A 52977-nucleotide genomic window follows, 5' to 3' on the forward strand; every position below is an offset into this window, starting at 1 on the left:
CGTCACCACCGTCATCGAGGATCATGTTCGGACCGGCATGCCCCGGCCAGGTCAGCGCCTGCTACGGCAGGACGCGTACGGGTGAGCCGTCGAGGAAGGCGAGGACGTCCTCGACGGCTTCGCCGTAGTAGGTGGCGTAGTTGGCCCGCGTGACGTAGCCCAGGTGCGGCGTCGCGAGGAGGTTCGGGGCGGTGCGCAGCGGGTGCCCGGCGGGCAGCGGTTCGGTGTCGAAGACGTCCAGGGCCGCGCCCGCGATGCGCTGCGCGCGCAGGGCGTCGAGGAGGGCGTCCTGGTCGACGATGGCGCTGCGGGAGGTGTTGACGAGGTAGGCGTGCCGACGCATCAGGGCCAGCTCGGGGGCCCCGACCAGGCCCCGGGTCCGGTCGCCGAGCGCGAGGTGGACGGAGACGAAGTCGGCCTCGGCGAGGAGTTCCGCCAGGGATCCGGCGAGGTCCACGCCCACCTCGTCGGCGCGTTCCTTGGTGAGGTGGGCGCTCCAGGCCGACACTTCCATGCCGAAGGCGAGGCCGATCCGCGCGACCCGGCTGCCGATCTTGCCGAGGCCGAGCAGACCGAGGCGCCGCCCGTGCAGGTCGGCGCCGATGGTGCGCTGCCAGGGGCCCTCGCCGGAACGCAGGGCCGCGCTCTCGGCCGCGATGCCCCGGGCCAGGCCCAGGAGCAGGGCCCAGGTCAGCTCGACGGGCGGGGTGGAGGAGCTGGCGGTGCCGCACACGGTCACGCCGGCGCGCGCGGCGGCCCCGTAGTCGATGACCGAGTTGCGCATGCCGCTGGCGACCAGCAGCTTGAGGCGGGGCAGCCGGTCCAGGAGGCCGGCCGGGAAGGCCACGCGTTCGCGGAGGGTGACGACGATGTCGAAGCCGGCCAGGCGGGCGGCGAGTTCGTCCTCGTCGTCGAGGTGGTCGGCGAAGGTGAGCACCTCGACGCCCCGGGCGGTGACTGGAGACCAGTCCGCGAGGGTGGTGGCCGCGCCCTGGTAGTCGTCGAGGACGGCGCAGCGCAGCGGCCCGGTGGCGGCCCCGGCGACCGTCATGCGGGTGTTCCGGCCACGGCGTCGATCTCCGCGAGCAGTTCCTCCTCCAGTGGCCGGTCGGCGACGGCCGCGTTGGCGCGCACCTGCTCGGCGGAGGTCGCGCCCGCGATCACGGAGGCGCAGCCGGGCTGCGCGGACAGCCAGCCGATGGCGAGTTCCAGGACGGTGCGGTCGTACTTCTCGGCGATCGCGGCGAGCGCCTCGACGGTGTCGAGGCGTGCGTCGGTGAGGTAGGCGTCGCGACCTTCGAGGCGGGAGCCGGCCGGGACGGGGGCGCCGCGACGGATCTTGCCGGTGAGCAGGCCGTTGGCGAGGGGGAAGTACGGGAGGACCCCGACTCCGTAGTGCAGGGCCGCCGGCACGAGGTCCCGTTCGGCGGACCGCTGGAGCAGCGACCATTCGTTCTGCGCCGATACGAAGGGGGCCGCGCCGGTCTCGCGTGCGACGTGGGCGGCTTCGGCGAGCTGCCAGCCGCTGAGGTTGGAGTGCCCGATGTAGCGGATCTTGCCCTCGGTGACGAGTTCGGTGAGCGCGGCGAGGGTCTCGGCGATGGGGGTGGCCGGGTCGGGGCTGTGCAGCTGGTAGAGGTCGATGTGGTCGGTCTCCAGGCGGCGCAGGGAGGCCTCGACGGCGCGCCGGACGTAGGCGCGGCCGCCCCGGGATCCGGCGGCGGGTCCGTACCCCATGTCGACGCCGTCGTAGCCGAACTTGGTGGCGAGGACGACCTGGTCGCGGCGGCCCTTGAGGGCCTGGCCGAGGTGGCTCTCGGAGCCGCCGGCGCCGCCGTAGATGTCGGCGGTGTCGAGGAGGGTGATCCCGGCGTCGAGGGCGGCGTCGACGACCGTGCGGGTGGCACGGGCGTCGAGACGGCCGCCGAAGTTGTTGCAGCCGAGGCCGACGGCGGAGACCTGGAGTCCCGACCGGCCCAGGGGGTTGTAGCGCATGTGGTTCGTTCCTCCGCGATCGTCCGGTGCCTGAACAGCGAAGTGATCAGTCTAGGCTGGCGCGTTGGCCGGCGGTACGGCGTCGCGTGAACAATCCGAGACGCCTCCGGCCGCGCCCCCGGCGGGTGCCGGCGGAGGTGACGGCGGGGAGGCGTTGGGGGGCTGGGCGGGGGGTGGTCGGTCGCTTCGGCCGGTTGTCGGGCCGGCCTGTCAGAAGAGGTCGGCGAGGCGTTTGCCGACGGACCAGGCCTCGGCCACCGAGCAGACGGCGAGGTCGGGGTCCCGGTCTGCCGCCGCCCGGGCGAGGTCGGCGGTGGCGTAGAAGTTGACGCGGTCGCAGAACACCTCGCGGATGTCGGCTCCGGTGGCCGGGGCCAGGGTGACGGCGGCGTCGGCCGGAACCAGGTCGCGCACCCCGTCCGGGGTGACGGTGAGGGAGACGGGAACGCCGGTGGCGGCGCAGCGTCCGGTGACCTTGCTGGAGGCCTCTTTGAACACCACGGGGAACATCAGCACGTCCATCACGCACCAGCCGTAGACCCGCTGCCCCCGGAGCTCCATGGAGTACGGGCGCGCGGAGTTCAGGGACACTCCTGCGCCGACGATGTCACCGGATCCCGGTCCGGAGTCCTGGATGCCGTGCCAGGTCTCCACCCCCGTTTCCGCCTCCGTCTCCAGGTCGAACTTCATGGCGTGGAAGCGGGAGAGCACCTCGTCGGCCGGCCAGCCGAGCAGTTCGCCCGCCTTCTCCGGGGAGAGCGGACCGTGCCGCAGGAGGCCGTCGACGACGACGGCTCCCGCGGCCATGAGCTCGACGCCGGTCGGCGAGGTCCATTTGGCGACGAGCCGGTCCGAAAGGTCCTGCACCCGAGCCTTCACCGATTTCCTCCTGATTGCCGCTTTCACCCCGCTTCCAACCTACTGGACGGCAGGCCGACGCGGCCGGTGCCGCCTCGGCCACGCCTGGCCCGCGGTACGGCTACAGGATCCGGCCCGCGCCCGCGGAGGGTACGGCCCGGCTCACCCGCGGGGCGGTGAAGCCCGCCGCCGCGAAGGCGGCGACGACGGCCCGGGTGATCTCCGCCTCGGCGTCCGCGTCGATCAGGGCCAGGGCGGAGCCGCCGAATCCGCCGCCGGTCATCCGGGCCCCGTACGCGCCCGCCGCGTTGGCGGTGGCCACCGCGAGGTCGAGCTCGGGGCAGGACACCTCGTAGTCGTCGCGCAGCGAGGCGTGGCCCTCGGTCAGCAGCGGCCCGGCCGCCCGTAGCCGTCCGGCGCGCAGCACCTCCTCGACCCGCAGGACCCGTTCGTTCTCGGTGACGACGGGCCGTACCCGGCGGCGCGAGACCGGGTCGCCGAGCCGGGACAGGGCCTCCGGCAGGTCCGCGTACGGCAGGTCGCGCAGCGCGGGCAGTCCCAGGGCTGCGGCGGCCCGGTGGCAGGAGGCGAGGCGTTCCGCGTAGGCCCCGTCGACGAGGTCGTGCTTGACCCGGGTGTCGACGACGAGCAGCCGCAGCCCGGAGGCGGCGCAGTCGAAGGGGATGTGCCGCTGTTCGAGGCTGCGGGTGTCGAGGCGCAGGGCATGCCCCTCGGTGGCGCAGGCCGAGGCCGTCTGGTCCATGATCCCGCAGGGCACCCCGACGTACGCGTTCTCCGCGCGGCGGGCGAGGGCCGCCAGCGCCGCGCCCGCGAGCGGGATCCCGTACAGCCCGGTCAGGGCGAGGGCGGTGGCCACCTCCAGGGCGGCGGAGGAGGACAGGCCCGCCCCGGCCGGTACGTCGGACCGTACGTGCAGGTCGGCGCCGCCGATCGGGAGGCCCGCGTCGAGGAGCGCCCACGCCACCCCGGCGGGGTAGGCGGTCCAGCCGGCGGGGCCGTGCGGGGGGCGGGCCGGGTCGAGCGCGGCGAGGTCGAGGGTGACCACGCCGGAGGGGACGTCGGCGGAGTGGAGTCTGAGGCTCCGGTCGGTGCGGCGGGCAGCTGCCACCTCCGTGCGCTGCGGGAGCGCGAAGGGCAGCGCGAAGCCGTCGTTGTAGTCGGTGTGTTCACCGATGAGGTTGACCCGGCCGGGCGCGGCCCACACCCCTTCGGGCGGGATCCCGTACAGGTCCCGGAACTGCTGCGCGGTGCGGCTCACGGGCCGGCCACCTCCCGCAGCCGGGCGGCGGCGTCCTCGGGGCGGACGTCGTTCATGTAGGCCTCCATGCCGGATTCGGTGCCCGCCAGGTACTTCAGCTTGTCGGCGGTGCGCCGGACGGTGAACAGCTCCAGGTGGAGCGCGAAGTCCTCGCGCCCCTCCCCCGTCGGCGCCTGGTGCCAGGCGGAGATGTACGGGGTCGGGCCGGGCGTCCCGAAGAGCCGGTCGAAGCGGCGGAGCAGTTCCAGGTAGAGCCCGGGCAGTTCCGCGCGGGCCGCGTCGCCGAGCGCGGGCAGGTCGGGGACGCGGTGGTGCGGGTAGAGGTGGACCTCGTACGGCCAGCGGGCGGCGTAGGGCACGAAGGCGCTCCAGTGCTCCCCCGCGAGGACGAGGCGGCTGCCGTCGGCCCGCTCGGCGGCGAGGACCTCCTCGAAGAGGTTGCCGCCGGTGCGGTCCCGGTGCGCGGCGACGGTGGCGAGCATGCGTGTGGTGCGCGGGGTGACGAAGGGGAAGGCGTAGATCTGGCCGTGGGGGTGGGCGAGGGTGACGCCGATCTCGGTGCCCCGGTTCTCGAAGCAGTAGACCTGGCGGACGCCGTCGCGTGCGGAGAGTTCGGCGGTGCGGTCGGTCCAGGCGGCCAAGACCAGCGCAGCGCGTTCCTCGTCGAGTTCGGCGAAGGAGGTCCGGTGGTCGGGGGTGAAGCAGATGACCTCGCAGCGGCCGGTGTCCCCGGCGAGGGAGGGGAAGCGGTTCTCGAAGACGGCCACCTCGTAGTCGGGTGCCGGGATCTCGCTCGCGCGGCCGGGGGCGGAGGGGCAGAGGGGGCAGTCGGTGGCGGGCGGGAGGTGGGTGCGGCCCTGGCGGTGGGAGGCGATGACGACGGCGTCGCCGAGCAGCGGGTCCCGGCGCACCTCGGAGGAGGTGCGGGCGACTTCGAGGGGGCGGGTGTCGGGGACGGCGCGGGCGGCGCCGTCGCCGGTGTCGTAGTAGAGGATCTCGCGACCGTCGGCGAGGCGGGTGCTCGTGCGCTTCACGTGCGGATCTTCTCTCACTGGGGGATGACGGCGGTGGGCCGGCCGAGGTCGGGACGGTCGCGCAGCGGGAGTTCGGTGCCGGGGCGTTCCAGTTCGAGGAGCACGATCTCGTTGGCCCCGGAGCGCCACAGGGGGGCGGGTGCGTAGAGGGTGCGCTGGGGGCCGCGCGGGGTGTCGTAGTGGCCGAGGAGGAATCCGTTCAGCCACATCAGGCCGGTTCCCCAGCCGGAGACGTCGATGAACCCGTCCGCCGGGGGCTCGTCGAGGGTGTGGGAGAAGCGGTGGAAAGCGGGCTCCCCCGCCTTGGCGGGGGCCGTCGGGTTCGCACGGTCGGCGGTCGGCCAGTCGAGGGCGGTCAGGTCGGTGAGGGGCAGTGGGGTGATCTCCCACTCGAACAGGTTCTGGTGGCCGTGGCGGACTCCGCGCCAGATGCCCTTGCGGTCGTCGAGCAGCGGCCCGTAGTTCACCCGGCCCTGCGCCCGTACGAGGATGTCGAGGACCACTCCGGACTCCCCGACGGGCAGGTCGATGCCCTCGTCCGGGGTATTGCGGTCGAGGACGCCCACGGGTTGGCCGTCGGCGAAGAGGTACGCGCGGTCCCCGAGCCCGTCGATCCTGACGGGCATGGCGGGGCGCGGGCCGGTGACGGTGGTGCGGTAGTGGATCAGTCCGTGGTCCTGGCCGAGCTTCTCCATGGACTCGGGGGCGGGGCGCGGGACGGGCTCGCCGCCGAGGGGGCGGAGCGCGGCGAGGAGCGGCGCGCTCCCGGCCGGGACCGCACTGGCCGGGGTCATCCGGGGTGGCGGGGCGGGCAGCGGGCCGTCGGGGAGGGGCAGGTACCGGCCGATGACCTCGCGGAAAGCGTGGAACTTCGCGGTGAGTTCGCCCGCCTCACCGATCGGGGCGTCGTAGTCGTAACTGGTGACGGTGGGCTGGTAGCCGGGGTCCGTGGGGCGTGATCCGGTGTGGTTGGCGCCCGCCCCGTAGCCGAAGTTGGTGCCGCCGTGGGCCATGTAGAGGTTGACGGAGGCTCCGGTGGCGAGGAGTTCGTCCAGGGAGTCGGCGGCGTCCCGGACGTCGCGGACGTGGTGGCCCTCGCCCCAGTGGTCGAACCAGCCGATCCAGAACTCCATCGCCGCGAGGGGGCCGGTGGGCTGGTAGCGGCGCAGGGCGTCGAGGCGTTCGGCGGGCCGTGCTCCGAAGGTGGCGGTCGCCAGCCGGCCGGGGAGCGTGCCGCCCTGGAGCATGGCGTCCTCGGGGCCGTCGGCGGTGAACAGCAGGCAGTCGAGGCCGCGTTCCACCAGGGCGCGGTCGACGTGGGCCCGGTAGCGCGCGTCGTTGCCGTACGAGCCGTACTCGTTCTCTATCTGCGCGGCGACCACCGGGCCCCCGCGGCTCGCGAGGTGGGGCAGCAGCTCGGGGACGACGAGGTCGAACCAGCCGTCCACCTCGGCCTGGAAGCGGGGGTCGGAGCAGCGCAGGTGCAGTCCGTCGACGGCGAGGAGGCGGGCGGGCAGGCCTCCGAAGTCCCATTCGGCGCAGATGTAGGGGCCGGGCCGGACGATCGCGTCGAGTCCGAGGTCCTGGGCCGTTCGCAGGAAGCGTCCGATGTCGCGCCAGCCGGTGAAGTCGGCCTTGCCCGGGGCGGTCTCGTGGAAGTTCCACGGTACGTACGTGTCCACGGTGTTGGCCCCCATGGCCCGCAGCCGACGCAGCCGGTCCTCCCACAGCTCGGGATGGACCCGGAAGTAGTGCAGGGCCCCCGAGACGATGCGGTGGGGGCGCCCCGCCCGGCGGAATCCGTCCTGGTCGTGCGTGAGCATGCGGTGTCTCCCGGAAGAGGTCGAGCTGCCGTGAGGTGCGGGATGCCGCCGAATATATGAACGTCTCCTCCACCCCGTCAATGACCGGTTGAACGAAATCAATCGAATCGATCGATTCGGTTGTTCACGACGCCGGGGACGGCCCCGTAGGGTGCGCCCACAGGAAGGCCTCACCGGCGCCGACAGGCAAGCCCGTTCCTGTACGTGAGACTCCTTCCGCGCCTGACCATCCGCACGCAGGGGCAGCGGCCGGGTCGCCCCGAACGGCCATCTGATTCGATCGAAACGCTCATTCCAGGCCGCCCCGTGCGACCGGATCACTGGGCGGCGAGGTGGAGCGGCCGGCGGCCACCGCAGTCGAGGAGCTGGGGCGGTACCCGCGCCGCCCGGGCTTCCGTCACCCCGTGGACCGGGGCCGCCTCCCCTACTTCGCCGGGCGGCCTCGCGCCACCAGCCGCTCCAGGTGCTCCCGGCCCGCCCGCAGCCGTCCGGCCAGTTCGGCGGCCTCGGGGTACCAACGCCGCTCGTACTCCCAGCAGAGCCAGCCGTCGGTCGGTGCGGCGGCCACCGCCTCGGCGAGCGGCAGCACACCCGCGCCGAGAGCGAGCGGGGTGAGCTCCCGCGCCGACGCCACGTCCTTGACCTGTACGTAGCCCAGGTGCCGGCCCAGCCGTCTTCGCGACTCCCGCGCCTCCTCCCCCGCCAGCCAGGTGTGCAGTACGTCCCACAGGGCTCCCGCCGCGGGATGCGCCACCTCGTCCAGTACCCGGGCGGCAGCCGCCGCGCTGCGGTGCGAATCGTGGGTCTCCAGCAGGATCCGCACCCCGTGCCGGTCGGCGAACGGTGCCGCCTCCCGCAGCCGGCGCACGGCGTTGGCATCGGCCTGGGCCGGCGGCAGCTCCCCGCCTCCTGGGAAGATCCGCACATGGGGGGCCTCCAGATCGGAGGCGAGCCGGACGAGGGCCCTCAGCTCGGCGAGGACGGGCTCGTCCTCCCCGGGCGCCGCCACCCGGGCGTAGCCGGCCACGCCGAGCACGGTCACTCCGGCTCCGGTGACGGCCCCGAGCCCTGCGGCCCGGTCCGCGGGCGGGCTCCCCGGGTGGAGCGGTTCCTCGGGGTGGGCGCGCACTTCGAGGCCGTCGAAACCGTGTTCGGCAGCCAGCGCGGCGCTCCGCGCGAGCGGGGTTCCGGGCATCCCCAGCGTCGAGAAGGCGTACTTCACGGCCCGCTCCCCTCGGGCGGCGGGGCCGTGGAGCCGCGCACCATGAGCTCGGTGGGCAACGTGGTGATGCCTCCCGGGGGTGGGGACCGGCGGCCGGTCACCAGATGGGCGGCCAGCACTCCGGCTTCACGCAGCGGCACGCGGACGGTGGTGAGGGCGGGTGCGGTGTCCACGCAGAACGGCAGGTCGTCGAAGCCGGCGACGGAGACGTCCTCGGGGATGCGTAGGCCCGCTTCACGCAGGGCGGCGGTGACGCCCGTGGCGACGGTGTCGTTGGCGGCCGCGACGGCCGTGAAGGGCTTCCCGCGCCGGAGCAGTTCACGCGCCGCGTCGTAACCGGCGGACCGCTCGAAGCCGGCGTGCACGGTGAGCGGAGCACAGGCCTCGGGCAAGGCGGGGTCGTGACGCGTCAGGGCGTCCTGGTGTCCGGCGAGCCTCTCCCTGCTGGTGCTCAGTCCGGGCGGGCCGGCCACGTAGGCGATGCGCCGGTGGCCGAGCGCCAGAAGGTGTTCGGCGAGCCGGAAGGCGCCTCCTCGGTCGTCGAACATGACGGTGGCGACCGGCAGTCCGCCGTCGACGGGCAGCGGCGGGCGGCCGCACAGGACCACGGGCGATCCGGTGGACGCTATCCGGGAGACCCGTGCGGCCAGCGCGGCGGTGTGGTCCGGATCCTCGACTGCGCCGCCGGTGAGGACGACGCCGCCGGCCCGCTGCCCTTCCAGCAGGGTGAGGTAGGCGATTTCGGCGGCGGGGGCGCCTTCGGTGTTGCAGACGACGGCCAGTCGGCGCGGCTCCGCCCGGTCGGTGGTGTCCAGGGCCCTTTGGAGGGAGCCGGCCAGGACCCCGAAGAAACTGTCGGCGACGTCGTGGACGAGCACCCCGATCAGATCGGAGGTGGCGGCCGCGAGCGCCCGGGCGGGACCGTTGACGACGTATCCCAGTTCTTCGACGGCCCGTTCCACCCGGGTCCGCGTGCCGCCCGCCACCGGGTAGCCGCCGTTCAGTACGCGCGAGACCGTCGCGGCCGATACGCCCGCGTGCGCCGCGACCTCGGCAAGCGTGATCGCCATGCCGCACCTCTCCTTCTGCCCTCTCGGGCTGCCCCCGGTCATCGTCTCATCCGGTGTGTGGATCTCCATCGTCACCGATTCAGCAAGCGCTTTCTATCCCTCGAACGAGTGTTGCCCTGCACTGAATTCAGGTCCTAGGCTGATGAGACAGAAAGCGCTTTCTATCGAATGGGCACGACCGACGAGAAGACGGAGGGGACCCCGTGGAACGCAGGACGATCACGATCGCCATGAACGGCGTGACCGGACGGATGGGATACCGGCAGCACTTGGTCCGGTCCTTGCTGGCACTGCGCGAGCAGGGCGGGCTGGACCTCGGCGACGGATCGGTGATCTGGCCGGAGCCCGTTCTGGTCGGCCGCCGGGAGGACGCGCTGCGGGCCATCGCCGAGCGGCACGGCCTGGAACGGGTCAGCACCGACCTGGAGGCAGTACTGGCCGATCCCACGGTGGACGTCTACTTCGACGCCCAGGTGACCGGTGCCCGCGAGCCGGCGGTCCGGCAGGCCATCGCGGCCGGGAAGCACGTGTACTGCGAGAAACCGACCGCGCTCACCTTCGAGTCCTCCCTCGAACTGGCCCGGCTCGCTGCGGCGTCCGGGGTCAAGCACGGCGTGGTCCAGGACAAGCTCTTCCTGCCGGGCCTGCTCAAGCTGAAGCGGCTGATGGACAGCGGCTTCTTCGGAGAGGTCCTCTCCGTACGCGGAGAGTTCGGCTATTGGGTGTTCGAGGGGGACTGGCAGGCGGCGCAGCGCCCGTCCTGGAACTACCGGACGAGGGACGGCGGCGGAATCGTCGCCGACATGTTCCCGCACTGGGAGTACCTGCTGCACGAACTGTTCGGCCGGGTCCGCACGGTGCAGGCCCTCACCCGGACGCACATCGGCCGCCGTTGGGACGAGGACGGAAAGCCCTACGAGGCCACTGCGGACGACGCCGCCTACGGCATGTTCGAGCTCGAGGGCGGAGTCGTCGCGCAGATCAACTCCTCCTGGGCGGTGCGGGTGCACCGTGACGAACTGGTGGAGTTCCAGGTGGACGGTACGCACGGCTCGGCCGTCGCCGGGCTGCGCGGCTGCCGGATCCAGCACCGGGCCACGACACCCAGACCGGTGTGGAATCCGGACCTGCCGCAGGCCGAGCCCTTCCGCTCCCAGTGGCAGGAGGTACCGGACAACACCCCCTCGGACAACGGCTTCAAGGCCCAGTGGGAGCTCTTCCTGCGCCACGTCGTACGGGACGAACCCTGGCGGTGGGACCTGCTGGCCGGAGCCCGTGGGGTGCAGCTGGCCCAGCTCGGGCTCCGCTCCTCCGCCGAGGGACGGCGTCTCGTGGTCCCCGAGGTGACCCTGTGAACGGCATCCGGCTCCCTTCGGTGGACGGCGGGTTCCGGCTGCACCGGCCGAACACCGCCCCGCTGCCGGCCCTCGTCGCCGGCCCGGCCCGCAGCCGTGCCTTCTACGCCGCCGCCCACGTGGTCGCCGACCCGCTCGCCTCCTCGGCCGACAGCGGCCCTGCGGTCGACTGGGAGACCACGCTCGCCTTCCGGCACCGGTTGTGGGAGCGGGGGCTCGGGGTCGCCGAAGCCATGGACACCGCCCAGCGCGGGATGGGCCTCGACTGGCCGGCAGCGGCAGAACTGATCCGCCGCTCGGCGGCCGAGGCCCGCGCGGCGGGAGGCGCGATCGTCTGCGGAACGGGCACGGATCAGCTGGCTCCGGGCCGGCCGCATTCCCTGGCCTCGATCACCGGTGCCTACGAGGAGCAGCTCGCGCATACGGAGGCGTGCGGAGCCCGTGCCGTTCTGATGGCATCGCGGGCCTTGGCCGCGGCCGCCCGCGGCCCGGAGGACTACCTGGAGGTGTACGCGGGGCTGCTCCGCCAGAGCGCCCGCCCGGTCGTGCTGCACTGGCTCGGACCGATGTTCGATCCCGAACTGGCGGGTTACTGGGGCCACGAGGATCCGGCGGCGGCCACGGACGTCTTCCTGAAGGTCATCGCCGAGCGTCCGGAGAAGGTGGACGGCATCAAGGTGTCGCTGCTGGACGCGGAACGGGAGGTCGAGATCAGACGGCGGCTGCCGGCGGGGGTCCGGTGCTACACCGGCGACGACCACCACTATCCGGAGCTCATCGCCGGGGACGGGAATCTGGCCAGCGACGCCCTCCTGGGGATATTCGATCCCATCGCCGCCATTGCCTCCCGCGCCGCGTCCGCCCTCGACCGGGGTGACGCGGACCGCTTCCGGGAGCTGCTGGATCCGACGGTCGCGCTGGCCCGGCACCTGTTCTCCCCGCCCACCCGCCACTACAAGACGGGAGTGGTTCTCCTGGCCTGGTTGGCGGGCCACCAGGAGCACTTCACGATGGTGGGCGGGTTCCAGTCCGCCCGTTCCCTCCCCCACCTGGCGACGGCGTACGAACTGGCCGACCGGCTCGGTCTGTTCCCCGATCCCGGGCTCGCCGAAGCCCGGATGCGCCGGCTCCTGGACGTGTACGGGGTGTCCTCGTGAAGGCCGCGACGGCCCCGGCCCGGCTCAGCCTGAACCAGGAGACGATCCGCCAGTGGTCGGTCCCCGAGCTGGTCGCGGGGTGCGCGGCGGCGGGCGTGGGCGCGGTGGGGCTGTGGCGGGACCCGGTGCGGGAGTTCGGGGTGCGGAAGACGGCGAAGCTGGTCTCCGGGGCGGGGCTGCGGGTGAGTTCGCTGTGCCGGGGCGGATTCTTCACCGCCGCCGATCCGGCCGGGCGGGCCGCGGCGCTCCGTGACAACCGGCGGGCCGTCGAGGAGGCGGCCGAGCTGGGCGCGGAGGTGCTGGTCCTGGTCTCGGGCGGCCTGCCGGCCGGTGACCGCGATCTGGTGGGGGCCCGGCACCGGATCGTCGACGTGCTCGGCGACCTGACGCCCTGGGCCGCCCGTTTCGGCGTGCGGCTGGGGATCGAGCCGCTGCATCCGATGTTCGCGGCGGACCGCTGCGTGGTCTCCACCCTGGGCCAGGCCCTCGACATCGCCGAGCGGTTCCCGGCGGACCGGGTCGGCGTCGTCGCCGACTCGTACCACCTGTGGTGGGACGAGCGGCTGCCCGCCGACCTGCGTCGGGCCGGGAGGGGCGGGCGGCTCGTGTCGGTGCAGGTGGCCGACTGGGTGACTCCGCTCCCGGAGGGGGTGCTGCTCGGCCGGGGGCAGCTGGGCGACGGCTGCGTCGACCTGCGGGGATTCCGGGAACTGGCCGACGCCTGCGGCTATCGGGGGCCGGTGGAAGTGGAGATCTTCCATCCGGGCCTGTGGGCGCGGGACGGCTCCGAGGTGCTCCGGGAGGTGGTCGACCGGTACCGGCGGCACGTCGAGTAGGCGATGAACCGCGCGGGCGGCGGGCTTCGCCCGGTCGTACTCCCAGGAGCAGACCGGACGGAGGGCTTGCAGCACGGGGGCTTGGAACACGGAGCGCTTGGAACACGGAAGGCTTGGAATACGCAGCGCTTGGAACACAGTGCGGTCCGGCGGGGCGGCGGGCTCAGGCCGTGTAGTCGTATTTCATGCCGATGCCGAGAGTGCCCTGGGCCGGCAGCAGGCCGGTGCCGACGACGTCGAGCACGGGAGGGAGGAGCAGTTCCGCGAGCCGCGCCGTCTCGTCCAGGGTGAGTCCGGCCCACGGGGCGGTGGCGAGTTCGTCGGTGAGCCGCTCGACGGTGGTGCGCAGGGTGAGGCCCGCTTCGGTGGCCGAGGCGTCCGGGGCGAGCAGCCCCCGGGCGGTGAGCCGGCCCTCGGCGGCGCTCCACTCGTCCGCCGACCAGCCGCGGTTCTCGAAGGCCTCCACCGGGGCGGCCCCGACCCCGGCCTGGAGCACCAGCGACTCGACGGGGTCGAGGTGATGGGCCTGCAGGGCGGCGAGGTGGCCGTCGCCGCGGTGCTCGCGGAGGATGGTCGCCGCATGCCAGAGCACCGTGTGCGGGGCCTGCGGCCAGGGCAGTGCGGCGTTGGCCGCGGCCAGCGGACGGCCGGCGGTCGGGGCGGCCTCGGCGGCCCGGCGGGCGATCCGTGCGGCTTCCGCCAGGTCGCGGGAGTCGGTACGCGGGCCGAGCAGGGCGCGCAGGGCCCGGTCGGTGGCGGTGGCCCGGGCCGCGAGGACCCGCTCCGGCGGGGCGGTCCGCCACGCCCGGGATACGTGGCGTTCCACCATGGGCGGGGCGAAGCCGTAGAAGAGGGAGGTGACCAGCCGGGGTGTGACCGGGCCGAGGGGTGCGGCGCGGAACGCGAAGTAGAGGGGCCAGCGTTCGCCGGTGTCGTAGCCGAGGGAGCCCGCCTCCTCGTAGGACTCGGGAGCGAAGTAGGCGAGGGCGTGGAGCGGTTCGAGCAGCTGCCACAGCTTCCGGATCGCGGTCGGCTCGTGGGGTCCGCCGTGCGGCGTGCCGGTTGTCATGTTGCTCTCCCCCGAGGGCAGTTGGCGATCACCTGTACGGAGGGCAGCCTAGGCGGTCCATGGGCCAAGGGGCGGCTGGTGGCGCCGCGGAAACCCCTGAGGAACGGGTACGGAACCTCCCCGGGCCGGGGACCGGCAGGTCGGATTTCGCTGGACTTCACCCGGATGGCCTGTTTAGGATCATGAGACGGCATCGCGTGTCGGTCACCGACCGGGTGAGGCATGGAGGTGTCCGTGACGTGCCTTGCGGAGGCATTCACACATGTCGGTCCAGCTGAACCACACGATCATCCACTCCCGGGACAACCGGGAGTCCGCCGAATTCCTGGCGCACATCCTCGGTCTCGAAGTCGGCCCCGAATGGGGCCCGTTCATCCCGGTGAGCACCGACAACGGGGTCACCCTCGACTTCGCGACCATCCCGGCGGAGTCCATCGTCGCGCAGCACTACGCGTTCCTGATCTCGGAAGCGGAGTTCGACTCGGCGTTCGAGAAGATCCGGGCGGGGGGCGTACCGTATTTCGCCGACCCTCACGGCAAGCACCCGGGCGAGATCAACCACAACGACGGCGGCCGCGGCTGCTACTTCACGGACCCCTCCGGGCATGGGATGGAGATCATCACCCGTCCGTACGGCGGCTGACGGAAACGGCCCGGCTCGTTCCGCGGCTGCTCACGGGGCGGGCAGGTGGCCCCGCCGGGTGTCCGGGAACGAGCCGCAGCCGGTACCGGGGCCTCCCAGCAGCGATGATGGGTCCATGAGCAAGCCCCCTGCCTCCCGCCACCGCCTCCGCCTCGAGAACCACCAGGGCGACAGTTACACCGACAGCCACGGCCAGGTCCACCAGACCCTGACCGGACTCACCACCGTGACGTGCGCCTGCGGCATGCGAAGCGACCCGATTCCCAGCGACGACGCCCGCCTCGTGTACGAGCAGCACCGTCACCTGATCCGTGACGAGGTGACGCAGCACACCCCGTCCCCGCAGTAGCCCGGCAGCCCGCGCGGGTGCCGCGGCCCGGTTCCGCCCGTCACCGCACCCAGCGTTGACGGGCCGGCCGCGCGGAGGCGGCCGTCCGCGCCGCCGCCCTACGGGGCTGCCGACGTCAGGACCGGCATCGCGGGGATCATCCGGGCCAGCCACCCCGTGGGCTCGGTCGTGAAGTGCGGCGCCCCGTCGACCTCCCACCAGGAGCGGACCGCCGTCGTACGCGTGGTCTCCCTGGTCCGCTTGTCGACGTACTCGACGGCGCGCTCGCCGGTCAGCCTCGTCGCGACCTGGCCGCGTTTGCAGGCTTCGGGGTAGTCGTTCCAGTTCACGCCCTTCTCCGACCACAGGAGTTCCTGCATCTCGCCGGTGGACACGCGGTGGAGGCGCTTGTGGGAGAAGTGGGCCTGGGCCGCCATGGAGATGCTGTTGCGGACGGCGTCTCGCTGGCGCCACAGGAAGTAGTTGGCCACCTCCACCGGATCCGACATCGTGAACACGCGCGCGTCGAAGAGCGCCCGCCGGCCGGGGCGGCGCTCGTTGAGGACCGCGGTCGCCAGCGACGCGGAGACGGACAGCTGCTTGGCCACCACCCCGCCGAACCACGGCTCGGTGCCGGGGGTGGCGAAATCGGTGAGGAGCAGGCTGATCTCGTCGGACTGGGTGTAGGCGATCGCGGCACCGGCCGCCTCCGCGCAGAGGGCCTCGGTGACGGCGGCCATGTCCCCGACGAACGTCATGTCGAACGGCTTCTCCGCGTCCCGCAGGTAGGTGTGGAAGGCGCGGCCGTCGAGCCGGAGGATGGTGTAGGTGCGGCGGGGCAGGACCGTCTTGTGCGCGGCCTCGTACCGCTTCATGCGGTCGCCCAGCGCGGTGGTGTCGCTCATGCTGATCCCCCGGTTCGGTGTCCGGACCAGGCTATCCGCGCACCGGACCCCTGCCACCCACATTTCCCCGTGACCGGCGGGCAGCGGCGGCATCGGCGACTGGGGCAACGGAGAACGCCCACGCGGGAACGGCTTCCGCGTGGGCGTTCGGCGTGAACCCGCTGTTCACGTGTGGCAGGGGCGGCAGGAGTCGAACCTGCGACCTACGGTTTTGGAGACCGTTGCTCTGGCCATCTGAGCTACACCCCTTCGGCGAGACCAACCATGACACGGCCCGGGCCGAAGATCCACACGTTTCTTGTGTCAACTCGGCGGGATTTCGGCCCGGGTGAGCGCGCCGCGATCGCGCAGCCAGCCGGTCAGGCGGGTGTTCGTGCTGGTCAGGGCGATGTCGAGGGGGGTCAGGTCGTCGTAGCCGATCCAGTTGACGTCCGCCCCTTGAGACAGAAGGTATTGGGCCGTGGACAGCTGGCCGCCGTGGCAGGCTCCCCAGAAGGCGCTCGTGATCTCGCCCTCCGGCTGCGGGGAAGCGGCGAGCAGGGCGGTGACACGGTCGAGCAGGCCCAGGGTGGCGGCGTCGTGGAGGTCGGTGCGGGCACCGTGGGCGAGGAGGCGGCGGGCGGCCCGCCACTGGCCGAATCCGCGGGCGTCGGCGAGCGGGGTGCCGCCGCCGATGACGCCTCCCGGGGCCTCGATGTCGGCGCCGGCGGCGAGGAGGGCGTCGAGGGCGGTCACGTCGTCGTTGCTGGCGGCCCAGTGCAGCGGGGTCTCTTCGTGCGCGCCGACGAACCGCGCGGCCGGGTCGGCGCCGGCGGCCACGAGGGTACGGATGACCTCGGCGGTGTCCGGGTGGTGGCCGGGCCAGTCGGTCGCCACGTGGAGCAGGCTGCGCTCTCCTGCCGCCGGGCCGCGCCGGACGATGCGGGTGGCCGCGAGCCCGGGGTGGGCGTCCAGCAGGCGTCGCAGTTCGGGGAGGTCGCCGGCGCGGATGGCGGTGGTGACGGCGACGGCCAGCGGGTCGTCCGCTTCGAGTACCGGCATGCGCCCAGGGTACGGGGTACGGACTCCCGGGCGGCCGCCGCCCGTTGCGCCCCGGCGGGTGTCGCCGCCGCCCCGCCCGCCCGGCGTGCGGGACGAACCATCAGGCCCAGCAGGCCACAGCAGCCGGAATCAGTCACAAGTTACCTCGACGTATGTAGTGACTTACCAGGCAGGCGCGGTTAGAACTTGTTCTCACTCCGTCGAGAGTGAGGAACGTCACATGAGTGACAAAAGCCTGAACAGCAAGGTTTCCCAGGGTGTTTCCCGTCGCGGATTTCTCGCTGGAACTGGTTCTATTCTTGGAGCCATGGCCCTGGCGGTCAACACCACACCGGCCCAGGCGAGGGCCTCCGCCGGAACCGCCGTCGCCAACGCCCCCATCGAGTCCGGGGCCCATGTCCCGGTCCTCGTCATCGGCACCGGGTACGGCGGTTCCGTCGCCGCGCTGCGCCTCGCCCAGGCGGGTGTCGACGTACAGATGATCGAGATGGGCATGGCCTGGGACACCCCGGGCACCGACGGGAAGATCTTCGCCAACACCACCAAGCCGGACTACCGTTCCTACTGGCTGCGCACCAGGACGAAGGCGCCCCTGAGCAACTTCCTCGGCTTCCCGATCGACAAGGACGTCCCGAAGTACACGGGCATCCTGGACGCCGAGGAGATGGGCGGGATCATCGTCTACCAGGGGCGCGGGGTGGGCGGCGGCTCGCTCGTCAACGGTGGCATGGCGGTTACTCCCAAGCGGCAGAACTTCGCCTCGATCCTGCCGTCGGTGAACGCCGACGAGATGTACGACACCTACTACCCGCGGGCCAACGCCGGTCTCGGCGTCGGGCTCATCGACCCCAACTGGTTCGAGACGGTGGACTGTTACCAGTTCGCCCGCGTCGGCCGCAAGCACGCGCAGCGCTCCGGCTTCCCCTTCGTGTTCGTGCCGGACGTCTACGACTGGGACTACATGAAGAAGGAGGTCGCCGGGACCGTCCCCAAGTCCGCGGTGGCCGGCGAGATCCTCTACGGGAACAACGCCGGAAAGAAGTCCCTCCAGCAGACCTACATCGCCGCCGCCCGCGCGACCGGCAAGGTCAGCATCTCGCCCCTGCACCGGGTCACCACCGTCTCCCCCTCGGCCGGTGGCGGCTACACGGTCGTCATCGAGCAGCTGAACACCACCGGCGACACCGTCGCCACCAAGACCGTCGTCGCCGACAAGGTGTTCTTCGCGGCCGGCAGCGTCGGCACGAGCAAGCTCCTCGTGAAGCTGAAGGCCACCGGGGCGCTGCCGAACCTCAACAACGAGATCGGCAAGGGCTGGGGCGACAACGGGAACGTGATGTGCGGCCGCGCCAACCACATGTGGGACGCGACCGGAAAGGTGCAGGCCTCCATTCCCTGCGGGGGCATCGACAACTGGGACGCGGGCGGCGCCTTCGCCGAGGTCGCCCCGCTGCCGACGGGGATCGAGACGTACGCCTCCTTCTACCTGTCGATCACGAAGAACCCGAACCGTGCCGAGTTCAGCTACGACGCGGCGGCGGGGAAGGCCGTCCTGAACTGGCAGACCTCCTGGAAGCAGCCGTCCATCGACATGGCGAAGACCATCTTCGACAAGATCAACTCCAAGGAGGGGACGATCTACCGGACCGACCTCTTCGGCACCAACAAGATCTGGGGCGACCACCTCACCTACCACCCGCTCGGCGGTGCGGTACTGAACAAGGCCACCGACAACTACGGCCGCCTGCACGGCCACCCCGGTCTGTACGTGATCGACGGAGCGCTGATCCCCGGCAACACCAGCGTCAACCCGTTCGTGACGATCACGGCGCTCGCGGAGCGCAACATCGAGAAGATCATCGCCACTGACCTCTGACGGCGACCGGACTGCGGGGCCGGCCGGAACCTCCGGCCGGCCCCGCAGCACGTCGGCTCCCCCGGAGCCCGTCGGCTCCCCGGAGCCCGCCGGCGGCTCGGGACCGGGGGTCAGCGCCCCGGCAGCATGCAGACGCTGTCGAGGCCCAGCACGTGATTGAGGCGGCCGAACGCGAGCCAGGAGCCGATGCTCATGCTCAGCTCCACGATCTCCAACTGGCTGTAGTGGGCGGTCATCCGCTCCCAGAACTCCTCGTCGAGGTTGTGGTGGTCCAGGGCGTAGCGCTCCGCGTACTCGGCGGCCAGGCGGGTGCGGTCGTCGAAGGCCTTGGTGGTGCGCCACTCGGTGACCGCGTCGGCGAACTCCTCCTCGACCTTCTCGCCGTCCCGGTCGGTGCGCCAGTCGAGGCAGAACACGCACCCGTTGATCTGCGCGATGCGCAGCCGGGCCGCCTCGAACTCCCGCAGTCCCAGGGTGGTGTGGGCGTACACGGAGAGCGAGAAGTTGGCGGCGGCCATGCCGATGCCGGGGACCATGTCCCCCCAGACGTACTCGATGGGGTGCTGGCCTTCGGGGATGTCGATGTTCACGGCTGCTTCCTTCCGAGTTTGCCGACTGCGGGACGCAGCGGGATGTCGAGCGCGTCGTAGAGTCCTGGTCCGGCGGCCACGAGCCAGTCGATGGCTCCGACCAGCCGGCCCACGGCGGTGGCGTTGCCGCCCGCGGAGCGGTTCTCGCCCTCGTCGGTGGCTTCGATGGTGACCTCGATGCGGGGGCGGCCTTCGATGACCACCCGGTGGGCCCCGGCTCCGTCGGGCGGAACGGGCCAGTCGGGGGCGCAGGAGGGGTGGATGCGGGTGACGTGTTCGATGACGATGCGGGGCTCGCCCTCAACGATGCCCTGGACCTCGAAGCGGATGGCTCCCTGGGTGCCGGCCTCGAACTCACCCATGGTGCGGGTGGTGACGGTGGTGTCGAGTGCGCGGCGGTCCGAGGTCTCGCGGATCTCGTCGAGTTCGACGCCGAGGGCGCGGGCCATCATGCGGATCTGGCCGCCCCAGACCATGGTGGGGACCGAGGGCATGAGCATCATCGGCTCGAAGTCCATGGGCTGGCCCATGCCGACGAGGTAGCGGACCGAGTCCGGCTGGTCGTACGTGGAGTAGTCGAAGATCTCCTGGCAGCGGATGGCGTCGACGGTGGTGCCGAGGCCGCTCAGGAGCAGGGGCAGGACGTCGTTGCCCCAGCCGGGGTCGACGCCGGAGGCGAAGAGCGAGCCCCCGCCGGCCTCGACGGCGGCGAGCACCGGTTCGCGGAACTCGGGCGGGGCGTTGCGGTGGTCGTAGAGCGGGTACAGGGCGGGGCTGACGACGGCCGCCCCGGCGGAGATCGCGCGCGCGATGTCGGCGAGGGCGTCGTCGGGGCGTACGTCGCCGGAGGCCGCGTAGACGACGGCGGCGGGACGGGCGGCGAGCACCGCTTCTATGTCGTCGGTCGCCGCCACCCCCAACGGACGGTCGAGTCCGGCGAGTTCGCCCGCGTCGCGGCCGACCTTGCCGGGGTTGTGGACGATCACTGCCGTGAGTTCGAGCGCCGGGTGGGCCTCGACGGCGCGGATCGCGGCGCGGCCGACGTTGCCTGTTCCCCAGACCACCGTGGAAATCATGCGCGGAGGGTAGCGAGGCGGTCCTGAGGAGCCCAGGGCCGTGAAGGATGTTTTTCGGACGGACCGGTGTCGCGGGGGAACCCGAGGTGAACGCCCCCTTGACCCAGATGGTCCAGACCAATAGTTTCCGGTTTGCATCGCTCACGCGTTACGCACGGCTCAGGAGCACCACTCCCCGTATCCGCTCCCCGTATCCACAGAGGAAGCCCATGCGCCGCAGCACGATCGGCAGGCTCGCCGTCGCCGCCTGTTCCCTCTCCCTCCTGACGGCCTTCGCCCCCGCCGCCACCGGCGCGCAGGGCGAGGCGGCCGGTCACGGCCGCTCGTACAAGAAGGTCGGGTACTTCACCCAATGGGGCGTCTACGGACGTGACTTCCAGGTCCAGGCCCTCGACGCGAACGGCACCGCCGGCAAGCTCACGCACATCAACTACGCCTTCGGCAACGTCAGCGCCGAGGGCAAGTGCTTCACCGGCAACGTGCCCGGCGAGGCCGACGCCTGGGCGGACTACGCGCGGCCCCTGGACGCGGCGAACTCCGTCGACGGGGTGGCCGACACCGCCGAGCAGCCCCTCGCGGGCAACTTCAACCAGCTCAGGGAACTGAAGGCCAAGCACCCGAACCTCAAGGTGCTGATCTCACTGGGCGGCTGGAGCTGGTCCACTCACTTCTCGGACGCCTCCCTCACCTCGGCCTCCCGCAAGGCCTTCGTGACGTCCTGTATCGACCTGTACATCAAGGGGAACCTGCCGCAGGACGGCGCCCGCGGCGGGGCCGGGGCCGCGGCGGGCGTGTTCGACGGCATCGACCTCGACTGGGAGTGGCCGGGCTCGGAAGGCGACGCCGACACCAGGTACCGCCCGGAGGACAAGCAGAACTTCACGGAGCTGGTCAAGGAGTTCCGTACCCAGCTCGACGCCTACGGGCGCACGCAGAAGCGGAAGTACGAGCTGACCGCCTTCGTCCCGACCGCCCCCGCCAAGATCGACGCGGGCTTCGACGTCCGCCGGATCATGCGCGACCTGGACTTCGTCAACCTCCAGGGCTACGACTTCCACGTGTCGGGCGAGAAGACCACCGCCCAGCAGTCGGCGCTGTACGCCCGGGGCGACTTCAGCGTGGACGGCACCGTCCGGGCCTGGCGGGACCGGGGAGCCCCCGCGCACAAGCTGGTGGTCGGCATGCCGTTCTACGGGCAGGGCTGGACCGGGGTCAGCGGCGGCGGGGACGGTCTGGGGCAGCCCGCGACGGGACCGGCCCCGGCGACCTGGGCGGCGGGGTACGAGGATTACAAGGCGCTGAAGGAGCTGGCGGCCTCGGGGACGTACCAGGTCCACCGCGACCGGCGCGGCGGGCACGCCTGGCTGTTCGACGGCACCACCCTGTGGACGTACGACGACCCGCAGGTGCTGCGCACGAAGGCCCGGTACGTCCGCGAAGAGGGCCTGGGCGGCGCGATGTTCTGGTCCCTGGACGCCGACACCGCCGACGGCGAGCTGACGGCGGCCGTCGACCGGGGCCTGCGCGGCCGCTGACGGGACGCCAGAGCCGGGCCGGCATCCGGCCCGGCCCCCTGACCGGCGCCGCCGGGCCGCGAAAACCGCACCGGCCCGGCGGCGCCCACCACGTACCCTCCCCGGAATGAGGAACTCGACGGTTCGGGCGGTCAACCGCCTCACGGCACGCTGGGCGGCGGCCTCCCCGCTCGGGGACGGCACGCACACGGTCTTCACCGCGGCCGGGGTCTGGCCGCTGCTCGCCCTCCTCGCGGACGGCGCGGCCGGCCCGGCCCGCGAGGAACTGGCCGAAGCCCTCGGCATACCCGCCCGGGACGCGGCCGGGGCGGCACGGGAGCTGCTGGCCGCGCTGGGCGGAGTACGGGGCCTGCGCGCGGCGACGGGCGTGTGGGCGCGGGCGGACCTGCCACTGGAGGAGACCTGGTCGGCGCGGCTGCCTCCAGGGACCCGGGGGACGCTGACGGGCGACGCGGAGACCGACCGCAAGGCCCTGGACGGGTGGGCGGCGGAGCACACGGACGGCCTCGTCGAGCGGATGCCGGTCGCCCTGCCGCCGGGACCCGGAGCGGTGCTGCTGGTGCTCGCCTGCGCCCTGGCGCTGCGGCTGAAGTGGATCCAGCCGTTCCAGGACTTCTGCGGCAGTGCGGCCGAGGGGCCGTGGCAGGGCCGGGACCTGCTGATGCTGGGCCGTACCACCTCACTGCTGGACCGGGTCCGAGTGGCGCACGGCCCGGCGGGCGCGGTCACCGTACTGGACATGATCGGCGACACCGGGGTGGACGTCCACCTCGTGCTCGGGGAACCCGGCGCCCGGCCGGCCGCGGTGATCGGCACCGGGATCGGGGTCGTGGACAGGACCGTCCCGGCCACGGACGCGCGCAGCCTCCCGGAGGGAAGTCCCGGCCCCGGGCTGCTGGTCGGACGGGTGCTGTCCGACCGGCCCGAGACGCAGCTGCGCGTCGTGACCCCGGCCTTCGAGGTGCGGGCGGAGCACGACCTCCTCGCACGGCCCGGGGTGTTCGGCCTGACGAGCGCCCTGGACACCGGGCACGGCCACTTCCCCGGGATCAGCCCGCGCCCCCTCGCGGTGGGCTCGGCCCGGCAGGCGGCGCTGGCCCGGTTCCACGCGCGGGGCTTCGAAGCCGCCGCGGTGACGGCGATCGGCGCCGTCGGGGGCTGCGCCATGCCCCGTCCGCGCTACCGCGTCCGGCGGGCCGAGGTCAGCTTCCACCGGCCCTTCGCCTTCCTCGCCGTCCACCGCGTCTCCCGGCTGGTCCTGGCCTCGGGCTGGGTCGCGGAACCCCTCCCGTACCCCGAACACCAGGAGTACGAGGGCTACGAGGACCACGAGGACTACGACGAGGCGTACTAGTGCCGTGGCCGGGAAGGTTTGCCGGGTCGCGGCGTCCGGTGCGGTGCATCACTAGACGCCCTCCCGCGTCGCCCGGCGGTGCGCCGCGGCCAGGGCGGCCGTCTCGGTGAGGGTGGGGACGTAACCGGTTCCGCCGCGGCCGGACACCGACAGGGAGGCGGCCGCCGCGCCGTGGGCCACCGCGTCCGCGAGGGTGTCGCCCAGGGCGAGGCGGGCGGTGGTGGTGCCGGTGAAGCAGTCCCCGGCGCCGGTGGCGTCCACGGCACGCGGGTTGACGGGGACGGGGTGATGGGCCGTCCGGGTGCCGTCGTCGAGGAACAGCCGGCCGGCTCCGGCGGTGACGGCGACGGCGCGGGCGCCCAGGGCCCGGCCGCGGGCGGCGGCGGTGGCCGGGTCGTCGGTGTCCAGCAGGGCGAGCGCGTCCGCCGGGCAGGAGGTCTTGAGCAGCCCGGTCAGCGGGGCGATCCGGGCCAGCAGGTCGCGGGCCTCGTCCCGGCCGGTGAGCCGGGCGCGGTAGTTCGGGTCGTAGGTGAGGTGTCCGCCGGCCGCGTGGACGGCCCGGGCGGCGTCCAGCACGGCGGCGCGGGCCGTGGCGGAGAGGGCACCGGTGATGCCGCTGGTGACGAGCGAGCGGGCGCGGGTCAGCAGGGGCCGCCAGGAGTCGACGTGGGACGGCGCCAGGGTGGAGCCGGCGCCCGCGGTGCGCCAGTAGACGAACTCCCGCTCGCCCCCGGTGTCGGAGCACAGCAGGTAGGCCCCGTTGGGGCGCGGGGCGCGGCGGACGTGGGCGACGTCCACACCGAGGTCGGTGGCCCGGCGCAGCAGCGGGACGCTGAGTTCGTCGTCGCCGACCACGGCGAGCAGGGCGGTACGGGCGCCGGCGGCAGCGGCGGCCGCCGCGGCGTTGAGGGCGTCGCCCGAGTAGGAGATGCGGGCGGGGGTGCCGTCGACGGCTTCGCGCGGGGCGGTGTCGGTGTGGATCTCCACGAGGACCTCGCCGAGGACGAGGACGTCGTACTCCGGAGCGGAGGGCGGGGCCATGTCAGCGCTCCGCGGCGCAGCCGGCGCAGCACGGTCCGGCCAGGCCGGCGAAGACGGCGGCGAGTTCGGCCGGGTCGTCGGGGAGGCCGCTGCCGATTCCGACGGCGCTCGCCCCGGCGTCGAGCCAGTCGCGGACCTCGCAGGGCCGGATCCCGCCGGTGGGGACGAGGAGGGCGCCGGGCAGGACGGCCTTGAGGGAGCGGATGAACCCGGGGCCGCCCACGTGGGCCGGGAACACCTTCGCGGCTCCCGCGTGGCGGGCGGCGGCGGCGATCTCGCCGGGGGTGAAGCCGCCTTCGACGAACACGGCGCCGTGCCGCCCGGCGAACGCGCGGACCTCGGGGGCCGGGTAGGGGGAGACGAGGAATCCGGCGCCGGCGTCGAGGGCCTGCGCGGCCTGGGCGGCGGTGGTGACGGTGCCCACGCCGATGAGCGCGGGGCGGCCCCGTGCGTCGGTGAGCGGGGCGGTGCGGGCGACGGCCGTCGCCCAGCCGGGGGTGGAGGTGGTCAGCTCGACGGCGCGGCATCCCGCGGCGAGGAGGGCCTCGGTGCGGCGGACGGCCTCGTCCGGGCCGGTGTCGCGCAGCACGGGGAGCAGGCGCTGTGCGGCCATCACCGCGTACGGATGACAGGACATCGAACGGACCCCCGATTTGTTCCACGTAGTGGAACTGCGTATCGTGTGCCGGAACTCAGTGGTCCAGACCTTACACACTCAGGGAGCCGGCGTGTCAACGGAGCGAGGGCGGGCGGCGGACCCCGGGAACGACGGAGAGGGGGCGAAGGGCCGCCCCGGCGGGCGGACTTCGGCGGCCGGGTCGGCGCTGGAGAAGTCGCTGCGGATCCTGGAGGCGGTCGCGGCACCCGGCGGGCCGCACCGGCTGACCGACGTCATGACGGCGGCGGCCGTGCCGAAGTCGAGCACCTTCCGCATCCTGGCGGCGCTGGTCGAGCAGGGCTTCGTACGCTCCGACGGCGAGGGCCGCTACGGGGCGGGTCCCCGGCTGCGCGCCCTGTCGGCCCTGGTCAGCGGCGGGGAGCCGGCGAGCGTCCAGCAGATCCTGGACGAACTGCGGCTCGCGACCGGCCAGACGGTGCACCTGGCCCTGCACAGCGGGGAGACGATCACCTACATCCGCAAGCTGGAGAGCGGACAGCCCTTCCGCACCGCCTCCCGGATCGGCATGCGGATGCCGCTGCACACCACGGCCATCGGCAAGGCCGTCCTCGCCCACCTCCCCCGGGAGGAGGTGCGGGAGCTGCTCGCCGCCACCGGGCTGCCCGCACGGACACCGAACACGCTGACCACCGAGCGGGCACTGGCCGCCGAGCTGGAGGCGGTCCGGGAGCGCGGGTTCGCCGTGGACGACGAGGAGAACGAGCCCACCATCCGCTGCATCGGCGCGGCCGTGCTCGGCGCCGACGGCCGTCCGGTCGGCGGGGTGTCGGTGACCACCGTCACCTTCCTGGTCTCCCGCGAGGAGATCGAGGCGTACGCGCCGGCCCTGCGCACCGCCACGGAGGCGCTGGGCCCGCTGCTGTGACCCCGTCCCCCGAAGTGGCGGCGGCATCTTCTTCCGGATAAGTGTTATCGGGGCCCCACTCGACGGTCTCCCAGTTATTGGGCATCATCGACCGCCGGTACGGACAGGGACTTTCACATGAGCACACAGCACACGGCAGCACTGGTGGCAGCGGCCCGTGCGGGCGATCCCCGCGCGCAGGACGAGCTCGTCAGCGCCCACCTGCCGCTCGTCTACAACATCGTCGGCCGGGCCCTGAACGGGTCCTGCGACGTGGACGACGTCGTGCAGGACACCATGCTGCGGGCACTCGACGGGCTCGGCGGCCTGCGCACGGACGAGAGCTTCCGCTCCTGGCTGGTCGCGATCACCATGAACCGGATCCGGGCCCACTGGCAGGCCCGCAGCAGCGGCCCGGGCGAGAGCGGGCTGGAGGAGGCCGGTGACGTGGCCGACCCGGGCGCCGACTTCGCCGACCTCACCGTCGTACGGCTCCACCTGTCGGGGCAGCGCCGTGAGACGGCCCGGGCCACGCGCTGGCTGGAGCCCGACGACCGGGCGCTGCTGTCCCTGTGGTGGCTGGAGTGCGCCGGCGAGGTGACCCGGGCCGACGTCGCCTCCGCGCTGGAGCTGACGCCGCAGCACACCGCCGTCCGGGTGCAGCGGATGAAGGCCCAGCTGGAGGCCGCCCGAGTGGTGGAGCGGGCCCTCGGGGCGCAGCCGCCGTGCGACGGGCTGCGCGCGCTGACGGGCGGCTGGGACGGGCGGCCCTCGGCCCTGTGGCGCAAGCGAATAGCCCGGCACGCCCGCGAGTGCCTGCGCTGCTCGGGGCTGTGGAACGGCCTGGTGCCGGCGGAGGGGCTGCTGGCCGGGCTGGCCCTCGTGCCGGTCACGGCGGCGCTGCTGGCGGGCGTACGGTCGGCCGTCACCGCGGGTTACGCGCCGGTCGGCGCGGCCTCCTTCGCCGACGCGGCGACCCAGCTGACCCCGGTGGTGTCGGGTCCGGGCCGGGCCGCGCGCCGCAAGGGCGGGGACACGGGCAACGACGGCGATGCGGCCGGCGGCCGCGGAGTGCTGCGCAAGCGGCGCCAGAACCGGCGCCGGGCGATCGGCGGCGCGGTGGTCGCCGCCTGCGTGGCCGGCGGCGGTCTGGTCTACCTGGGCTCGCTCCCCGGTTCGGGCCAGAGCGAGGCGGCCGGCGGTGCGCCCGCGTCCCCGCTGGCGGCCCTCTCGGCGCCCGACACCGGCGCGCCGCTGCCCTCCGCCTCGCCCTCCGCTTCCGTGTCCGCGTCAGCCTCGCCCTCCCCGTCGGTCTCCGCTTCGCGGTCCGCCTCTCCGTCGCCGTCCGGCAGCCCCTCCTCGTCGGCGGCGCCCACGCCGGCCCGGAGCGTCCCGCCGTCCCCGAAGGCCGCGGCGCCGGCTCCCGCACCCGCCCCGGCCGGCGTGAGCGGCCAGGTCCTGGCCCTGGTCAACACCGAGCGGGCGGCGGCCGGCTGCGGCCCGCTCAAGGAGGACGCGCAGCTGCGCTCGGCCGCGCAGGCGCATTCGGCCGACATGGCGCAGCGGAACTTCTTCTCGCACACCAACCCGGACGGGGCCGACCCGGGGGCGCGGACCACCGCGTCCGGGTACCGCTGGTCGACGTACGGCGAGAACATAGCCAAGGGGCAGCAGACCGCGCAGTCGGTGATGGACGCCTGGATGAAGAGCCCGGGCCACCGCGCGAACATCCTCAACTGCTCCTTCAAGGACCTCGGCGTGGGCATGCAGCCGGGTGCGGGCGGCCCGTGGTGGACGCAGAACTTCGGCGCGCGCTGACCGCTCCGCGCCGGCCTCCCGGCCACACCTGACACGTGGCGGCTCTCGTCCCCCCTTTGATTCAGAATCCGGGCAAGATAGGACCTGGAGCCGAAGGGGCAGATGAGAGTGGGGGTGGCACCGGTGGCGAGGAAGGAACTGCGCCCGCATCAGCGCGAGGCCGTCGACGCCGTCCTGCGCGCGCTCCAGCTGCCCGCCGACGGCCGGGTCCCCGAGCGGGGCCTGCGGACCCAGGTGATCATGGCCACGGGTTCCGGCAAGTCCCTCGTCGCGGTGCGCTCCGCCGAGGAGTTGCGGGCGGGGCGGGTGCTCGTGCTGGTGCCCTCCCTGGACCTGCTGGTGCAGACGGTGGCCGCCTGGCGCGAGGGCGGCCGCACGGGGCGGGCCCTCGCCGTGTGCTCACTGCGCGGCGAGGACGTGGGCCTGCCCACGACCACGGATCCGGACGAGCTGGCCCGCTGGGCCGCCGGGCCGGTGCGGCGGGTGACCGTGTTCGCGACGTACGCCTCGCTGGGCCTCGGCACCATCGAGCGGGCGCACCGGGCCGGGCTGCCGTCCTGGGACCTGATCGTCGTCGACGAGGCGCACCGCACGTCCGGGCGGATCGGCAAACCGTGGGCGGTGGTGCACGACAACACCCGGATCGCGTCCGTCCGGCGGCTGTACATGACGGCGACGCCCCGGGTGTGGCGCGACGGCGAGGGCCCTGAGGAAGGGGACGAGCCGGAGGAGGGGGGCGAGGACCTCCGGGGCGGCGGCACGCTCGTCGCGTCGATGGAGGACGATCCGCAGGGGCCGTTCGGCGCCCGCTGCCACACCCTGTCGCTGTCGGAGGCGATCGACCGGGGCATCTGCGCCCCGTACCGGGTCGTGTGCGTGGACGTCACGGATCCGGGATTCCGGTCGGCGCTGCTGCTGGGCGCCGACGGCCGCTCGGACGCGGTGCGCGGGATGCGGCTCGCCGCGTTGCAGGCCGCGCTGGTCACGGCGGCGGCGGACCAGGGCTTCCGCCGGACGCTGGTCTTCCACCACCTGACGAAGGAGGCCGAGGCCTTCGCGGCGGGACTTCCCGCCGTCGCGGCGCGGCTGCGGGCCACGAGCCGCAGCCCGCAGCCCGCGTACCCCCGGACGGTGTGGGCGGACTGGCTGAGCGGTCAGCACCCGGCGGCGCACCGGCGGCGGGTCCTGGAGGCGTTCGCCGCGGACCGGATCGCCGACAAGGCCTTCCTCGGGAGCGTCCGGGTACTGGGCGAGGGGGTCGACACCAAGGAGTGCGACTCCGTCTTCTGGGCCGACGTGCGCGGGTCCATGCCGGACCTCGTGCAGGCGGTCGGCCGGGCCCTGCGGATCCGGCCCGGGGAAGGGAAGGTCGCCTCGCTGGTGGTGCCCGTGCTGCTGGGTCCGGGTGAGAGCCCCGACTCGATGCTGACCTCCCGGGCGTACGGTGACCTCGCGCGGCTGCTGGAGGCGCTGCGGGCGCACGACTCCCGGCTCGTGGAGTCCCTGGCCCAGCCGCAGGCTCCGAGCCGTACGACGCCGCCGTCCCCGGCCCCGGAACGGGTCGGTACGGCGGCCGGTCCCGGCCCGGGCGCGCGGGCGCTGCTGAGTTTCTCCACGCCCCGCGATCCCGCGCTGCTGGCGGCGTTCATCCGGCTGCGCGTGCTGAACCCGGAGCACACCCGGTGGCGGCGGGGCGCGGAGGCGGCCCGGATCTACACCGTCACGGCCGGGGACCTGAGGGTGCCGTTCGCCTACCGGGTGCCGGAGGGCGGGGAGGAGTGGCCCGCGGCCCTGGCCGGGTTCCCGCTGGGCCAGTGGATCGCCGACGCGCGGCGCACGTACCGCAGGGGGGCCCTGGGCCGGGAGCGGACCCGGGAGCTGGACGAACTCGGCATGGTGTGGAGCCACTTCGACGTGGCCTTCGACGAGGGGCTCGCGGCGGCCCGGGCCTGGGCTGCCGAGCACGGGCACCTGCTGCCTCCGGTGGAGGCGACCTGGCACGGGTTGCCCGTCGGGGTGTGGGTGAAGAACAACCGGGCCGCAGCGCGGCGGGAGGGTCCGGGGGCGCTGTCGCAGGAGCGGCGGGAGGCCCTGGAGGAGATCGACCCGTCATGGTGTCCGGCGTGGGACATCGGCTGGCAGCGGGCCTACCGGCTGACCCGGGCGCACCTGGACGCGGGCGGCCCGCTGCCGGCCGGTTCGGGCCGGGTGGTGGTCCAGGGCGAGGACCTGGGCCGGTGGGTACGGGCCCAGCGGCTGGGCTGGGACAAGCTGGCCTGGGCCCAGCGGTGGCTGCTGGAGCACACGCTGGGCCTGGCCCCGGCGGCCGAGGCGGAGCGTCCGGCGCCGCGCCGCAGCCACGCCGCGGCGTGGGCCGAGCACCTGGAGGCCGCCCGGCGGTTCCACGCGCGCGAGCGGCACCTGCGGGTGCCCCGTACGCACGTGGAGCGGGTCGGCGGCCGCGAGGTCCGGCTCGGCGCGTGGATCGCCAACCAGCGCTCCCGGGCGGGCTCCCTCACCCCCGACCGGGTGGCGGCCCTGACGGACCTCGGCATGCGCTGGCCGGCGTCCCGCTGACGGGGAGGGCGCGTCAGTGGTGGAAGCCGGACCGGGGCTCGGTCTCGGGCACCGGCTGCGGGTGGGCGCCGAGGTGTTCCACGGCCCGGCGCAGGTCGGCGACGAGCAGGGCGATCTGGTCCCGGGTCACACCGTGGCGGACCAGGACGCGTTGGATGACCGTGTCCTGCCGGTCCGCGGGCAGCGGGTACGAGGGGACCTGCCAGCCGCGCATCCGCAGCCGGTCGGAGAGGTCGTAGAGGGTGAAGCCGGTCCCGGCCGGGTCGGTGAGGGTGTACGAGACGGCGGGCAGGGCTCCGTCTCCGTCGTAGAGCAGGGTGAAGGGCCCGATGTCGGCGATCTGCCCGGCCAGGTAGCGGGCGGTGTCGGCGCAGGCCTGCTGGACGCGCCGGTACCCTTCGCGGCCCAGGCGCAGGAAGAGGTAGTACTGGGCGATGACCTCTCCGCCGGGGCGGGAGAAGTTGAGGGCGAAGGTCGGCATGTCGCCGCCGAGGTAGTCGACGTCGAAGACGAGGTCGGCGGGCAGCAGGTCGGCGGTGCGCCACACGATCCAGCCGACGCCGAGCGGTGCGAGCCCGTACTTGTGCCCCGAGGTGTTGATGGAGGCCACGCGCGGGAGCCGGAAGTCCCACACGACGTCCTGGTGGAGGAAGGGGGCGACGAAGCCGCCGCTGGCGGCGTCGACGTGGAGGGGGATGTCCCAGCCCTGTTCGGCCTGGATCCGGTCGAGTGCGGCGGCGAGTTCGGCCACGGGCTCGTAGTCGCAGGTGTAGGTGACGCCGAGGATGGCGACGACGCCGATGGTGTTCTCGTCGACGTGGGCGGCGAGCTGGTGGGGCTGCAGTCCGGTGGCGCCCGGCTCCAGGGGGACCTGCCTGAGCTCGACGTCGAAGTACCGGCCGAACTTCTCCCAGCAGATCTGCACGGGTCCGCACACCAGGTTCGGGCGGTCCGCGGGCTTGCCCTCGGCCCGGCGCCGGGCCCGCCAGCGCCACTTGAGGGCGAGGCCGCCCAGCATGGCCGCCTCGCTGGAGCCGGTGGTGGAGCAGCCGGTGCCCGCGCTGCCGGCCGGGGCGTTCCAGAGGTCGGCCAGGATGTTGACGCAGCGGGCCTCGATCTCGGCGGTCTGGGGGTACTCGTCCTTGTCGATCATGTTCTTGTCGAGGCACTCGTTCATCAGCCGGTGCACGCCGTCGTCCGACCAGGTGGTGCAGAAGGTGGCCAGGTTCTGGGCGGCGTTGCCGTCGAGGAGCAGCTCGTCGTGGAGGAGCGAGTAGACCACTTCGGAGGGCGAGGGGTCGTCGGGCATCTTGAACTTCGGAAGGATCTGGCCGCTCAGTACCGACGCGAACACGTCCGCGTCGGCGTCCCGGTCGTGCGCGTCCTTCGTCTCATGCAGAGCCATATCGGGACTATACGATGCAGATCATCCCAAACCCGGTTGCCGGTGCGGGGTCGTGGCGGCGCCGCCCACGCACCGCTTCCGGCCGACTCCAGGGTGTGATCCTCTCCATAGGGCCGGGGGCTCGCCGTAAAAATTACTGACAGGTAGCATTCATCCCGGAGATCTTCCCGTCCTGACCGCTGGAGCCGGTCCGGACGGGAAGATCATCTCATTTGTTGTATGTGCAACTTATCGGATGATGTCCGGATAGCGGTCAACTACCCGTGGCGCCCTGGTAGTTCTTCGGCCATGAACAAGATCACCCGTCGGCAGGCCTTGGGCACCACTGCCGGCGCACTCACCGTCCTCGGCCTCGCGGGCGCCACCGCGCACGCCGCCGCCACCGACTCCCGGGCCGCCGCCACCCCCGCCGGCACGGTCGACGAGGTGTACAAGGGCCGCCGCATCCAGATAACCCCCGGCCAGGGCGGCCACCACGGCGGCCACCACGGCCCCGGCATGCCGACCGTCCGCATAGACGGCCGCGAGCTGCACGTCATGCAGAACGCCGACGGCACCTGGATCAGCGTGGTCAACCACTACGAGACCTTCGCCGACCCGGCCTCGCTGGCCCGCGCCGCCGTGCGCGAGCTCCAGGGCGCCGTCCTCGCCCCGTTCGCCCCGATGGGAGGCGCGGCATGACCGTCCGCAAGAACCAGGCCGCGCTGACCCCCGAGGAGAAGCGCGCCTTCACCAACGCGCTGCTCGAACTCAAGCGCACCGGCCGCTACGACCGCTTCGTCACCACCCACAACGGCTTCATCATGAGCGACACCGACTCGGGCGACCGGGTGGGCCACCGCTCCCCCTCGTTCCTGCCCTGGCACCGCCGCTTTCTGCTCGAGTTCGAAGCGGCTCTTCAGGCGGTGGACGCGAGCGTGGCGATCCCGTACTGGGACTGGAGCGTCGACCGCACCACCCGTTCCTCCCTCTGGGCCGCCGACTTCCTCGGCGGAACCGGCCGGGCCCGCGACGGGCAGGTCATGGACGGACCCTTCGCCTACGCCACCGGCAAGTGGGACGTGAACGTCCGCGTGGACGGCCGCGCCTACCTGCGCCGGGCCCTGGGCAGCGGCGTCGCCGAACTGCCGACCAAGGCCGAGGTGGACGCCGTCCTGGCCATGCCGGTCTACGACATGGCCCCCTGGAACAGCGCCTCGAACGGCTTCCGCAACAACCTGGAGGGCTGGCGCGGCGCCAACCTCCACAACCGGGTGCACGTGTGGGTCGGCGGCCAGATGGCCACCGGCGTCTCCCCCAACGACCCGGTCTTCTGGATGCACCACGCCTTCATCGACAAGCTGTGGGCCGACTGGCAGGCCCGCCACCCGCAGTCCACGTACCTGCCCGCGGCGGGCACGCCGAACGTCGTGGACCTGCGCGACACGATGCGGCCGTGGAACGACGTGACCCCGGCGGACATGCTGGACCACCGGAAGTTCTACACGTTCGACACCGAGCCGGTGGCCGCCGCCCGCCAGCGGTAGTGCAGTTCGGGGCGGCCGACCTGGCCGTACCGGGGGGCCCGGTCGGCGACGCCGGTGTCCACCAGGTGTTCCAGGTAACGCCGGGCGGTGATCCGGGAGGTCCCGGCCGCCTCGGCCGCCCCCGCGGCGGTGAGCCCCTCGGGCGCCGACCGCAGCAGCGCCGCGACCCGGTCCAGGGTCGGGGCGCTGAGCCCTTTGGGCAGTTCCGCCGGAGCGGGCGCGCGCAGTGCGGCGAGCGCCCGGTCCACGTCGTCCTGGCCGGCCGCCTCGCCCGCCGACGCCCGGAACTCCGCGTAGCGCAATAGGCGTTCGCGCAGGGTCGGGAACGCGAAGGGCTTCAGTACGTACTGCACGACGCCCAGCGACACGCTCTCGCGCACCACGGCCAGGTCCCGCGCCGAGGTCACCGCGATCACGTCGGCGGGGTGGCCGGAGGCGCGCAGTCCGCGCGCGAAGCGCAGCCCGTGCCCGTCCGGCAGGGTGAGGTCGAGGAGCAGCAGGTCGACCCGGGTCCGCTCCAGCACCCGGGTGGCCTCGGCCAGGGTGTGGACGGCGGCGACGGCGGTGAAGCCGGGCACCCGGCCTACGTAGAGGGCGTGGGCGTCGGCGGCCACCGGGTCGTCCTCCACCACCAGGACCCGCACCTGCGGCGCGCTCACTGCGGCCCTCCCTCGCCGCGCCGCTGACCCGGGATCCACACGGCCGGACCCGTGGGCGGCGGCTCCGCCTCCGCGCCCGGCTCCGTCTCCGCCCCCGGTGCCCGTTCCGGTCCGGGCGGGCTGTCCAGTGGCAGCCGTACGGTGAACTCCGCGCCGCCGCCCGAGGGCCGCTCGGCGGCGTCCACGTCCCCTCCGTGCCGGTGCGCGACCTGCCGGACCAGCGCAAGGCCCAGGCCGCGCCCCTCCCCCTTGCCCGACCAGCCGCGGCGGAACACGTCCACCCCCTCGGGCAGGCCCGGACCGTTGTCGGCGACCCGCAGCAGCAGTCCGGCGCCGTCCCGGCGCACGGTGACGGCGATCCGCCCTCCCGGCACTCCCGTGAGGGCGTCGACGGCGTTGTCGATGAGGTTGCCGAGCACCGTGACGAGGTCCCGGGCGGGCGGGATCCCCGGCGCCGCGTCGACGGCCCCGCTGTCCGGAGTGACGACCAGCTCGATGCCGCGTTCGTGGGCCTGCGCGGCCTTGCCCAGCAGCAGCGCCACCAGGACCGGTTCGCCCACGGCGGTGACCACCTCGTCGGTCAGGGCCTGGGCCAGCTCCAGTTCGGCGGTGGCGAACTCCACCGCCTCGTCGCTGCGGCCCAGTTCGATGAGGGAGACCACGGTGTGCAGCCGGTTGGCCGCCTCGTGCGCCTGCGAGCGCAGGGCCTGGGTGAACCCGCGTTCGTGGTCCAGCTCGCCCGTCAGCGCCTGGAGTTCGGTGTGGTCGCGCAGCGTCACCACGGTGCCGCGGCGGCCGCCGCCCGCCACGGGCGAGCTGTTGACGACCAGCACCCGCTGGTCGGTGAGGTGCACCTCGTCCACCCGCGGCCGGTCGGCGAGCAGGGCGCCGGTGAGCGGGGCGGGCAGGCCGAGGTCGGCGACGCCGGTTCCGGTGATCTCGCCGCGCAGGCCCAGCAGTTCGCGGCCCGCGTCGTTGATGAGGGTGATCCTGCGGTGGCCGTCGAGCATGAGCAGCCCCTCCCGGACCCCGTGCAGGGCCGCCTGGTGGTAGTCGTACATCCGGCTCAGCCCGGCGGCGTTCATCCCGTGGGTGTGCCGTCGCAGCCGGGCGTTCACGACGTACGTACCCACCCCGCCCAGGGCCAGCGCCCCGGCCGCCACCCAGGCCAGCGCGGTGAGCTGCGCCGCCAGCCGGTCGCTGACCGCGCGGACGGTGATCCCGGCGCTGACCAGTCCGGTGATCCGCCCGTCCGCGGCCCGCAGGGGGGTGACCACGCGGATGGAGGGGCCGAGGGTGCCGGTGTAGGTCTCGCTGAAGGTCTCGCCGTGCAGCGCGGGGGCGGTGTTGCCGAGGAAGCGTTCGCCGATGCGGCGCGGGTCGGGGTGGGTCCAGCGCCTCCCGTCCGGGGCCATGATCGTCACGAAGTCCACGTCCGCGTCGGTGCGCACCCGCTCCGCGTAGGGCTGGAGCGCGACGGAGGGGTCGGTTCCGGGCGCGGCGGCCCCGACGGCCTGCTGCACGGACGGCGAGTCGGCGACGGCGCGCGCGACGGCCCCGGCCTGCCGCCGGGCGGCGTCCTCGGCCTGCCCGCGGGCGGCCACGTAGGCGAAGACCGCGCAGCCGGCGACGACGACGGCGACCAGCAGGACCTGCATCGCGAACAGCTGGCCGGCGAGGCTCCGGGGCGCCCGGGGGAAGCGGAACATGGCGCTCAGTGTGCACCCGGCCGTGAACTCAATGAACGGAAGGGTGACCGGGGTCACAGGCTGGGCGATGGTCTCCCGGAACACATTCACCACCAGGAGGCGACGTGGCCGCCAGACGCGACAAGACGCACTACCTCTACATCGCGGTGATCGCCGCGGTGCTCCTCGGCATCGCCGTCGGCTTCGCCGCGCCCGGCGTGGCCGTGGAGCTCAAGCCGCTGGGCACCGGCTTCGTGAACCTGATCAAGATGATGATCTCGCCCGTGATCTTCTGCACGATCGTGCTGGGCATCGGTTCGGTGCGCAAGGCCGCCAAGGTGGGGGCGGTGGGCGGGCTCGCCCTCGGCTACTTCATGGTGATGTCGACGGTGGCGCTGGCCATCGGACTGCTGGTGGGGAACCTGCTGGAGCCCGGCAGCGGGCTGCACCTGACCGAGGCGGCGCGCAGCGCCGGCGAGGCGCAGGCCAAGGCGGGCGGGGCGGAGAGCACCCCGGAGTTCCTGCTGGGGATCATCCCGACGACGCTGGTGTCGGCCTTCACCGGCGGCGAGGTGCTCCAGACGCTGCTGGTGGCCCTCCTGTGCGGGTTCGCGCTCCAGGCCATGGGCCCGGCCGGCGAACCGCTGCTGCGCGGCATCGGCCACGTACAGAAGCTGGTGTTCCGCGTCCTGGCGATGATCATGTGGGCGGCGCCGGTGGGTGCGTTCGGGGCGATCGCCGCGGTGGTCGGGGCGACGGGCATCGACGCCCTGAAGTCGCTCGCCGTCATCATGATCGGCTTCTACCTCACCTGCCTGCTCTTCGTCTTCGTGGTGCTGGGCACGCTGCTGCGGGTCTGCACCGGCATCAGCGTCTTCTCGCTGCTGCGCTACCTGGGCCGGGAGTTCCTGCTGATCCTGTCGACCTCCTCCTCGGAGTCGGCGCTGCCGCGGCTCATCGCCAAGATGGAACACCTCGGCGTGTCCCGGCCGGTCACCGGCATCACCGTGCCGACCGGGTACTCCTTCAACCTGGACGGCACCGCGATCTACCTGACGATGTCCTCGCTGTTCATCGCCGAGGCCATGGGCAAGCCGCTCGCGCTGGGCGAGCAGATCTCCCTGCTGCTCTTCATGATCATCGCCTCGAAGGGTGCGGCCGGGGTCACCGGCGCGGGCCTGGCCACCCTGGCCGGCGGCCTCCAGTCGCACCGGCCGGAACTGGTCGACGGAGTCGGACTCATCGTCGGCATCGACCGCTTCATGAGCGAGGCGCGGGCCCTGACGAACTTCGCGGGCAACGCGATCGCCACCGTCCTGATCGGGACGTGGACGAAGGAGTTCGACCGCGAGCGCGCCGGTGAGGTCCTCGCCGGCCGGGTCCCCTTCGACGAGGCCACCCTGGTGGACGACGTCCACGCCGCGCCGCCCACCGAACCGCAGGCCCCGCTGCCGGCCCCGTCGCCCGTCGGCGAGGACGAGTCGGTCAACACCACCAAGAACGGCGTCCCGGCCTGACCGGAGCGCCCCGGCACGTGGATCCGCGCCCTGACGGACGGTGCGTCCGGCGCGAATCCACCGAAGTCGGCCGGGCCGGGCTCGCCCCCACGGTGCCCAGCCCGGCCGACGGCGATTTTCAGCCATCGGCCCGCCAAATCTGCTGCGGTAAAAGGTACTTCCCTACGGGGCCGCGCGTCTGACATCTTGCGTCCACCACTCGTTTCGTACGGCCCGGTAACTGCCACCCGCAGCACCGGGTCATCGGAGGACGCATTGATACCCCACATATCCAGCCGACCTCGACGTGCCCTGGTGCTGGCGGCGACGCTCGGCGCCGCCCTCACCTTCGGAGCCCCCGCCGCACTCGCCGGCACGGACCCCGTCTCGCCCGCCCCGTCCGCCCCCGCTGCCATGGCCAAGTCCGCGGCGCCCGCTTCCCAGAGTGCGACCTGGGCCGCCGGCACCCGTGCCTACCTGGTGATCACCGCTCCCGGTGACAGCACGGCCGTGCGCAACGCCGTGACCGCCAACGGCGGCACGGTCTTCGCGAACTACGACGCCATCGGCGTCATCGTCGCCCACTCCTCCTCGGCCGCCTTCGCCGCCACCATGCGCGGTGTCAGCGGCGTCCAGCAGGTCGGCGCCACCCGCACGTCCGACGTGCCGGCGGACGCCTACAACCCGGCGCTGCCCGCGAACCCGGCGCAGTCCACCACCCCGGCGGGCGAGCCGGTCCGCGCCGACATGACGCAGATCAAGGCCGACCAGGCCTGGGCCGTGACCACCGGCTCCGCCACCGTCAAGGTCGGCATCCTGGACACCGGCGTGGACGACCAGCACCAGGACCTGGCGCCGAACTTCAACGCCGCGGACTCCGCGTCCTGCGCGTACGGCAAGGCCGACACCCGCTCCGGCTCCTGGCGTGACGTGGGCACCCACGGCACCCACGTGGCCGGTACGGTCGCGGCAGCCAAGAACGGCAAGGGCGTCATCGGCGTCGCACCGGGCGTGAAGATCTCCTCGGTGCGCATCGCGGAGCCCGGCTCCTCGCTGTTCTTCGCCGAGAACACCATCTGCGGCTTCATGTGGGCCGGTGACCACGGCTTCAAGGTCACCAACAACAGCTACTACACCGACCCGTGGCAGTTCAACTGCCCGGACAACGCCGACCAGGCCGCCATCATCGAGGGCGTCAAGCGCGCCCAGGAGTACGCGGAGGGCAAGGGTTCGCTCCAGGTCGCCGCGGCCGGCAACTCCAACCTGGACCTGGCCAACAAGACGACCGACACCGAGAGCCCGAACGACTCGACCCCGGTCACCCGCACCATCACCAACGCCTGCCTGGACATCCCGACCGAGCTCCCGGGCGTGGTCACGGTCTCGGCGATGGGCACCACCGCGAAGGCCTCGTACTCCAACTACGGCCTGAACGTGGTCGACGTGACGGCCCCCGGCGGCGACGCCACCGGCATCTACAGCACCCTGCCGGGCGGCAAGTACGGCAGCATGAGCGGTACGTCGATGGCGTCCCCGCACGTGGCCGGTGTGGCCGCGCTGCTGGCGAGCACCAACCCGGGCATCACCCCGGCGCAGCTGCGCGACAAGCTGGCCACCCAGGCCAACGACGTCGCTTGCCCGTCGGACAGCCGCTGCAAGGGCACCACCGCCAAGAACGGCTTCTTCGGCGAGGGCCAGGTCGACGCGCTGAAGGCGGTCGGGTCCACCCCGCCGCCCGGCAAGTTCTTCGAGAACACCGGCGACTTCGCCATCGGTGACAACACCACGGTCGAGAGCCCGATCACCGTCAGCGGCGTCACGGGCAACGCCCCGGCCGCCCTGAAGGTCGGCGTGAACATCGCCCACACCTACATCGGTGACCTGAAGGTCGACCTCGTCGCCCCCGACGGCTCCGTCTACACGGTCCACAACCGCGCCGGCGGCAGCACCGACAACATCAACCAGACCTACACCGTCAACGCCTCCTCCGAGGCCGCGAACGGCACCTGGAAGCTGCGCGTCAACGACAACGCCGGCGGCGACACCGGCAAGATCGACTCCTGGAACCTGACCTTCTAGCGAAGACACCGGGTCGCGGTACCACCGCGGGGCCGTCGGGGAGCAGCGCGACCGCTCCCCGGCGGCCCCGCGCCGTTCCCGCCTACGCGCGCCGGGTGCGCAGGACGCAGTCCCCGCAGAACCCGCCGCCGGGGACCTGGTAGTACAGGCAGCAGCTGCGCCGTACGAAGGCCACTCCGAGGCCCTCTTCGTGGACGAAGGTCCCGGTGCCGGCCAGGGGTCCGCCGTCGGCGAGCAGTGCCCCGGCCAGGGCGACGGCGGTGCCGCCCTCGACCCGGTCCAGCAGGACGCGCAGGGCCCCGACGAGCCCCGAGGCGGCGTTGCCGCGCAGGACCTTCGCCGAGACTCCGAAGCTCCGGCGCAGCGGGGCCTCCAGGAGGGCCAGGTTGCCGAGCACCGTCTCCCCCAGTGATCCGGCGGGCAGTTCGCCGGGATCGGGGAGCCACAGCTCCAGCGAGCCCGCCCCGGGCAGCCGCCACCAGACCCGGTCGGCGGCCAGGTCCGGCACCCGGCCGGCCAGCGCGGCGCAGCCGAGGCCCAGGGACCACAGCCGCGAGGCGATGCCGAACTGGGCGGTGGAGGCCGCCACCCGGTCGGGGCCGGTGCCGATCCGGCGGCCCACTTCCCCGACGTAGGGGCCGAGCCGCTCCCCGTACAGCGCGGTGAGCGGCCGGAAGCCGGGCCCGGGCGGCTCCGCGCCGTACGGCACGGCGAAGAACGGCCCGACGGCGGCCAGTCTGCCCAGTACGTCGTCCATGTCCATGCCCGGATGATCTCAGGACGGCGTACCGCTCCCCGCGCCGGGCGGCCCCGTTCAGCACCGCGAGCCGGGGCTCGCCCGCCGCGTCGACCCATTCAGGCCCCGGAAGGCCCCGGGCGGCCTGGGGCGCGGCCTGGGGCGGCGGCCGTACGAGGGCCCGCGGCCGGTCGCTCAGAGCGCGGCGAGGAACTCCAGCAACTCGCGGTTGACGGCTTCGGGGCGCTCCACGCCCGGCAGGTGGCCGGCCCGGTCGATCACGGCGAGCCGGGCGTGCGGGGCGAGCTCGCGCATGCCCTCGGCCTCCGAGACCGGCGTGTAGACGTCGTCCGCGCCGACGAGCAGCAGACAGGGCACGGTCGGGGGCAGGGCCCGCAGGACGGGCCGGTAGTCGGGCCGCTCGGCCCGGCCCCGCAGGGCGGCCGCCGCCCCCTCCGGATCGGTGGCGCACATCATGGCCCTCACCCGCGCGGCCGCCTCGGGCAGGCCGATCACGTTGTAAGGCGCCAGCATCTTGTCCATGACCTCGTTCGCATACGGCTCCATGCCCTCCGCGAGGAGCCGCTCGGCGAGCTCCAGGCGGAGCTTCCTGCCGTCCCCGGTCTCCGGGGCCGGCGAGGTGTCGCAGAGCACCAGGGCCCGTACCAGACCCGGGTGGCGCAACCTGACCTCCAGCGCGATCTGCCCGCCCATGGACACTCCGCCGACGACCGCCTGTTCGACGTCCAGGCGGTCGAGCAGGGCGGCCAGGTCGTCGGCGAGGTCGGCGAGCATGACCTTGCCCGGACGGACCGGGCTGTCCCCGTATCCTCGCAGGTCAGGGGCGATCACCCGGTATCCGGCGGCGACCAGCGCCGACGCCTGGGGAGCCCACATGGACCGGTTGAACGGATGTCCGTGGATCAGGATCACGGGCTCCGCGTCGCGGGGACCGAAGTCGTCGAAAATCAGTGCCGCGTCGTTGCCGAATTGGGGGTTCATGAGAGGACTTTAAGGGGCTACATTGAGCCACTCGCGTTCACCTGACAGCCCGTTGCCTTTCACCCGCGTTTTGCGCGGGGGGTGACGTCAGGAGCGCAGACTGTGCAACCACCCCACCGCCCAGAAGGACCGAAGGCTCCGTGCCCGTACCCGTACTCCTCGCCGGCCGCTCCGTGCGGCTCGAGCCCCTCGCCCCCCACCACACCGAGGCCCTGGCCGTGGCCGGGGCCGAGGATCGTACGACTTACGCCTTCACTCCCGTGCCGCACGGGTTGCAGGCGTCCCACGAGTACATCGACCGCGCGCTCGCCGATCAGGCGGCGGGTCGATCGCTGGCGTTCGCCGTGGTCAGAGCCACCGATGGGCGGGTCGTCGGTTCGACCCGGTTCCTCGAACTCGACTACTGGCAGGGTCCGCTGGTGTGGCCCGCCGTTCCCGGGGTCCCCTTCGGTGATCCGGCGACCGCCGTGCCCGACGCCGCCGAGATCGGGAACACCTGGCTGTCCCCGGGCGCCCAGGGAACCGGGATCAACACCGAGGCGAAGCTGCTGATGCTGCGGCACGCCTTCGAGACCTGGGGCGTGCGCCGGATCTCGCTGCGCGCCGACGCCCGCAACGGCCGCTCGCGCGCCGCGATGGAACGCCTCGGCTTCACCTGCGAAGGGGTCCGCCGGGCCCACTCGCGGGGGCTGGACGGCGCGGTGCGCAGTACCGCCTTCTACTCGGTGCTCGACGAGGAGTGGCCCACCGTCCGGTCGGTCATCGAACTGCGGCTCTCGGGTGCCGCGCCCCGCAAGCGGCGCCGCAAGACCCTGATCCCGGCGTAACGGTCCTGCGGAGCGGCCCCGCCGGCCCCATCGGTGGCCCGCCGGCTCGGACCGCTCTCCTCCGTTTCGCCCGCGACCCCGTCGTCCCCCGGCCCCGCGCCGGGGGAAGGCGGGGTCGTCGGCGACGGTCCCGGCGACGGCCTTGGCAATGGCATCCCCTACGGAATCCCAAGAGAAGGGAAAATGAGGAACCCCGGGGATCTTTCGTTCATCATTCGAACGGAAGCGTCCACCCCCCGACGGGGCAGCAACAGCCGGAGAGCCACCGCACATGTCGTACTCACCCGACGGGCAGCACCAGCCGCCGTACCGGCCGCAGGGGCAGCCTCCACAGCCGCCTCCGCCGCCCTACGGCCAGCAGCAGGGCGGCCGGCAGGCACCTCAAGGGCAGCAGCCCCCGTACGGTCAGCCCCCTCGGCCCCAGTACGCCCGGCCGTCGCAGGGCGGGCCGCCCCACGGGCAGCCCGGCCCGCAGCCGTACGGCCACCAGCAGCACGGGCAGCAGGGCTACGCGCCGCAGGACCAGTACGACCCGTACGACGGGTACGAGCCGCCGTACGAGGAGGAGCCGCCCCGGCGCAAGTCCCGGGTCAAGCGCTGGGTGATCGCCGGCACCACGGTCGTCGCCCTCGCGGGCGTCGCGGCGCTCGTGCTGAACCACTTCGAGATACCCCCCTTCACCGACAAGGGCAAGGCCGTGTCCTTCGGCAAGCCGGGCGGCAAGGGCGGTGACGCCAAGCCCGCGGCGAACTCGAAGATGACGATGCCCACGAATCCCACGGCCGAGTTCAAGAACTCGATGACGCTGCCCGACGGCACGCACGTGGCCGTCACCACCCTCGACGGCAAGAAGTCCGGCTTCAAGGGCAAGGTGTGGGTCTGGGCGCCCAAGGAGTACGACGACCCCAAGTTCGCCAAGAGCGGCTTCCCGGTCATGATCGCCCTGCCGGGCGGTGCCGGATACCCCAGCAACTACTGGATGGGCACCGACCTGGGCCTGCAGACCAGCATCTCCAAGTGGTACGCCGAGGGGAAGAGCAAGCCCTTCATCCTGGCCATGCCGGTCCTGAACCCGGGCCCGGACGACAAGGGCGTCTACTGGGACGGCTCCGACATCCCCGGCCAGCCCAAGATGGGCACCTGGCTGACCGAGGACGTCCCGGACCTCATGCGGGAGAACTTCCGCACGATCAAGTCCCGGGACGGCTGGGCCTTCATGGGCTCCTCCACCGGCGGGTTCGCGGGCCTGAAGGCCGTGCTGAAGCACCCGGACAAGTTCAAGGCCGTGATCGCCTCCGGCCCGGACATCGTCCCGGACTCCTCCCTGTGGAAGGGCCACGACAAGGAGAAGGCCGAGAACAACCCGGAGCTGCTGGCCAAGCAGCTCATCGACAAGAAGGGCCCGGAGGTCTACCTGGCCTTCCAGGTCGGCGACAACGAGAACAACAAGAAGACCCTGCCCGACGTGCAGAAGTTCGTCGCCACCTACGGCAAGGGCCCGGTGCACACCAGCCTGAGGGTGATACCCGGCGGCCAGCACAACGCCAAGACGTACGTGCCGAACATGGGCGAGGGCCCGATCCAGTTCATCAGCAAGGTCATGGAAGGCCCCGTCGAATAACACCGGGAAGCCCCCGCACGGGCCCGCCTACGGGGTGAGCACCGCTCCCGCTTCCGGCCCCACGCCCCGCTCCTCCCGCTCCGGCCCGCCGAACCCCTTCGGCGGGCCGTTGCCGTCCCAGGGGGCCCAGCCGGGGTCGCCGGTCGACGCGAAGCGGACCCAGGCCCCGTGCATCTCGTCGGCCAGCGCCTGCGGGGCGTCGGGCCCGGCCAGCCAGGACGACTCCGGAACCCCGAGGGTGTCGAAGACGAAGCCCAGCTCCAGGGCGTGGCAGGCGCCGAGGCCCGGTACTCCGCTGCTCCAGCGGAACTCGTAGAGGTGGCTCGGCGCCGCCCGGCGGGCTCCGGCGAGCCGCCTGAGGGGGTCGCGCAGCAGCCGGTCGGTGAGCAGCTGTCCGGCGAGGTCGGCCGGGGACGCCCCGGGGTGCGCGGTGCGCAGCGCCCGTACGGCGGCCCGGTCCTTGCCGCTGCGCACGCGCGCCAGGGTCACGGCCGGGGGACCGAGCCGGTCCAGCAGCCGCATGCCCCCGGTCGGCGCGAGCCAGAGCCGGTGCTCCTGCGCCGTCCAGCCCAGCAGGAGCGGTACGTCCGAGGCGGCGGCCGCCTCCAGCGGGTCCGCCGGAAGCGTGTCCGGGTCGGTGACCAGCCCGAAGGCGGGACCACCCATGACGGGCGAGGAGCGGCGCAGCACGGCGGCCTGGGCGGTGAGCACGGCGGGCAGGCCGGCGGATTCGAAGGCGGCGGCGGTGGCGGGGACCTTGAGCAGCGATGCCATCCGGCGCACCATCGCGCGCACCTTCTCGCGGGGCGTCGCCTCGGGGGCGCCGCTCTGCAGGACGGCCCGGGCGAAGAGGCCGGCGGCGCGGGGGGCGCCGAGCAGGGCGCCGATGCTGATGGCGCCGGCGGACTCGCCGAAGAGGGTGACGCGGGCGGGGTCCCCGCCGAAGGCCTCGATGTTGTTCCGGACCCACTCCAGGGCGGCGATCTGGTCGAGCAGACCACGGTTGGCGGGGGCGTCGGGGAAGAGCCCGTAGCCGAGGGCGCCGAGCCGGAAGTTGACCGAGACGAGCACGACGCCGTCGCGGGCGAAGGCCGAGCCGTCGTAGACGGGTACGGCGGAGGAGCCCCGGGTGTGGGCGCCGCCGTGGATCCACACCATGACCGGCAGCCGGGCCCCGGGGGCCGGGTCCGGGGTCCACACGTTGAGGTTCAGGCAGTCCTCGCCGGGGATCTGCGGATCGGGCAGCAGGGCCGCGAACTTCGGCGGGTAGGGCACCTTGGGGGCGGTGGGCCCGAACGCGCCGGCGTCCCGTACGCCGTCCCAGCGGGCCGGGGGCACGGGGGCGGCGTACCGGCGGGCGCCGACCGGCGGGGCGGCGTAGGGGACGCCCCGGAAGACCGCGATGCCGCCGGTCTCCCAGCGGCCCTCCACGATGCCGTGTCCGGTGCCGGCCCGGGGCCGGTCGCCGCCCGCTGCGCTCATGCGTCCCTCTCCCGCCTCCGCCGTACGTCAGGTCCGGCTCCGGGGCCCGCCCGGGGCCGTGTCCGGCCGTCCTGTCCCGCAGTCCTGTCCGGGATCTCGGTCAAGTCTCGCCCCGGCCCGGCTCCCGGTCCTTCCGGGCACGGTCGCACAGCCGTCCAACGGGTGACAAGGCGTGACCCGGGCGGGGGCGTCCCGGGTTGACCGGCCATGCGAGCGATCCTCATGCCCCGCGCCCTCCAAGGGCTCCTCCCCCTCCTCCTGCTGGCCGCGGCGGGTACGGCCGGTCCCGCCCTGGCCGCGGCCGGGCCCGACTTCCAGTACGTGGGCCAGGACGACCAGGTCCACGGGCTGACCGCGCCGAAGGGCTGCGTCGCGGCGGAGGGCGGCGGCGGCCGGGCCGTCACGAACCGGACGCGGGGAACCGCCGTCCTCTACCGCGAGCCGGGCTGCCGGGGCAAGGCGGTCGCGGAGCTGGGGCCGGGGACCGTCACCCAGGTGCGGCCGTACTTCGCCTCCACCCGTTTTCCGGTCACCGGGTAGGCCCAGGAGCCGTGACCACTCGGCGGCCGCGGCGTTGTACGCCATGTCAAATGCCGCAGTCTCTGCGGCGCCCCACATCTCACGAGGAGATCTTGATGTCGCGTATCGCGAAGGCATTCGCCATCACCGCTGTCACCGGTAGCGCAGTGGTCGCCGGTGCGGGTCTGGCCGTCGCCGATGCCGGAGCGCACGGTGCGGCTGTCGGCTCCCCCGGTGTCCTGTCGGGCAACCTGGTCCAGGTTCCGGTTCACGTTCCGGTCAACGTCTGCGGCAACACCGTCAACGTGATCGCCCTGCTGAACCCGGCCTTCGGCAACACCTGCGTCAACGCCTCGGGCGGCGGCGGCGACCACCACACCGAGGGCTACGGCGGCTGATCGCCTCCCCCACGGACCGAAGGGCCCCCAGCCGCGCGGCTGGGGGCCCTTCGCACGTACGGGACCGGGCGGCTCCGGGTTCACGCGTAGCGGTAGGTGCCCTGGTGGCCGAGCATCTCGCGGGGGGTGACGTCCCACGGCGGCATCGGCTCGTCGAGGGCGATGACCCGGCCGCGCTGGAGGTCGCCGAGCGGGAGGGGGGCGGCGGGCAGGTAGCCGGAGCGCGGGTGCTTCTGCTGCCAGCGGTCCCAGATCAGGTCCACGAAGGCGTGGTGCAGCCAGAAGGCCGGGTCGTTGGGGGCGGTGCCGCCCGTCATGTGGCCGCCGATCCACTGGTGGACCTTGTTGTGGTTGCGCCAGCGTTCGCTCTTCGGTGCGGCCCAGCCCTCCAGCTTGTTGCGGAAGCCGCCCGCGGTCGTGGTGGAGTCCCACGGCGAGGTGTCGTAGGCGGGGTCGTCCAGGGCCCACTGGAGCTCGGCCGGCGTGGGCAGGGCGATCGGGTTTCCGGGGCGGCCGAGGTTCCGGGTCAGGAATCTGGCCTCGGTGACGCCGACGGTGATCGTCCAGTTGCCCCGGTCGTGGGCGAAGGGCCCGGTCATGACCTGGCGGTCGCTCTCGCGGCCGGTCCCGCCGAGGAAGTCGTCGGCCCAGAGGGAGGAGACGGGGCTGGTGTCGGTGGTCCAGTCCCAGTACGGGATGGACACGCCGGGGTCGACGGCCTGGAGCTGCTTCTCGAACTCCAGCAGGTAGCGCCGGTGCCAGGGGAAGAACGACGGGGACATGTGCCCGACGCGGAGTTTGCGGTCCCGGTCCGGTACGAAGTACTTGTCGTGGGTCCGCACGAACGCGTCGTAGACGCCGCTCCGCTTGAGTTCCAGCACGGCCGCCGTGAACCGCTTCTTCTGGGCGCTGGTCAGGTTCTTCTGGTTCTGCCGGGTGTACAAGGGGTCCCTCCCGATTCCCGTCCGTCAGCCGTGGTGCGGGGCCGCGAGGGCCAGCTGGGTCGTGCCGAGTTCGTCGACGGCGGCGCGGGCCAGCTCCAGCGGGGTCGCGTAGGACTGGAAGTGGTTGATCCCGCTCAGGTAGCTGCCGTCGGCGCGGCGCATGACGTGCAGGGGGCGGCCGTCGATGCGGACCGCCGCCGAGGCCAGGTCGACCGCGATGTGCCGGCCGCGGTACGTCTCCTCGGCGAGGGGCGCCGGGGTGAGCGTCTGCCGGGGCCGCCGGGCCCGCAGTACGGGGGCCACGGCCGCGGCCGTGCCGGCGAGCACGGCCGCGGTGAAGGCCGTACGGAGGAGCGCGCGGCGGGTGAGTGGTGCGGCGCCGGGGTGTGCGTACATGCGGTCTCCCTCGCTCGGTGGTCCGCGTTACGGGGTCTAACGCGGAGCGGCGGGCGAGGTCACCTCTCGGGACGGTCGTCCTTCGGGTGCTCGTGGAGGGCGGGCCGGGATCAGCCGGTGGCCCGCTGGAGGCGGGGCAGGTGGAGGTCGCCGAAAACGGCGGCCAGTCGCAGGGCGAAGACGAGGGAGGCGCTCGCGGCCGTGTTCAGGGTGTCCGGGACTCCGGCCCAGTGCAGGCCCAGGTAGGCGGCCGCGCCGGCGAGGGCGGCGGTCGCGTAGACCTCCTCGCGCAGCAGCAGCGGCGGGAACTCGCCGCACAGCACGTCGCGGATCACCTCGCCGGTCACTCCGGTCACGACGGCGAGGATGAGGACGGCGACGGGCGTGACGTGCGCGTCCAGGGCGGCGCGGGCCCCGATGACGGTGACCACGGCGAGGCCGACGGCGTCGACGACCATCAGGGTGCGCTGCGGCAGGCTGCGGCGCCGCAGGTAGAACATGGTGAGGGCGGCGACCGAGGCGATCAGTACGAGCAGCAGCCAGTCACGCGTCCAGTACAGCGGATGCCGGTCCAGGACGAGGTCGCGCAGGGTGCCGCCGGAGATGGCGGCGGCGAAGGCGAGGGCGAACCCGCCGAAGGGGTCCATGTTGGCGCGGTGCGCGGCGAGGACGCCGGAGGCGGCGAAGGCGGCGATGCCGAGGAGGTAGAGGGCGTGCAGCATGGCGCCTCCTTCACGGGGCGGGCGGGTTACGGCGGCCGGACGGGCGACTCGTAGAGGCTGCCGCACCGGGCCCGCCCCGCACATCGGCCGTTCGGCCGGTCTCCCTGGCCCGGGAAGGTGCCTCCCCCGGGTCGGGGGAGGCGTCCGGGTCAGGGGGCCGGGAGTTCCGCGAAGTCCGCCACGAGGCCGCGGTGGTGGCCGGACGTGCCCAGGGTCAGGGAGTCGGCCTTGGCCCGCTTGAGGTAGAGGTGGGCGGGGTGTTCCCAGGTCATGCCGATGCCGCCGTGGAGCTGGACGCACTCCTCGGCCGCGCGGACGGCGACCCCGGAGCAGTAGGCCTGGGCGACGGCGACCGTGAGCGGGGCGTCGGGGGCGCCGGTGGCGAGGGCGTCGGCGGCGGCGCGGGCGGCCGCGCGGGCGGAGGCCACGTCGAGCCAGAGCCGGGCGAGGCGGTGCTTGAGGGCCTGGAAGGAGCCGACGGGGCGGTTGAACTGGTGGCGGCCGCGCACGTATCCGACGGTTTCGGCGAGGCACCACTCGGCGAGCCCGAGCTGTTCGGAGGCGAGCAGGCCGGCCCCGCTGAGCAGGGCTCCGGCGACGGCGGCGCGGGCGGTGGCGGGGTCCGCGAGGCGGGTGCCGGCCGCCGCGTCGAGGCGGACGGTGGCGAGGGGGCGGGTCAGGTCCAGGGGGACCGGCGCCGTGAGCGCGGCGGAGGCCGCGGGGACGGCGTGGAGTCCGGTGTCGGCGAGGACCAGCAGGACGTCGGCGGCCACCGCGTCGGCGACGGAGGTGACGGTGCCGGTCAGCAGCCCGCCGCCGGAATCCCGTACGGGGGCCGGCAGCGGGGCGCCCGGGGCGAGGGTGAGCGGCAGGGCGGGTACGCAGACCTGCCGTCCGGCGGCGAGTTCCCCGAGCAGCGCGGCCACTTCGGGGGTGGAGGTGTCGCAGCCGAGCAGGATCTCCGTCGCGAGGACGGAGCTCGTCAGGTAGGGGACGGGGGCCACGGACCGGCCGAGCTCCTCCAGGACCACGGCGGCTTCCCGGTGGCCGGCGCCCTGGCCGCCGAGCTTCTCGGGGACGAGGAGTCCGGCGGCCCCGATCCCGGAGGCGAGGGTGGTCCACAGCTGCGGGTCGTGGGGCCGGCCGGTTTCGGCACGGGCGAGGACGGCCGCGGCGTCGCAGCGGTCGGCGAGCAGCGACCGTACGGCCGAGCGGAGTTCCTCCTCGGTCTCGGAGTACAGCAGGTCGAAGGGGGCGCGCTCGGCCGTCATCGGGAGAGGTCCTTCCAGGCGAGGTCCTTGTCGTCGCGCGGCTCGGGGGGCAGGCCGAGGACGCGTTCGGCGACGATGTTGAGGAGGATTTCGCTGGTGCCGCCCTCGATGCTGTTGCCCTTGGCGCGCAGGTAGCGGTATCCGGCGTCGCGGCCGGTGAAGTCGACGATCTCGGGGCGGCGCAGGGTCCAGTCCTCGTACAGGAGGCCTTCCTCGCCGAGGAGTTCCACCTCCAGGCCGCTGATCTCCTGGTTGAGGCGGGCGAAGGTGAGTTTCATGCCGCTGCCTTCGGGGCCGGGCTGTCCGGCGACGAGTTGCTGGCGCAGGCGTTCCCCGGTGAGGCGGGCCACCTCGGCTTCGACCCACAGGTCGAGGAGCCGCTGGTGCAGGGCGTGGGTGCGCAGGCCGGGGCGTTCGCGCCAGAGCGCGGCGACGGGGGCGATCATGCCGCCTTCGCGGGGGATGCGCATGCCGCCGATGGAGACGCGCTCGTTCATCAGGGTGGTGCGGGCGACGGCCCAGCCCTCGCCGACGGCGCCTAGGCGGTGGGCGTCGGGGATGCGGACCCCGGTGAGGAACACCTCGTTGAACTCGGCCTCTCCGGTGATCTGGCGCAGGGGCCGGACCTCGACGCCGGGGGCGTGCATGTCGCACAGGAAGTAGGTGATGCCCTGGTGCTTGGGGAGGGTGGGGTCGGTGCGGGCGATCAGGATGGCCCAGCGGGCGGTGTGGGCGCTGGAGGTCCACACCTTCTGCCCGTCCACCACCCACTCGCCGTGCTCCTCGTCGAGCACGGCCCGGGTGCCGAGCGCGGCGAGGTCGGAGCCGGCGCCGGGCTCGCTGAACAGCTGGCACCAGACCTCCTCGCCGGTCCACAGGGGGCGCAGGAAGCGGTCCTTCTGTTCCCCGGTGCCGTACGCGAGGATCGTGGGCGCGGCCATGCCGAGGCCGATGCCGATGCGGCGCGGGTCGTTGTCGGGGGCTCCGGCGGCCTCCAGTGCGGCGTCGACGGCGGGCTGGAGGGAGCGGGGTGCGCCGAGACCGCCGAGGCCCTCGGGGTAGTGCACCCAGGCGAGTCCGGCGTCGAAGCGGGCGCGCAGGAAGTCGGCGCGGGCGGTGGTGGCGGGCGGGTGCGCGGCGAGGAGGTCCCGGGTGCGGGCGGCGAGTGCCTCGGCGGTGACGGTCATCGGGCACCGCCGTCGAGGGCCGGTACGACGACCAGCCGGCCGGTGGTGGCGCCGTCGGCGAGGCGCTGGACGGCGTCGGCGGCCGCGGTGAGCGGGACGCGTTCGCTGATCAGGGGGGTGATCAGGCCGTCGGCGGCGAGGCGGGTGAGTTCGGTGTGGCAGGCGAGGATGGCGGCGGGTTCCTTCGTGGCGTACAGGCCCCAGTGCAGGCCGAGGACGGCGTAGTTCTTCACCAGGGCGTGGTTGAGGGCGGGGGCGGGGATCGTGCCGCTCGCGAATCCGACGACGACGATGCGGCCCTCGAAGGCCACGCACTTGGCGGAGGCGGTGTAGGCGTCTCCGCCGACGGGGTCGTAGACGACGTCGGCGCCGCGTCCGCCGGTGAACTCCTTGACGCGGGAGACGATGTCCTCGGTCGTGCGGTCGATGACGAGGTCGCAGCCGAGTTCCTCGGCGGTGCGCGCCTTGGCCTTGCCGCCGACGACGCCGATGACGGTGGCTCCGGCGGCCTTGCCGAGCTGGACCGCGGCGCTGCCGACCCCGCCGGCGGCGGCGTGCACGAGCAGCGTTTCACCGCTCCGGAGGCGGGCGCGGCGGTGCAGGCCGAACCAGCCGGTCTGGTACCCGACGTGCAGGGCCGCGGCTTCGGCGTCGTCGAGGGTGTCGGGTGCCGGGAGCAGGGCCCGTTCGGGGGCGGTGACGTACTCGGCGAATCCGCCGTGGGGCAGGCTCGGGTTGGCGATGACGCGGCGGCCGTCCTCGGTCTCGCCGCAGATCTCCACGCCGGGGGTGAAGGGCAGCGGGGGCCGGATCTGGTACTGCCCGCGGACCAGCAGCGCGTCGGGGAAGTTGACGTTGGCGGCGAGCACCTTGAGCCTCACCTCGCCCTCGCCGGGCACCGGTTCGGGGACCTCTTCGAGGCGCATGGCCTCGCGGGGCTCTCCGGGTGTGTGTACTCGCCATGCCTGCATCCGGGGCCTCCAGCCGCCGTCAAGGAACCACACTCCGCGGCATACTAAGCGGTCGCTTGCAGTCTTGGGAACCGGCCCGTCCAGGGCGAAATCCGGACGACCCGCGAACGGCGCGCATCCTTCCGGACGGCGTCGCGCGTCTCCTCGAACAGCAAGTGACCCGTACGCGTCATGACTCAACGGGGCACGGCATCTGACCTGGGGGGAAACGGATGAAGCGCACCACGGCAGCGGCGGGGGCCGCCGTCGCTCTGGCGGGACTGATCACGGCGGCCGGACCGGCCGCGGCCGCACCGCCGCTCTGCAAGCCGGACGTCCTGCGCCTGCAGGCCCTGCCCGACGGGACCTCGGGGAGCCCCTTCACCGACCGGGTGAACGCGCTGGGCAGGGGGGACCTCGCGGTGGGCACCTCCAAGCAGCGGCCCGTCTACTGGCAGGGCACCCGGGTGTACCGCGTGCCGCTGCCCGCCGGGTACACCACCGGCGAGGTCCGCTCGGTGAACGCGAAGGGGCTGATGGCCGGCACGCTGAAGCAGGCGGACGGCGGCAAGCGGGTGCTGTTCACCTACCAGAAGGGCGCCGCGTCCGTACGCCTGATCAGCGCCCCGGCCGACTCCCCCCGCGAGGGGAAGGCCTTCGTCAACGACGCGGGCCGCGTGGCCGGACTGGACGGCGAGGTCCCCCGGGAATGGGTCGACGGAAAGCCCGTCCGCACGCTCGAACTGCCGCCGGGAACCGACCCCCAGACGAAGATCACGGAGATCAACGGCATCAACGGGCGCGGGGACGTCCTCGGCTCCGCCCTCGTGCACTACGAGGTGGAGGAATGGCCCGGATTCGTCTACCGGTCCTACCCCGTGGTGTGGCCCGCCGGAGGCGGCCCCGCGCAGGGGCTTCCCGCGGTGAGCGAGAACGACTACACGCGCACCACCCATCCGCAGGGCATCGACGAGCGGGGCACGGTGGTCGGCTACGAGTCGGAGGGCTGGCGCGACGTCCGGCGCGACGTCGGCCACCTGTGGAAGGCGCCGTACACGGCAGCGGCGGCCGCGGCCCCCGACCTGGCCGGCCAGACCGAACTGCAGACGAGCGCGATCAGCCCGAACGGCAAGGCGGTGGTGGGCATGGCGTACTCCTGGTCCGATTTCGACTACCCGAAGCCCACACAGGCCGCCTACTGGACCGGGAGCGGCCCGGTGAAGGCCCTGCCCACGCCGACGGCCGGCACGCACGGCGAGGCGACCGCCGTGTCCGACGACGACCGGGTGGCCGGATCCGAAGCCTCGTGGACGGTCCCCCACGCCCTGCTCGTGTGGACGTGCGCCTCCAGGCAGGCAACCGTTCCGCAGGGTTGACGGTCTGATCACCGCAACCACTCGACACCGGGCGGCAGATGACGGCCGGGGCCGGGTGGTGGGGCTGGAGGACTACCACTACCGCAACGACCCGAAGCTGATGCCGGCCGTGTGGAAGAAGCCGTACGACGCCCTGCCCGCGGACCCGGGCCGGATCAAGGGGTACGACGGCGACCGGGTGGGCGGCACGGTCCTCGACCGGGAGGCGCGCGCGGGCAACGCCGTCGTGTGGACCTGCGCCGGCAAGCAGGCCGCCGCCCTCTGGGGCCGGGGCACCGGATGCGGGGCACGAGTCACGGGTCACAGGGCACGGGTCACGGGCATGGTGATCTGAGCGTCCGCACGCTATCGATGGGCGCATGGAGAATCCGCAGCGCGGCCTGCCCGCGCCTCCCCCGTCCGGTTCCGCCGCCCTGCCCGCCGGTACCTACGCGGGGCAGGTCGTCCTCGTGACGGGCGGCGGATCCGGGCTGGGCAAGGCCATCGCCGCCGAGTTCGCCCGGCTCGGCGCGGATCTGGTGATCGCGAGCCGCCGCGCCGGGCAACTGGAGGCGGCCCGCGCGGAACTGGCGGCCGTCCCCGGCGCGGGCCGGGTGACGGCCGCCGTCTGCGACGTCCGCGACCCCCGCCGGGGCGCGGGCCTCTTGGACGCGGCCGCGGGCACATCGGAAGAGCGTCGGGTTGGGGA

At 73.3% G+C, this 52977-nt stretch carries 49 protein-coding genes and 1 tRNA gene; 22 read left to right on the forward strand and 28 right to left on the reverse strand.

Annotated elements, in window-relative coordinates; translation table 11 throughout:
* Window positions 1-61: 61 nt before the first annotated feature.
* From ABZZ17_RS32550 to ABZZ17_RS32585, 8 genes are all read right to left on the reverse strand, one after another.
* Window positions 62-1051 (reverse strand): D-2-hydroxyacid dehydrogenase family protein, encoded by a 990-nt coding sequence (locus ABZZ17_RS32550; RefSeq protein WP_356881518.1) that lies wholly within the window; start codon window positions 1049-1051, stop codon window positions 62-64.
* Window positions 1048-1995, reverse strand: a complete 948-nt coding sequence (locus tag ABZZ17_RS32555) for an aldo/keto reductase (RefSeq protein ID WP_356881520.1) — start codon at window positions 1993-1995, stop codon at window positions 1048-1050. The genes ABZZ17_RS32550 and ABZZ17_RS32555 overlap by 4 nt, the downstream gene beginning before the upstream one ends.
* A 210-nt stretch (window positions 1996-2205) precedes the next feature.
* Window positions 2206-2874 (reverse strand): organomercurial lyase, encoded by a 669-nt coding sequence (gene merB / locus ABZZ17_RS32560; protein WP_356881522.1) that lies wholly within the window; start codon window positions 2872-2874, stop codon window positions 2206-2208.
* 100 nt (window positions 2875-2974) lie between these two features.
* The gene (gene galK, locus ABZZ17_RS32565) at window positions 2975-4132 is read right to left on the reverse strand and encodes a galactokinase (protein ID WP_356881524.1); all 1158 of its coding nucleotides are present in this window, start codon (window positions 4130-4132) and stop codon (window positions 2975-2977) included.
* Window positions 4129-5166 carry a galactose-1-phosphate uridylyltransferase gene (galT, locus tag ABZZ17_RS32570; RefSeq protein ID WP_356881526.1) on the reverse strand — a complete coding sequence of 346 codons (1038 nt, stop codon included), beginning with the start codon at window positions 5164-5166 and terminating at the stop codon, window positions 4129-4131. Before galT ends, galK begins: the two co-directional genes overlap by 4 nt.
* Window positions 5167-5180: 14 nt before the next feature.
* Complete coding sequence (locus tag ABZZ17_RS32575; RefSeq protein ID WP_356881528.1) at window positions 5181-6989, reverse strand: beta-galactosidase family protein; 1809 nt, start codon at window positions 6987-6989, stop codon at window positions 5181-5183.
* Window positions 6990-7413: 424 nt separating this feature from the next.
* Window positions 7414-8211: a sugar phosphate isomerase/epimerase family protein gene (locus ABZZ17_RS32580; protein WP_356881530.1), complete on the reverse strand. Its 798-nt coding sequence runs from the start codon at window positions 8209-8211 to the stop codon at window positions 7414-7416.
* The gene (locus ABZZ17_RS32585) at window positions 8208-9281 is read right to left on the reverse strand and encodes a LacI family DNA-binding transcriptional regulator (protein WP_356881532.1); all 1074 of its coding nucleotides are present in this window, start codon (window positions 9279-9281) and stop codon (window positions 8208-8210) included. The genes ABZZ17_RS32580 and ABZZ17_RS32585 overlap by 4 nt, the downstream gene beginning before the upstream one ends.
* 203 nt (window positions 9282-9484) lie before the next feature.
* On the opposite strand from ABZZ17_RS32585, the gene ABZZ17_RS32590 reads away from it, so the two are divergent.
* From ABZZ17_RS32590 to ABZZ17_RS32600, 3 genes are read left to right on the forward strand one after another with little or no spacing between them, the layout of a single operon-like run.
* Complete coding sequence (locus tag ABZZ17_RS32590; protein ID WP_356881534.1) at window positions 9485-10636, forward strand: Gfo/Idh/MocA family oxidoreductase; 1152 nt, start codon at window positions 9485-9487, stop codon at window positions 10634-10636.
* Window positions 10633-11793 (forward strand): dihydrodipicolinate synthase family protein, encoded by a 1161-nt coding sequence (locus ABZZ17_RS32595; protein WP_356881536.1) that lies wholly within the window; start codon window positions 10633-10635, stop codon window positions 11791-11793. The genes ABZZ17_RS32590 and ABZZ17_RS32595 overlap by 4 nt, the downstream gene beginning before the upstream one ends.
* Window positions 11790-12629 (forward strand): sugar phosphate isomerase/epimerase family protein, encoded by an 840-nt coding sequence (locus ABZZ17_RS32600; RefSeq protein ID WP_356881538.1) that lies wholly within the window; start codon window positions 11790-11792, stop codon window positions 12627-12629. Before ABZZ17_RS32595 ends, ABZZ17_RS32600 begins: the two co-directional genes overlap by 4 nt.
* Before the next feature lie 163 nt (window positions 12630-12792).
* Here the strand turns inward: ABZZ17_RS32600 and ABZZ17_RS32605 are convergent, their stop codons facing one another.
* Window positions 12793-13698, reverse strand: a complete 906-nt coding sequence (locus ABZZ17_RS32605; protein WP_356881540.1) for a hypothetical protein — start codon at window positions 13696-13698, stop codon at window positions 12793-12795.
* A 262-nt stretch (window positions 13699-13960) separates the two neighbouring features.
* On the opposite strand from ABZZ17_RS32605, the gene ABZZ17_RS32610 reads away from it, so the two are divergent.
* Window positions 13961-14341 carry a VOC family protein gene (locus tag ABZZ17_RS32610; RefSeq protein WP_356881542.1) on the forward strand — a complete coding sequence of 127 codons (381 nt, stop codon included), beginning with the start codon at window positions 13961-13963 and terminating at the stop codon, window positions 14339-14341.
* Window positions 14342-14456: 115 nt separating this feature from the next.
* Complete coding sequence (locus ABZZ17_RS32615) at window positions 14457-14690, forward strand: hypothetical protein (RefSeq protein ID WP_356881544.1); 234 nt, start codon at window positions 14457-14459, stop codon at window positions 14688-14690.
* A gap of 98 nt (window positions 14691-14788) precedes the next feature.
* Here ABZZ17_RS32615 and ABZZ17_RS32620 read toward each other — a convergent pair whose 3' ends face one another.
* The 3 genes from ABZZ17_RS32620 to ABZZ17_RS32630 all read right to left on the reverse strand — a co-directional run bounded on the left by ABZZ17_RS32620 (window position 14789) and on the right by ABZZ17_RS32630 (window position 16615).
* Complete coding sequence (locus ABZZ17_RS32620) at window positions 14789-15574, reverse strand: tRNA(His) guanylyltransferase Thg1 family protein (RefSeq protein ID WP_356881546.1); 786 nt, start codon at window positions 15572-15574, stop codon at window positions 14789-14791.
* 172 nt (window positions 15575-15746) lie between these two features.
* Window positions 15747-15823 (reverse strand) — tRNA-Trp (locus ABZZ17_RS32625).
* A gap of 54 nt (window positions 15824-15877) precedes the next feature.
* Complete coding sequence (locus tag ABZZ17_RS32630; RefSeq protein ID WP_356881548.1) at window positions 15878-16615, reverse strand: ankyrin repeat domain-containing protein; 738 nt, start codon at window positions 16613-16615, stop codon at window positions 15878-15880.
* Between the two features lie 220 nt (window positions 16616-16835).
* Here ABZZ17_RS32630 and ABZZ17_RS32635 point away from each other — a divergent pair, with 220 nt between their 5' ends.
* Window positions 16836-18491, forward strand: a complete 1656-nt coding sequence (locus ABZZ17_RS32635) for a GMC oxidoreductase (RefSeq protein WP_356881550.1) — start codon at window positions 16836-16838, stop codon at window positions 18489-18491.
* A gap of 110 nt (window positions 18492-18601) precedes the next feature.
* On the opposite strand, the gene ABZZ17_RS32640 is transcribed toward ABZZ17_RS32635, so the two are convergent.
* Window positions 18602-19081, reverse strand: coding sequence for a carboxymuconolactone decarboxylase family protein (locus ABZZ17_RS32640; RefSeq protein WP_356881552.1), 480 nt, complete (start codon window positions 19079-19081; stop codon window positions 18602-18604).
* A complete protein-coding gene (locus ABZZ17_RS32645) occupies window positions 19078-20157 on the reverse strand; it encodes a dihydrodipicolinate reductase (RefSeq protein ID WP_356881554.1) in 1080 nt (359 codons plus the stop codon). The genes ABZZ17_RS32640 and ABZZ17_RS32645 overlap by 4 nt, the downstream gene beginning before the upstream one ends.
* Window positions 20158-20366: 209 nt before the next feature.
* On the opposite strand from ABZZ17_RS32645, the gene ABZZ17_RS32650 reads away from it, so the two are divergent.
* Both ABZZ17_RS32650 and ABZZ17_RS32655 read left to right on the forward strand, forming a co-directional pair.
* Entirely contained in the window at window positions 20367-21692 is a 1326-nt protein-coding gene (locus ABZZ17_RS32650) for a glycoside hydrolase family 18 protein (protein WP_356881556.1), read from the forward strand.
* Between the two features lie 106 nt (window positions 21693-21798).
* Window positions 21799-23046 carry a serpin family protein gene (locus ABZZ17_RS32655; RefSeq protein WP_356881558.1) on the forward strand — a complete coding sequence of 416 codons (1248 nt, stop codon included), beginning with the start codon at window positions 21799-21801 and terminating at the stop codon, window positions 23044-23046.
* 51 nt (window positions 23047-23097) lie between these two features.
* Here ABZZ17_RS32655 and ABZZ17_RS32660 read toward each other — a convergent pair whose 3' ends face one another.
* On the reverse strand, window positions 23098-24087 hold the full coding sequence (locus ABZZ17_RS32660) for a PfkB family carbohydrate kinase (RefSeq protein WP_356881560.1): 990 nt from the start codon (window positions 24085-24087) through the stop codon (window positions 23098-23100).
* A 1-nt stretch (window position 24088) separates the two neighbouring features.
* On the reverse strand, window positions 24089-24724 hold the full coding sequence (locus ABZZ17_RS32665) for a bifunctional 4-hydroxy-2-oxoglutarate aldolase/2-dehydro-3-deoxy-phosphogluconate aldolase (RefSeq protein ID WP_356881562.1): 636 nt from the start codon (window positions 24722-24724) through the stop codon (window positions 24089-24091).
* A gap of 91 nt (window positions 24725-24815) precedes the next feature.
* On the opposite strand from ABZZ17_RS32665, the gene ABZZ17_RS32670 reads away from it, so the two are divergent.
* The 3 genes from ABZZ17_RS32670 (at window position 24816) to ABZZ17_RS32680 (ending at window position 30005) form a co-directional block, all read left to right on the forward strand.
* Window positions 24816-25631 carry an IclR family transcriptional regulator gene (locus ABZZ17_RS32670; RefSeq protein ID WP_356881564.1) on the forward strand — a complete coding sequence of 272 codons (816 nt, stop codon included), beginning with the start codon at window positions 24816-24818 and terminating at the stop codon, window positions 25629-25631.
* Window positions 25632-25748: 117 nt separating this feature from the next.
* Complete coding sequence (locus ABZZ17_RS32675; RefSeq protein WP_356881566.1) at window positions 25749-27428, forward strand: sigma-70 family RNA polymerase sigma factor; 1680 nt, start codon at window positions 25749-25751, stop codon at window positions 27426-27428.
* A gap of 123 nt (window positions 27429-27551) precedes the next feature.
* On the forward strand, window positions 27552-30005 hold the full coding sequence (locus tag ABZZ17_RS32680; protein WP_356881569.1) for a Helicase associated domain protein: 2454 nt from the start codon (window positions 27552-27554) through the stop codon (window positions 30003-30005).
* 13 nt (window positions 30006-30018) lie between these two features.
* On the opposite strand, the gene ABZZ17_RS32685 is transcribed toward ABZZ17_RS32680, so the two are convergent.
* Window positions 30019-31410 (reverse strand): glutamate decarboxylase, encoded by a 1392-nt coding sequence (locus ABZZ17_RS32685; RefSeq protein WP_356881570.1) that lies wholly within the window; start codon window positions 31408-31410, stop codon window positions 30019-30021.
* Window positions 31411-31698: 288 nt separating this feature from the next.
* Between ABZZ17_RS32685 and ABZZ17_RS32690 the strand changes: the two genes are divergently transcribed.
* Both ABZZ17_RS32690 and ABZZ17_RS32695 read left to right on the forward strand, forming a co-directional pair.
* Window positions 31699-32091, forward strand: a complete 393-nt coding sequence (locus tag ABZZ17_RS32690; RefSeq protein WP_356881572.1) for a tyrosinase family oxidase copper chaperone — start codon at window positions 31699-31701, stop codon at window positions 32089-32091.
* On the forward strand, window positions 32088-32936 hold the full coding sequence (locus ABZZ17_RS32695) for a tyrosinase family protein (protein WP_356881574.1): 849 nt from the start codon (window positions 32088-32090) through the stop codon (window positions 32934-32936). Before ABZZ17_RS32690 ends, ABZZ17_RS32695 begins: the two co-directional genes overlap by 4 nt.
* Here ABZZ17_RS32695 and ABZZ17_RS32700 read toward each other — a convergent pair.
* A complete protein-coding gene (locus ABZZ17_RS32700; protein WP_356881576.1) occupies window positions 32891-33595 on the reverse strand; it encodes a response regulator in 705 nt (234 codons plus the stop codon). The genes ABZZ17_RS32695 and ABZZ17_RS32700 overlap by 46 nt on opposite strands.
* Window positions 33592-35304, reverse strand: a complete 1713-nt coding sequence (locus ABZZ17_RS32705) for a sensor histidine kinase (protein WP_356881578.1) — start codon at window positions 35302-35304, stop codon at window positions 33592-33594. Before ABZZ17_RS32705 ends, ABZZ17_RS32700 begins: the two co-directional genes overlap by 4 nt.
* Before the next feature lie 104 nt (window positions 35305-35408).
* Here ABZZ17_RS32705 and ABZZ17_RS32710 point away from each other — a divergent pair, with 104 nt between their 5' ends.
* Together ABZZ17_RS32710 and ABZZ17_RS32715 are read left to right on the forward strand one after the other, a co-directional pair.
* Window positions 35409-36800 (forward strand): cation:dicarboxylase symporter family transporter, encoded by a 1392-nt coding sequence (locus tag ABZZ17_RS32710; protein ID WP_356881580.1) that lies wholly within the window; start codon window positions 35409-35411, stop codon window positions 36798-36800.
* A 294-nt stretch (window positions 36801-37094) separates the two neighbouring features.
* Window positions 37095-38858, forward strand: coding sequence for a S8 family serine peptidase (locus tag ABZZ17_RS32715; RefSeq protein ID WP_356881582.1), 1764 nt, complete (start codon window positions 37095-37097; stop codon window positions 38856-38858).
* A gap of 82 nt (window positions 38859-38940) precedes the next feature.
* Here the strand turns inward: ABZZ17_RS32715 and ABZZ17_RS32720 are convergent, their stop codons facing one another.
* Window positions 38941-39621, reverse strand: a complete 681-nt coding sequence (locus ABZZ17_RS32720) for a (2Fe-2S)-binding protein (protein ID WP_356881584.1) — start codon at window positions 39619-39621, stop codon at window positions 38941-38943.
* A gap of 168 nt (window positions 39622-39789) precedes the next feature.
* Complete coding sequence (locus ABZZ17_RS32725) at window positions 39790-40596, reverse strand: alpha/beta hydrolase (protein ID WP_356881586.1); 807 nt, start codon at window positions 40594-40596, stop codon at window positions 39790-39792.
* Between the two features lie 140 nt (window positions 40597-40736).
* Between ABZZ17_RS32725 and ABZZ17_RS32730 the strand changes: the two genes are divergently transcribed.
* Window positions 40737-41423 carry a GNAT family protein gene (locus ABZZ17_RS32730; protein ID WP_356881588.1) on the forward strand — a complete coding sequence of 229 codons (687 nt, stop codon included), beginning with the start codon at window positions 40737-40739 and terminating at the stop codon, window positions 41421-41423.
* Window positions 41424-42090: 667 nt separating this feature from the next.
* Entirely contained in the window at window positions 42091-43044 is a 954-nt protein-coding gene (locus ABZZ17_RS32735; protein WP_356881613.1) for an alpha/beta hydrolase-fold protein, read from the forward strand.
* 27 nt (window positions 43045-43071) lie between these two features.
* Here the strand turns inward: ABZZ17_RS32735 and ABZZ17_RS32740 are convergent, their stop codons facing one another.
* Complete coding sequence (locus ABZZ17_RS32740; RefSeq protein WP_356881590.1) at window positions 43072-44526, reverse strand: carboxylesterase family protein; 1455 nt, start codon at window positions 44524-44526, stop codon at window positions 43072-43074.
* Between the two features lie 207 nt (window positions 44527-44733).
* On the opposite strand from ABZZ17_RS32740, the gene ABZZ17_RS32745 reads away from it, so the two are divergent.
* Window positions 44734-45066 (forward strand): hypothetical protein, encoded by a 333-nt coding sequence (locus tag ABZZ17_RS32745; RefSeq protein ID WP_356881592.1) that lies wholly within the window; start codon window positions 44734-44736, stop codon window positions 45064-45066.
* Between the two features lie 95 nt (window positions 45067-45161).
* On the forward strand, window positions 45162-45443 hold the full coding sequence (locus ABZZ17_RS32750; RefSeq protein WP_356881594.1) for a chaplin: 282 nt from the start codon (window positions 45162-45164) through the stop codon (window positions 45441-45443).
* Between the two features lie 80 nt (window positions 45444-45523).
* On the opposite strand, the gene ABZZ17_RS32755 is transcribed toward ABZZ17_RS32750, so the two are convergent.
* From ABZZ17_RS32755 to ABZZ17_RS32780, 6 genes are all read right to left on the reverse strand, one after another.
* Window positions 45524-46387, reverse strand: coding sequence for a tyrosinase family protein (locus ABZZ17_RS32755; RefSeq protein WP_356881596.1), 864 nt, complete (start codon window positions 46385-46387; stop codon window positions 45524-45526).
* Window positions 46388-46411: 24 nt separating this feature from the next.
* On the reverse strand, window positions 46412-46783 hold the full coding sequence (locus tag ABZZ17_RS32760) for a tyrosinase family oxidase copper chaperone (protein ID WP_356881598.1): 372 nt from the start codon (window positions 46781-46783) through the stop codon (window positions 46412-46414).
* Window positions 46784-46893: 110 nt separating this feature from the next.
* The gene (locus tag ABZZ17_RS32765) at window positions 46894-47505 is read right to left on the reverse strand and encodes a TRIC cation channel family protein (protein ID WP_356881600.1); all 612 of its coding nucleotides are present in this window, start codon (window positions 47503-47505) and stop codon (window positions 46894-46896) included.
* 149 nt (window positions 47506-47654) lie between these two features.
* Entirely contained in the window at window positions 47655-48776 is a 1122-nt protein-coding gene (locus tag ABZZ17_RS32770; protein ID WP_356881602.1) for an acyl-CoA dehydrogenase family protein, read from the reverse strand.
* Entirely contained in the window at window positions 48773-49963 is a 1191-nt protein-coding gene (locus ABZZ17_RS32775) for an acyl-CoA dehydrogenase family protein (protein WP_356881604.1), read from the reverse strand. Before ABZZ17_RS32775 ends, ABZZ17_RS32770 begins: the two co-directional genes overlap by 4 nt.
* Window positions 49960-50934 carry an NADPH:quinone oxidoreductase family protein gene (locus ABZZ17_RS32780; RefSeq protein WP_356881606.1) on the reverse strand — a complete coding sequence of 325 codons (975 nt, stop codon included), beginning with the start codon at window positions 50932-50934 and terminating at the stop codon, window positions 49960-49962. Before ABZZ17_RS32780 ends, ABZZ17_RS32775 begins: the two co-directional genes overlap by 4 nt.
* A 212-nt stretch (window positions 50935-51146) precedes the next feature.
* Between ABZZ17_RS32780 and ABZZ17_RS32785 the strand changes: the two genes are divergently transcribed.
* From ABZZ17_RS32785 to ABZZ17_RS32795, 3 genes are all read left to right on the forward strand, one after another.
* Window positions 51147-52289, forward strand: a complete 1143-nt coding sequence (locus ABZZ17_RS32785; protein WP_356881607.1) for a hypothetical protein — start codon at window positions 51147-51149, stop codon at window positions 52287-52289.
* Window positions 52290-52347: 58 nt separating this feature from the next.
* Window positions 52348-52623: a hypothetical protein gene (locus ABZZ17_RS32790; protein WP_356881609.1), complete on the forward strand. Its 276-nt coding sequence runs from the start codon at window positions 52348-52350 to the stop codon at window positions 52621-52623.
* A 25-nt stretch (window positions 52624-52648) separates the two neighbouring features.
* A partial coding sequence (locus ABZZ17_RS32795; RefSeq protein WP_356881611.1) for an SDR family NAD(P)-dependent oxidoreductase occupies window positions 52649-52977 on the forward strand: 329 nt, incomplete at its 3' end.

It is taken from the genome of Streptomyces sp. NPDC006512 (assembly GCF_040611935.1).
Taxonomy (GTDB): domain Bacteria; phylum Actinomycetota; class Actinomycetes; order Streptomycetales; family Streptomycetaceae; genus Streptomyces.

Coding starts and splice junctions, on each gene's coding strand:
- ABZZ17_RS32550 (WP_356881518.1), bottom strand. CDS start 1,051: ATGACGGTCGCCGGGGCCGCCACCGGGCCGCTGCGCTGCGCCGTCCTC.
- ABZZ17_RS32555 (WP_356881520.1), bottom strand. CDS start 1,995: ATGCGCTACAACCCCCTGGGCCGGTCGGGACTCCAGGTCTCCGCCGTC.
- ABZZ17_RS32575 (WP_356881528.1), bottom strand. CDS start 6,989: ATGCTCACGCACGACCAGGACGGATTCCGCCGGGCGGGGCGCCCCCAC.
- ABZZ17_RS32585 (WP_356881532.1), bottom strand. CDS start 9,281: ATGGCGATCACGCTTGCCGAGGTCGCGGCGCACGCGGGCGTATCGGCC.
- ABZZ17_RS32605 (WP_356881540.1), bottom strand. CDS start 13,698: ATGACAACCGGCACGCCGCACGGCGGACCCCACGAGCCGACCGCGATC.
- ABZZ17_RS32610 (WP_356881542.1), top strand. CDS start 13,961: ATGTCGGTCCAGCTGAACCACACGATCATCCACTCCCGGGACAACCGG.
- ABZZ17_RS32615 (WP_356881544.1), top strand. CDS start 14,457: ATGAGCAAGCCCCCTGCCTCCCGCCACCGCCTCCGCCTCGAGAACCAC.
- ABZZ17_RS32620 (WP_356881546.1), bottom strand. CDS start 15,574: ATGAGCGACACCACCGCGCTGGGCGACCGCATGAAGCGGTACGAGGCC.
- ABZZ17_RS32630 (WP_356881548.1), bottom strand. CDS start 16,615: ATGCCGGTACTCGAAGCGGACGACCCGCTGGCCGTCGCCGTCACCACC.
- ABZZ17_RS32635 (WP_356881550.1), top strand. CDS start 16,836: ATGAGTGACAAAAGCCTGAACAGCAAGGTTTCCCAGGGTGTTTCCCGT.
- ABZZ17_RS32645 (WP_356881554.1), bottom strand. CDS start 20,157: ATGATTTCCACGGTGGTCTGGGGAACAGGCAACGTCGGCCGCGCCGCG.
- ABZZ17_RS32650 (WP_356881556.1), top strand. CDS start 20,367: ATGCGCCGCAGCACGATCGGCAGGCTCGCCGTCGCCGCCTGTTCCCTC.
- ABZZ17_RS32655 (WP_356881558.1), top strand. CDS start 21,799: ATGAGGAACTCGACGGTTCGGGCGGTCAACCGCCTCACGGCACGCTGG.
- ABZZ17_RS32660 (WP_356881560.1), bottom strand. CDS start 24,087: ATGGCCCCGCCCTCCGCTCCGGAGTACGACGTCCTCGTCCTCGGCGAG.
- ABZZ17_RS32665 (WP_356881562.1), bottom strand. CDS start 24,724: ATGTCCTGTCATCCGTACGCGGTGATGGCCGCACAGCGCCTGCTCCCC.
- ABZZ17_RS32675 (WP_356881566.1), top strand. CDS start 25,749: ATGAGCACACAGCACACGGCAGCACTGGTGGCAGCGGCCCGTGCGGGC.
- ABZZ17_RS32685 (WP_356881570.1), bottom strand. CDS start 31,410: ATGGCTCTGCATGAGACGAAGGACGCGCACGACCGGGACGCCGACGCG.
- ABZZ17_RS32690 (WP_356881572.1), top strand. CDS start 31,699: ATGAACAAGATCACCCGTCGGCAGGCCTTGGGCACCACTGCCGGCGCA.
- ABZZ17_RS32695 (WP_356881574.1), top strand. CDS start 32,088: ATGACCGTCCGCAAGAACCAGGCCGCGCTGACCCCCGAGGAGAAGCGC.
- ABZZ17_RS32705 (WP_356881578.1), bottom strand. CDS start 35,304: ATGTTCCGCTTCCCCCGGGCGCCCCGGAGCCTCGCCGGCCAGCTGTTC.
- ABZZ17_RS32720 (WP_356881584.1), bottom strand. CDS start 39,621: ATGGACATGGACGACGTACTGGGCAGACTGGCCGCCGTCGGGCCGTTC.
- ABZZ17_RS32725 (WP_356881586.1), bottom strand. CDS start 40,596: ATGAACCCCCAATTCGGCAACGACGCGGCACTGATTTTCGACGACTTC.
- ABZZ17_RS32740 (WP_356881590.1), bottom strand. CDS start 44,526: ATGAGCGCAGCGGGCGGCGACCGGCCCCGGGCCGGCACCGGACACGGC.
- ABZZ17_RS32745 (WP_356881592.1), top strand. CDS start 44,734: ATGCGAGCGATCCTCATGCCCCGCGCCCTCCAAGGGCTCCTCCCCCTC.
- ABZZ17_RS32750 (WP_356881594.1), top strand. CDS start 45,162: ATGTCGCGTATCGCGAAGGCATTCGCCATCACCGCTGTCACCGGTAGC.
- ABZZ17_RS32760 (WP_356881598.1), bottom strand. CDS start 46,783: ATGTACGCACACCCCGGCGCCGCACCACTCACCCGCCGCGCGCTCCTC.
- ABZZ17_RS32765 (WP_356881600.1), bottom strand. CDS start 47,505: ATGCTGCACGCCCTCTACCTCCTCGGCATCGCCGCCTTCGCCGCCTCC.
- ABZZ17_RS32770 (WP_356881602.1), bottom strand. CDS start 48,776: ATGACGGCCGAGCGCGCCCCCTTCGACCTGCTGTACTCCGAGACCGAG.
- ABZZ17_RS32775 (WP_356881604.1), bottom strand. CDS start 49,963: ATGACCGTCACCGCCGAGGCACTCGCCGCCCGCACCCGGGACCTCCTC.
- ABZZ17_RS32780 (WP_356881606.1), bottom strand. CDS start 50,934: ATGCAGGCATGGCGAGTACACACACCCGGAGAGCCCCGCGAGGCCATG.
- ABZZ17_RS32785 (WP_356881607.1), top strand. CDS start 51,147: ATGAAGCGCACCACGGCAGCGGCGGGGGCCGCCGTCGCTCTGGCGGGA.